This window comes from Enterococcus sp. DIV1279b, assembly GCF_050531515.1.
Taxonomy (GTDB): domain Bacteria; phylum Bacillota; class Bacilli; order Lactobacillales; family Enterococcaceae; genus Enterococcus_D; species Enterococcus_D casseliflavus.
The window spans coordinates 3,206,467-3,264,137 of the sequence record NZ_CP172891.1; the positions used below are offsets into that span (position 1 = coordinate 3,206,467).

A 57,671-nucleotide genomic window follows, 5' to 3' on the forward strand; every position below is an offset into this window, starting at 1 on the left:
AGACTAAGGAGGAAACAAAAATGAAAAAATTTTCAATCGTGATCGCCGGAGGCGGCAGTACCTTTACCCCAGGAATCGTCTTGATGCTTTTGGAACACTTGGATCGTTTCCCGATTCGCCAAATCAAGTTTTACGACAATTTGGAAGAACGACAAGAAAAAGTTGCACAAGCTTGCGAGATTTTATTGAAAGAACGCGCACCAGAAATCAGCTTTTTAGCAACCACTGATCCCGAAACCGCATTTCAGGATGTCGATTTTGTGATGGCGCATATCCGAGTTGGCTTGTATGCGATGCGCGAAAAGGATGAAAAAATCCCTTTGAAATATGGTGTGGTCGGCCAAGAAACTTGTGGTCCTGGCGGGATCGCTTATGGGATGCGTTCTATCGGCGGTGTATTGGAGTTAGTCGATTACATGGAAAAATATTCCCCTGATGCATGGATGTTGAATTATTCCAATCCTGCAGCGATCGTCGCAGAAGCGACTCGTAAATTGCGCCCTGATGCCAAGATCATTAATATTTGTGATATGCCAGTGGGAATCGAAGAACGGATGGCGCAAGCGATCGGTTTAGCTTCTCGCAAAGAGTTGGTGGTTCGCTATTATGGATTGAATCACTTTGGCTGGTGGACAGATATACGAGACAAAGCTGGCAATGATTTGCTGCCGCAGATCCAGGCGCATGTGGCAAAATACGGCTATTCATTGCCAGAAGAAATCGAAGCGAGCCAACATGCTGATGCCAGCTGGATGCACACCTTTGCCAAAGCAAAAGAAGTGTACGAAGTTGATCCACCCACTTTGCCAAATACCTACTTGAAATATTACTTTTTCCCTCAAGATGAAGTGGCGCACACCAACCCATCTTTTACACGGGCAAATGAAGTCATGGCTGGCCGCGAAAAACACGTCTTTGGTGAATGCCAACGCATCGTAGAAAACCAAACAGCGACTGACACCACGCTTGAAGTGGATGAACACGCCAGCTACATCGTGGACCTTGCACGAGCGATTGCTTATAACACGCAAGAACGGATGCTGTTGATCGTGCCTAACGAAGGAGCGATCGTCAACTTTGATGAACAGGCAATGGTGGAAGTGCCTTGTATCGTCGGCAGTAACGGGGCAGAACCAATCACACAAGGCAAGATCCCTCGCTTCCAAAAAGGATTGATGGAACAACAAGTCGCCGTAGAAAAATTAGTCGTGGAAGCTTGGGCAGAGGGTTCTTACCAGAAATTATGGCAAGCACTGATTCTTTCAAAAGTGGTTCCAAATGCCCGTGTAGCCAAAGAATTACTCGATGAATTGATTGAAGCAAATCAAGCCTTTTGGCCAGAATTACACTAGCCAGCGTTCTTCGCCTCCCCTCCTGGCTTTTCAGCTATACTTAATCAATAAGGAGGGGTTTTTGTGAAATTACAGTATTTGATTCAACAGCACCAATCAGAGTTAAGTGAACTTGATCGTGGCATTCTAAACTACATTCTTTCCAACGGCGACACCGTTCTATCTATGGGGATCGTCGAGCTATCCGAGCAGGTTCACGTCTCCAAGTCTTCTATTTTACGGTTGACGAAAAAACTTGGTTTTTCTGGCTATTCCGAGTTCAAATATTTTCTACGGCATCAGCAAGAACAGGCAACAACGATTTCGCAACAAAAAACGATTTTTGAAAAGCAACAAGAGGATATTTTCGCCACCCTCAACTATTTAAAAACGGTAGACTTAGCTGCCCTCAACTGCTTGTTTGACCGCAGCAAAACCATCTACTGCTACCCAACTGGTTTTTCCCAAAAGAAAGCACTGGAGGAGTTTTCCAAAATGATGCTTTCTATGGAAAAACGAGTGATCGTATTGCCGAACAAAACGGAATTTGATATGGTCATGCCGATGATCACTGCCGAAGATTGTGTGATCATCGCCTCACTGAGCGGCGAAACAGAAAACGTCAAAGAGAATCTGACGACTTTTGCGATTCGTCAGATTCCCGTTTTGACATTGAGTGCGCCAGGAGATAATTATTTTGCTCGCCATTCAACGTTTCACCTGACCTATTATTGCGATTTTTTTCAAATCGGTCGCAAGAAAATCCCTAGCCAGTCTTTGATCGGACTAAGCTGCTTGATTGATTATTTGATCCGTTCCTACGGACTATTCACTTTACAGGAGGGCAACCATGACTAAACGAAAATGGGCGTTTCCATTGATTTTACTGAGTTATTGGCTTTTGATCGCCGGTGCTTACTATCTTTATCTTTCCTTGACTGCCTTCAACCATGGGATGACCTTTGCCCAGTACCTCAGCTCGCAACCGTTAGCCGCTTTAGGGGTCTTGTTAAGTAGTCTCCTTTTGCTGCAAGGGGCTTGCCTGTACTTTATTCAACGGTTTTCCATGAGTAAAAAAGGCCTTTTGGGTCAGTATTTATTCCTGATCTTCTTCCAGCAGTTGCTGACAGCGAATGTCATCGGCGCAGGACTCGTCTTTTTTACAAGAAGAAGTCTTTCAAGTCAGGAGGAAAACGCAACCTGGGGCGAAAAGAGTTTTACCTATGGGGCATTAGCATTCATTCTTTTATTGAGTTTATTCTTTTTCCTCCTTGTTCGATCAGCGATTTAACTTCCCCAAAAAGAAAAGCAGTGCCGGTTGGCACTGCTTTTTTGCTGTCGCTTCTGCTAGTTTGGCTCTGTTTTTGAAGCAAAAACCACTTTGATTCCAAAGTGATCGCTGACGATCGGAGTACGCGTTCCGTCAAAAACGACTTCATATTCCGTTGCTTGCAGGTCATTGGATGCAAAAACATAATCGATCCGCAATGCTTCTCGATTGTCTTGCCAACCATCAATGGCTTTAACGACAGAGGCTTCACCGATCGTTTCGGCAGCCGTTAAAAAGCTGTCTTGCAGCTGTAAGGAGCTGTCAAGGACGAGTTGATGACCAGAACTGGCCGCATCGTTGTTGAAATCTCCTAGAATCAATAAGGTATCTGCCCGTTCTGCTAAAAATGCTTCTGTCTGTTGCCACTCGTAGGCAAATTTACCGTCTTGCCACCAAGAAAAGTGACAGCTAACGACTTGTACGATCTGTCCATCGGCTTCAGTCACGCCGCTCAGGTTTTTGCGCGTGGTATGATCCCAGACATCCGTGGCTTGTGAAGCAAGATATTCTTTGGCAATGATGGGCTGTTTGGACAATAAGGCATTGCCTTCGTGGTAAATGTCATAGCCTACGTGACTGTAGGTCCATGACCAGTAGTAATCACAGTCTAACAGTTGCAGTTCTTCCACTAGGCGTAAAGCAAAATTGCCCTCCTTGATTTCCACCAGCGTATCTGTGGGGCAATATAGCCCATCAGGAACGATGGCTTGAGCAGCGATCGTTTGGTTGACTTCTTGCAAGGCGATGATGTCATAGTCGCCTGTTGCAATCTCTTGTGCGATCATTTTGCATTTTTCTAGCTGATTTTCTTCTAACCAGCTATGGGTGTTCAATGTTAATACCTTCATGAATAAGGCTCCTTCTCTCGGTTTGCTTGTACGATTCCTTTTAAAAATAAAAGAGAGCGGGTCAACAAAAGAGTCGACCCGCTTGTCATTTTATTATAGTTTTACGATTCCAACAACTGCGGCTGCTTGTTGCTTGCCGATTTGGGTCAATTCAAAGGAATCGATTTGATTGCTGTTGGTCAACACTACAACGATGGTGGTGTCTTTGCCAGCAGCACTTACTGCAGCGAGATCCATCTCCGCTAACTTGTCACCCGCCGCCACTTGTTGTCCTTCAGTGACAGCTACCGTAAAGGGGGCACCGTTTAAGTCAACGGTATCTAAGCCCATGTGAACCAATACTTCGATGCCTTCATCAGAAAGCAAGCCAATAGCATGTTTCGTTGGGAAGATGTTGGTGACTTTCCCGCTGATTGGTGCGACAACTGTCGTCTGCTCTGGACGCACGCCATAACCGTCACCCATCATTTTTTCCGCAAACACTTGGTCTTTGACAGAGGTGATCGGCATCACTTCTCCAGTGGCAACGGCAGCTAGTTCAGCTGTCACGCCTTGGCTTTGGTGGGTAGTGGTTTCTACTGGTGCTTGACTAGCCGTCGGTTCGGGAATCGTGACACCAGAATCTAAGATATCTTGAATGTCTGATTTTAAGACATCTGCTTTCGGTCCATACACTGCTTGCACACCGTTGTCTTTTACGATCAAGCCTAAAGCCCCTGCGGCTTTCCATGCTTTTTCATCGCCGACCGCTTCTCGATTTTTCACAGAGACCCGTAAACGGGTCATACATGCATCAACGTCGGCGATATTTTCACGTCCGCCTAATAAATGAATGATTTTCACGACTTGCGAATCTGGGTTCAAATTTCCATCCGCCGAAGCTGTTGCTGGCGCATCGCTGGCTCCTTCTGTTTCGTAGTTGCCGTTTCTACCTGGTGTTGCAAAGTTGAATTTTTTGATCAAGAAGTTGGCCAAGAAATACATCCCAACACCAAAGACGATGGTCACTAACACAAAGTTGATCAAATCTTGTCCTAAGCCGGCATTGATCGCCATTGGGGTACGGGTCAACAACTCGATATTCCCAAAAGAGTGGACCCGTAAGTTGACGATATCCGCCATCGCAAACGCCGCCCCTTGTACGACTGCATAAACGATGTAAAGCGGTACGGCAGCAAACATAAACATGAACTCCAACGGTTCCGTTACCCCTGTCAAGAAGACAGCGATAGCAGCTGATAAATACATAGAGGTATATTTGTGCCGTTTGTCCGCATCGACATTGCGATACATGGCATAAGACAAGCCCATCAAGATCCCAGATGAACCAATCATTTGTCCAACTTTAAAGCGGGCAGGAACAAAGTTTTCCAATAAAAATTGATATTGTGACGTATCGCCAGCATTGCGCATGTTCACTAGATCCGTTGCCCAAGCAAGCCATAATGGGTCTTGTCCAAAGACTTGGGTGCCGGCTTGTGCGCCAGAAAGAATCGTGTAAGTTCCACCTAATTCGGTGTAATTGATCGGGATCGTCAACATGTGATGCAGCCCGAATGGTAAGAGCAGCCGCTCCAAGGTTCCAAACAAGAACGGTGCTAAAACGGGCGCACTTTCTTGTGATTGCGCGATCCATAAACCGAAGTTGTTGATGCCTGCCTGAATGTAGGGCCAAACGATCGATAACACTAATGCGACGACTACTGAACGGGCGATCACTACGAAAGGTACGAAGCGTTTGCCGTTAAAGAAGGAAAGCGCATCCGGTAATTTGCGGAAATTATAGTATTTGTTGTAAGCTGTTGCTCCCACAAAACCGGCGATGATCCCAACAAAGACACCCATGTTCAAAGCAGGTGCTTCTAATACACTAGTAAAGAAGCCGTCGATCATGATCTTCGTCCCAAATAACGTATGGGTAAAGGCGCCTTCTTCGGTTAACATCGCGCTCGTCACGCCAAAGATCGAACCAGTGATTCGGTTGATCAAAATAAAGGCGATCCCAGCAGCAAATGCCCCACCAGCTCGCTCTTTTGCCCAACTACCACCAATAGCTAATGCAAATAATAAATGCAAGTTACCAATAATTGCCCAACCAATGTTTTCAATGACGCCTCCTGTAGTGATCAAAAATGCCCAGTCGGCATTGATCATTGGGATCGTTTTCCCAATACTGATCATCAAACCAGCAGCTGGCATAACAGCGACAACCACCATTAGCGCTTTTCCGAATTTTTGCCAAAATTCGAAGCTCAATAATTTTTTCATCTTCCTTCTTCCTTCCCTGAATCGATTTACGCAATCGGTTTCTTAATGATTTCATTCTAACGGAGAAAAAAGATTTTGTAAACCCAGAAATATCAAAAGGGATTCTATTCGCTTTTCACCTTTATATAACTGAATCTCTCTTTCTCGATGTTTCCTAATAGGAAATTCTTTAAACGCAACAACTTTCACTTGACGATGCAATCGTTTGCGCTTATGATAGAGATATCAAAAAGATTCTGGAGGGACTTTCATGAAAAAAATCCAACGATTGTTCGAGATCGATCCATGGAAAATCGCGACATCTACCTTAGATAAAGAAAATCGTCGACTGCAAGAGTCGCTAACAAGTATCGGGAATGGCTACATGGGAATGCGCGGCAACTTTGAAGAACAATACAGCGGCGATCATCACTTAGGTACTTATATCGCTGGTGTCTGGTACCCAGACAAAACCCGTGTCGGCTGGTGGAAAAACGGCTACCCTGACTATTTTGGCAAAGTGATCAACGCGGTCAACTTTATTGCAATGGACCTATTTGTCAATGACCAATTAGTCGACTTAGCAAAAATCAGCCCAAGTGACTTCCGTTTAGAACTAGACATGGAAACCGGGATTTTACGCCGCAACTTTACTGTCACTTTGGCAGGCGCCACCGTAAAATTCTCTTTTGAACGCTTCTTGAGCATCGTAAAACGTGAACTTGCCCTCATTAAGATGGACGCTGAGATCATTGAAGGCGACGCTGAGATCAAAGTCGTTTCTAAACTAGATAACAATGTCCATAACGAAGACAGCAACTACGACGAACGTTTCTGGGAAGAATTGGCTCATGGCCAAACCGAAACCTTCCATTACTTGACCACTCGGACTGTAGAAAATAATTTTGACATTGAACGCTTTACTGTCACTTCTGCTATGCGTCATAGCCAAACACCGATCGATTCCGTGAAAAGCGAGCTTTGCGTTGCTGATACCTTTGCCTTTTCTGGAACAGCCGGTGACACCTTCTCATTGATCAAAGAAGTCTTGATCGTTACGAGTCGTGATGTTCCCGCTCATGATCATCCAGCAAAAGTCACCGAATTAGGCACTTTATACAAAGCAGATTATGATGCGTTGCGTGCAGAACAAGTTGCTGCTTGGAAAGCCCGCTGGGATTTAGCTGATGTGATCATTGAAGGCGATGCTGCGGCGCAACAAGGAATTCGTTTCAACCTGTTCCAATTGTTTTCAACCTATTATGGCGAAGACGAGCGCCTGAACATTGGACCGAAAGGCTTTACTGGTGAAAAATATGGCGGTGCGACTTACTGGGATACCGAAGCCTATGCAGTTCCATTGTATTTGGCATTAGCAAAACCAGAAGTGACCCGTAACTTGTTGAAATACCGTCATAACCAATTGCCGCAAGCCCATATCAATGCGCAAAAACAAGGCTTAGCAGGTGCCCTTTACCCAATGGTGACCTTCACTGGGATCGAATGCCACAATGAGTGGGAGATCACTTTCGAAGAAATCCACCGAAATGGTGCCATCGCTTATGCCATCTACAACTATACGAATTATACTGGCGATACAAGTTACCTGAAAAAAGAAGGATTAGAAGTGTTAAGTGCGATCTCACGTTTCTGGGCAGATCGTGTCCACTATTCGAAACGCCAGCAAAAATACATGATCCATGGCGTTACAGGACCAAACGAATACGAAAACAATATCAATAACAACTGGTACACCAATAAAATGGCTACTTGGGTCTTAGCTTATACCTTAGCCAGCTATGAAGCCTTCAAAGACGAAGCGACTGTCACGATCTCTGACGAAGAACAAGCCAAATGGCAAGACATCATCGACAATATGTACTTCCCAGAAGACCAAGATCTTGGTGTGTTCGTCCAGCATGATACCTTCTTAGACAAAGACTTGATGCCCGTTTCCGATCTTGATCCAAAACATTTGCCGTTGAACCAAAATTGGTCGTGGGATCATATCTTGCGCTCTTGCTTTATCAAGCAAGCCGATGTTTTGCAAGGTATCTACTTCTTAGGCGATCAATTCAGCAAAGAAGAAAAACAACGGAACTTTGATTTCTATGAGCCGATGACAGTGCATGAATCTTCCCTTTCTCCAAGTATCCATGCGATTTTAGCAGCGGAATTAGGCATGGAAGAAAAAGCGTTGGAAATGTATGAGCGGACTGCTCGTCTTGATTTGGACAATTACAACAATGATACCGATGATGGCTTGCACATCACTTCTATGACCGGCAGCTGGTTAGCGATCGTTCAAGGTTTTGCTCAAATGAAAACCGATCACGACCACTTAGGGTTTGCGCCATTCTTACCTAAAACTTGGAGCCGCTATGCCTTCCACATCAACTATCGTGGACGTCTGCTCTTTGTTTCCGTCAATGACTCGACGGTGACATTGAAGAAAATCAGCGGTGAGGCATTGCCAATCAAGTTGTATGGCAAAGACTATGTTTTAGAAGACGAAATCAGTACAGCGATCAACTAAACAAGCCTTCTGAAAGAAGAAATGTCTGCATTTCTTCTTTCTTTTGATTGGCTCTACCCTTGTGCCGACACTTTGTGATACTATAAGCTAAAAAAGGAGGGAAATCAGTGAGCATTACGGTCAAAGATGTCGCCAAAAAGGCTGGCGTCGCTACATCCACGGTTTCTCGTGTCGTAAACGATCATCCCAGCATTTCTGAAGATACCAAGAAGAAAGTGCGCAAAGTAATGGCAGAAATGGGCTATGTCCCCAATCTTGCGGCTCGAAATCTCGGCAAACAGATATCCAGTGCCATCGGCGTGATCTTGCCGCCTCTTGATTCGAAAGAACGACTAGGAAACCCCTTTTATTTAGAAACGATCGAAGCCATCAATGAAGAGGCCCGCCATCATCAAATGACGGTTGCCGTTGCCTCCGCCCGTGACTTTGCTACATTACTAAAAAACGTGGAACGGATGCACCTGCAAAAACAAGTAGATGGCTTTATCTTGGTCTATTCCGATGAAAAAGACCCCATCATCGACTATCTGGTCGAAAAAGAAGTCCCTTTTACTTTGATTGGTCAACCATACAGCAATGAAGACAAAATCGTTTTTGTCGATAATGACAACCAGTTGTTAGGCAAGCAAGCAACCGAGCATCTGATCGCCCAAGGGCATACGAAGATATTATTTGCTACCAATACGACCCATGAAAACCTGTATTTCGAGCGTTTCTTCGGCTACCAAAAAGCCATGATGCTGGCAAATCTCCCCTTTTATCCAGCATTGACCTTTGAAAAAGCGGAAGATTACGTCACGTTTGAAGAAACGATCAAAGAATCCCAAGCAACGGCCATCGTCGTGATCGATGATCTGTTCGCTGTGCGGATCATTCAATTAGCAACGATGTATGGCTACAAAGTCCCCGACGATTTATCCATCATCAGTTTCAACAATTCGATCTTTGCTACTTTGACCCATCCGTATTTGACTAGTATCGATATCAACGTGCTGTCCTTAGGAAAAATCGCTACCGAACGGCTGATGGCGCAATTGAATCATGAAGATTCAAACGGCGTACAGCTGGTCGTACCACATAAGCTGATCAAACGAGAAACGGTCTTAAACCGCAACCAGTTGAACTGATCCGCTGGGTCTGATCCACTTCCCCTTACATGCAAAAGCACCCGCTGTCCCTAAGGATAGCGGGTGCTTTTCATATTTTTATTTATACTCTTTGCTTTCCAGGCGGAACAATGGACTCATTGGTGTATTTTCGTGGATACGGCGAACGGCTTCCCCCATCAATTCAGCACAAGAAATGTAGTGCAGTTTTTGCGGATGGCGTTCTTCGCTAGTCCAGCAAGAATCGGTGACACAAATACTTTCAATCGCTGATTGATCCAAAATTTCTTTAGCAGGCGGTGAAAGCAAGGCGTGAGAGACACAAGCATACACTTCGCTGGCACCAGCTTCCTTCAACAAGTCTGCCGCTTTTGCCAATGTATGGCCGGTATTTAAAATGTCATCAACCAAAATACATTTTTTCCCAACGACATCACCGATCACATAGCCGCCATCGGCTTCATCTTGATCGACGATCGCGATCGCTGTATCTAAGTATTCTGCCAAACTACGGGTCCGTTGGACACCGCTGTTTTTTGGTGAAACCACGACATAGTCGTCACCCGTCATTTTTTGTTCGCGATAGTAATGGGCAAACAATGGGATCGTAAAGAGATTATCCACTGGGATGTCGAAAAATCCTTGAACTTGGACGGCATGCAGATCAAGCGTCAAGATTCGAGAAGCCCCTGCTTCCACCAGCATATTGGCAATCAATTTTGCAGTGATCGGCTCATGCGGGTTGGCGGTTCGGTCTTGCCGTGCATATGCGTAATAAGGCAAAACGACATTGATGGTCTTCGCACTAGCCCGTTTCATCGCATCGATCATGATCAATAGCTCTAAATAGTGATCATTGACGGGTTCATTCGTCGATTGAATGATATAAATATGGTCGCCCCGCACACTTTCTTCGATATTGATGGCAATCTCTCCATCACTAAACTGTGTCACTTTTGACTTCCCTAGTTCTGTACCGAAAACTTTCGCAATGTTTTCTGCTAATGGTAAATTTCCATTTAAACTAAAAATTTTCAACGAACTATCTTTATAACTTTCGCCCATGATTGCCTCCAATGAATGTGGTTGTTTTCTTCTATTCTAGCACAAAGTGACTGTTTTTTTAACCGTCTCGTTCAAGGAAGTGTGACGGTACCGTTTACCCAACTGGCGGGAATCACTTTTTTGTAGTTGCCCCAGTTGTCATGAACTTTAAAATAGCGTTCTCCGCTGGCGGTTTCAGCGTAGGCGTAAGCCACGACCCAATGATTGCCATACGTGCTGCCTAAAGGCTTCAAAATACCGATGATCACCGGTTTGCCTTCATCGATTCGTTTGCACGCTCGATGCCAGCCGCCAACAACAGTCGCACGTCCGCGGTAAGGCAATTGGAATTGATCGAAAAACCGAGTCAATCCATGACTGACTTGCCAAGCGATCGTCGGCAACCCATGAGGCTGAATCAGCACCCGCAGCATTTCCGTCACTACTGTCAGATCTCGCTGTTTTTTTCTACGAAACGCTTTCGGGATGATCGTTTCATCGATGTAATCTTGATAGTAGGCCAAAAAGACGGCTGCCGCATAGGTGCCGCATAAATACCCTGAAGGAGTGACCCACTGCTTATACGGACGAAACCGCTCTTCGGCGATCCCTTTCCACTCTACTTGTTCCATCTCGTTCACCTGCCTTTTTTCTTATTATACCTTAGATTCTCCTCCTACTTGGATCAAAACCCTTTTTCGTCTAGAAAACTTTTCTTTGCGTCCTTACAGATTTTGTTTCATAATAGTAGAAAGCGAGAGGAGCGAAAGACATGACAACCTTGTTAAAAGATGATTTTTATGACTATGTAAATGGCGAGTGGCTGGAGACCGCTGTTATTCCAGCAGATAAACCCGCTACGGGTGGATTCCAAGATCTCGTTGACGGAATCGATTCCTTAATGATCGCAGAATTTGAAAATATGGCACACGATCCCCATGCTACGCCAAAAGGCCGCATGAAGGATGCTGTGGCTTTTTACCGCTTAGCCAGCGATTTTGCCCAACGAGAGGCAGCTGGCGCTACTGAAGCAAATGCACTATTAGCAAAAATCGAAGCGTTGCGTTCTTATGAGGAATTGAATCAGCAACTGGCAAGTTTCGTTTTAGATGGCATTGCCTTGCCTTTCCAACTAGATGTCGATGCAGACATGAAAAATGCGCAAATGAAGACTTTGTCTGTCTATCCGCCTGCTACTATTTTGCCGGATAAAACCTATTACACAGAAAATCCCCAAGCAAGCGAAATGCTGCAAGTCTACTTTGAGATGGCCGTCAACGTTTTAGTTGCTTATGGAAAAGACCAAGCAGAAGCGGAATCGTTGGTAGAGCAAGCGATCGCTTTTGATAAATTGATCGCCCCTCATGTGCGCAGTGCGGAAGAAAGTGCGGATTATAGCAAAAATTACAATCCTCGCTCCTTGGAAGAATTTGCAAAGCAAGCCAGCAAGATCGATTTTAGACAACTCTTGACAGCCCTTTTACCAGGTACACCAGAAGAGCTGATCGTAACGGAACCCGCTTACTTTGAAGCCTTTGACATTATTGTTTCTGATAGCCATTTTGAACTCTTGAAAGGCTGGATGATCGTCAACCAAAGCTTGCGCTATACTAGCTATCTGAGTGAAGAATTGCGTCAGTTAGGCGGAACCTACAGTCGCTACTTATCAGGGATCGATGAAGCGGCTCCCCAACAAAAAGCGGCTTATTACTTAACGATGGGTCATTTTAGTCAAGTGATCGGTGATTATTATGGACGCAAGTACTTTGGGGAAACGGCGAAAAAAGACGTCAAACACATGGTGGAAACAATGATTGCTGTCTACCAAGATCGTTTGCGCAACAACACGTGGTTAAGTGAAGAAACTCGCCAAAAAGCGATCATCAAATTGAATCGTTTAGGCATCCATGTCGGGTACCCTGATCAAGTTCCTGCTATTTATGACCAATTGCATACCGATGAAGAGAAAAGTCTGCTAGCAAATGCCCTGCATTTCAATCGTTTGTTCCGAGAAGATGCCTTCAAAAAATGGCAGCAGCCCGTGGATCGCGAGGAATGGGAAATGTCCGCCGCTACCGTGAATGCCTACTATCACCCATTTAAAAACGTGATCGTTTTCCCAGCAGCAATCTTACAAGCGCCCTTTTATAGTTTGGAGCAATCCACCAGCGCAAATTATGGGGGGATCGGCGCGGTCATTGCTCATGAGATCTCCCACGCCTTTGACAACAACGGGGCAAAATTTGATGAATATGGTAATTTAAACAACTGGTGGACAGAAGAAGATTTGGCCCACTTTGAACGCTTAGCTCAAGCGATGATCGACGAGTTTGATGGCCTGCCCTTTGCCGGCGGTACCGTAAATGGAACGTTGACTGTTTCTGAAAACATCGCCGATGCAGGCGGACTAAGCTGTGCGCTAGAAGCAGCGCAAAAAGAAAGCGATGTTTCTTTAGCAGACTTCTTCACCAATTGGGCGAAGATCTGGCGTACAAAAGCCAAAGAACAATACCAACAGCTCTTACTGTCGATCGATGTCCACGGACCAGCGAAACTACGGGCCAATATCCAAGTCCAAAACATCGATGAATTCTATACAACCTTTGATATCAAACCTGGTGACCCTATGTATCGTGCACCAGAAGATCGTGTGCAGATCTGGTAAACAATAGCGTAAGAAAAAGACAAACCATAGATAGCTGATATGCTCCCCCTATATAGGACACTGAAATATAAAGTGGCTTATATAGGGGGAGTTTGTATGTCTAGAGGAAAAATGAAATTAAGTTCAGAAGAACGGCTAGCTTTTGTAGAAAGAGCTTTAAAAAATGAAGCTAGCATAAACAGCCTGGCCAAAGAAGCACAAGTAAGTTTCAGTACGATAGAAAGGTGGATCACTCTTTATGAGAATGAAGGACCCACAGGTTTACTCCCTACAAAAAGGAATCAATCATACTCAACAGAGTTGAAACTGAATGCGGTCCATGATTATTTAGCTGGAACACATGGTAGCTTAAGAGCTGTCGCCAAGAAATACGGGCTTCGTAACAAAAAACAATTAGAAGACTGGTTAAAGATATATAATACTCATAGAAACTTCAAATCAGAAAGTGGTGGAAGTAGAATGAGTAAATCCAGAAAAACAACATTGAATGAACGAATTAAAATTGTGCATGACTGTATTATCAACGGTCGAGACTATGGGAAAACCGCAATTCAGTACCAAGTCTCTTACCAACAAGTTCGGAACTGGGTGTTGAAATACGACGAGATGGGAGAAAAAGGCTTAGAAGACCGTCGAGGGCAACGAGCGGGAAGTAAACCTGCCAGAACACCCGAAGAAGAAATGCGCGATAAACTGGCTCAACAAGAACGACGGATCAAGTTGCTTGAAATGGAAAATGACCTGTTAAAAAAAGTCAGCGAGTTAGAAAGGAGGCGGGATTTGAATTAGTTCGTCATACGTTTGAATACCAATCGATCAAAGAGCTGCACGAGACAAAAAGCTATCCAATTAACACCATGTGTACCCTGCTCCATGTCACAAGATCGGCCTATTATCGTTGGGTAAAAAATCCCAAACTGCCTGAAGTGGTATTGAATGAACAGTTGGCTGACCTTGTTCGTTATATTTATGAAGCAGACAACGATAAAGGATATCGCAGAATCTGTGAAGATCTCGTGAATGATTATGGCTTTCAAGTGAATGACAAGCGTATTCTTCGAATCTGTCGCAAACTTCAAATCCAATCAACCATCAAGCATTCAGGCAATAGTATCACTAAGGCATCCAAGACTCCGTATCATATTGCGAAAAATTATTTGAATCGAAAGTTCTATGCGGATCAACCGAATCAAAAATGGCTAACAGATGTGCGTGAATTCAAGTATTATGAAGGGGCCGAAGTGAAGAAAATCTATTTGAGCGCTATTCTCGATCTCGCCGATCGTCGCATTGTTTCATTTGTCATCAGCGACAAAAATGACAATAAATTAGTCTTTGATACCTTCGATCAAGCAGTCGCCGCCGAGCCAACCGCTCATCCGCTATTTCATAGCGATCGCGGATTTCAATATACAAGTAAAGTTTTTTGCACAAAGCTAAAGAAAGCGAAAATGAAGCAGAGTATGTCTCGTGTCGCCCGTTGTACCGATAATGGTCCAATGGAAGGCTTCTGGGGAATGCTTAAGCGAGAAAAATATTATCGGCGAAAGTTTATCAGTAGAGAAAGTCTCGTTGAAATGATCGAGAAATACATGAACTATTACAACAATGGTCGCTATCAACGATGTTTGAAGAGCAAAACACCGATCCAAGTTCATCAAGAATTATTAATGGCAGCTTAATCACTCCCCCTCTTGGACAAGCGAATAGAATAAATCCGCTTAACCAAGAAGGAGGCCAGTCGAGCAAAGTTGAGGTTAAACAAAGTAAAAAACATAAAAACTGCCTACCGAATTTCGGTAGACAGTCGTCAAAATAATTTTATTCTATTTCATTGTCCACTTGACGGGGAGCCCAGCATAGCTAGGGTTTGTCTTTTTGCTATGGATTTTTTAGAAGTGATAGATGAACGAGACAACTAACGAAAGAACCCCCAGAAGAATATGAATGATACCTATGCCTACGAAAAAACAAAGCAAGACATGGTACATCCTGCATTTTCTATCTTCATAATAAAAGGCTTTATAATAGTCGAATGCCAATACACACCGCAGTAAAACATAGAACATCATAAAAAAATGAAGAAAGTAGAGCCGTTCCAGATGGTAGGTGATTTTCTCTAAGGGTATCGTTCGGGATAGTAAACCAATCAAGGGATCGGCAGTGAAAATCAAGATAAAAAAACCAGCCAAGAAGAAGAAAAAGTGCTCAATTCCAGCGAGATGCTTTTTGTATTCAGGAACAAGCTCATGACGGTTTAAACTTGAAGTTGTATTCCAGGCTAGTATCATAATCATTGCACTCACAGCCGTTAACCCAATCTCTCGAATATCTGAAGTTCCAAGAGTTCCAATAGGTCTGATTGGGGGTCTATAAGGCCTGAGTGGGAATCTATGATATTTCTCAAAAATTATTGCGCTCCCAAAGATTACATAATCAATGATGGAATAGATCTTCCCTTTTCGCTGATAACTATCAAGGGGTTGATACCTTTTTTTCAACACATTAAAAACCTCCTCACAATTTAAATAAAGCAATCCTGTAACAAACTTATTCGATTGAAAGACAATCTTTTAATCACCTAAAGCTTGTCTTTTGCTAATGGATTCTTTTAGAAAGGATGAATAAATGAGACAAATTAAGTAAGAGCGGCACGAAGAATACGAATGACACCTACGCCCACGAAAAAACAAAGCAAGACATAATACATCCTGCATTTTCTATCTTCATAATATAAGGCTTGATAATAATCGAATGCCAATACACACCGCAACAAAATATAGAACATCATAAAAAAATGAAGAAAGTAGAGCCGTTCCAGATGATAGGTGATTTTCTCTACCGGTATCGTTCGAGATAGTAAACCAATCAAGGGATCGGCAGTGAAAATCAAGATAAAAAAACCAACCAAGAAGAAGAAAACGTGCTCAATTCCAGCGATATGCTTTTTGTATTCAGGAACAAGCTCATGACGGTTTAAACTTGAAGTTGTCTCCCAAGCTAGCAAAAACACCATTGCGCTCACAGCCGACAACCCAATCCCACGAATATCTGATCTCCCACGAATTATAGGTCTAATTGGGGAGCTATGATATGTTTCAAATAATATTGCAGCCCCCATAATTATATGATCAATGATGGAATAGATTTTTCCTTTTCGCTTGTATAACGTCACTTGATCCGTTTCCCCCAATACAAAGCCCCCTATTCTATTCATAACTGAGTATATTTTTGAAGAAAATTTTCCTATGGCACTGAGGTATGGACGTAAACTCCGAAGACACTATTTGCGAAATAAAAAGTTTATGGACATGATCCACATATAGAAGAGTGCACCTCCTACTAGAAATAAAAAGCTGTATACATAAATATAGCCCATGTAGCATTTTCTTTTTTTGTAATAAAAGGCTTGATAGTAGTCAAAAGCGAATAAACACCGTATCAAAGCGAACAGTAACATAAGTAGATTGAGAAAATACAATCGATCTAAGTGATACATAATCTGTTCCAAAGGTAATTGGTTTCGAAAAAGCAAATGATTAATTAAGCTTTCTGATCTGAATAAAAGCAAAATAAAAGAGACGAGTAAGCCGAGAAAAAAACTGATTTCTATACTATGTTTTTTTCTTTAGGAATGTTTTTATGCACATTCAACAAATAGGTCTTATAAAGAGAGTAGGACATTAATACGCTAAATAAGCCACCCACCATATACTCGTTCGTCCCCGGAATATGTAAATACTTAGGAATCGTAAGCGGAAAAGAATGATATGCACTAAAACAAAGGGCTGAGGTGATCACTAGATAATCAATCAAAGCATACAATTTTCCTTTAGGTGTATCATCGTCGAATATCTTGAATTTTTTCACTTCCCTCCTCTTTTAGCAAGCAAGGTTATCTGCTTAGGGATACCTTCAAAAATTAAGGCGAAATAACTAATCCTACATTTTTTAAACAAATTAATCAATTTTAAATAAAATAATTCATCTTTCTCTTTTTATATGATAAATTTAACTTGTATAACACGTGTTGTCAAACTTTAATTATGAGGAGGAATTGAAATGAAGCAAAAATTGAAGCAAAAATATTCAGTTATATTGCTACTTGTCGTTTTACTGAGTGGTTTTTTCTCACCAATCACGGCATATGCTGTCAGTGAGAGTGGCAATTTTGCAGATGTTCCTGATGACCATTACGAAAAAGCGAATCTATTGGTCGCCCTTGAAGAAGAGCTAGTAGAAATCGGTTTATCTTTGGAAATCCTTGCTAATACGAGTATCGATTTTGAAAATTTACAGTACCAGTCACTAATGCCAACAGAGGAGCGTTCAGAAAGAAATTTACCAGCTGTTACGCCGGTCGTTCCTTTTGAGTTTCCTAAAGTCAAACAATTTGCCACTAGAATTTACGGGAACAATCCCACCAATGATCAACTTATGCACACATTTATGCTTTATTATTTTGATGTGCATGATTATGAGCGCAATGCTGGGCTGGTGGGTGACAGACTTCCCCTTCGTTACTACCCTGAATATTACACCTTCAATGACACCAATGCTTACAATGCCTTTCTTAGAACCACTATGGGAACCAAGTACTTGAATTTTGCGTTATCATCTTATAATGCGGTAACTAGTCTTAAAGATTATTTTTCAAATCTAGATATCTACAACTTTAAAAATCATGTCTCTAACGTAAAAAAATCCATTGCGGGATATAAGAACGCTGATGAATTGAAGTCTATTGCCGAGGACCTCTTTGAATATTTCACTGAAGAAAAATCTTCATTAGAATCCATAAACTCCCCAGAAAAATTCATGGAAGAAATTTCCAAGATGATCGATACACAAGAAACCATTGATCAAGCTTCGAAAAAGGCTTTAAAAGGGATGTATGACACCGTTTTAGACTCTGTCTTTCTTTTACTCCTGGGTGCAAATCCAATTGGGATAGCGGGAATTGCTACCATGTATGTTACCGCTATGGCGACAATGTACGTATCTATTATTGATCTTGCTGCCATCAATACTTTAGCGGGTACACGAAACAGCCGGCTAAACTTTAGACAGCTTAATAATTGGGGTATGTGGTAGCAAATAAAAATCAATTTGTTACATAACCCACCCATTAATATATAAAGAAGGAGCCTTCGGAAATCAATTGATTTTCGAAGGCTCCTTCTTCTATCGTTGTTTATTTCTGTAAAGCTTTTTTCATCATACTGATCACAGAATCGAATTGGGAATGCTCATTGACGACTTGATCGGCTTTTTGCCGATTGGGGCGGTCTTTTAGAAAGTCGAAGATTTGGTTTTCATTCTGGATGCCTAATTTAGCCATAAACTCATCCAAGTTCTGAAAATCCGTATACTTTTGTAAGAAGTCATTGTTCAACAACGCCTTCACATCAAGATCCCCTTTTTGATACGCTTGATAAAGGCTAGTCAGTTCACTGAAACTGAAATTTGCTTTTAATTGATCCATCCATCCCATTTATGCTTCCTCCTTCGCAGAAATGATTTTCGCACCAAGGGTATTTTCAAAATGGCGTAGTGCCCATTCATGTCCGACCGCGTCAAAGCTGGCAACGGTATTTGCATCGATCACCAGTTTGTAGCCTAAATTATAGGCATCCACTGCTGTATGCAAGACACAGATGTCGGTACAAACACCGGTCAGGTACAATTCCGTGATCCCTCTTTCCCGCAGTCGGATGTCCAAGTCGGTACCGCTAAAGGCTGAGTAATGGCGCTTGTCGATCCAATAGACATTTGGCGCTTCCTGATAGTTTTCATAAAGCGGGGCTAAACGACCATAAAGATGTCGCCCCGCACTGCCCGCAAGATTGTGAGGTGGGAACAAGCGGTTTTCAGGATGATAGTTGTCTGTTTCCTCATGACGATCGATGGCAAAAACGACAAATTCACCGGCTTCGATAAAGGCTTGCGTCCGAGCCACTAAGGCAGCTTCAATCGCTTGCCCAGCAGCACCCGTGGTCAATCGTCCCTCATCTGCAACAAAATCAAACGTATAATCAATGGATAGTAATGCTCTCATGCTTCCTTCCTCCTCTTACGAATCGGCTCTCTTGTTTTTTAAGTTACTTTAATGTTTCAACGAATGCCAAGACCATTTCAGCGGAACGCTTGCCAGCTTCTAAGATAAACTCATCAAAAGAGACGGTTGCTGCGTGGTCGGCGGTGTCGCTGATCGCGCGCACGATCAAGAAAGGAATATTGAATTGCTGCGCGGTCTGTGCGATCGCGGCTCCTTCCATCTCACAAGCCAAGGCATCTGGAAAATGTCCTAAAATCTCCTGTACTTTTTGCGGGTCATTGATAAAACTATCGCCGGTAACGATAAGTCCCTTTTTCACGGTATGATGGGTCGCTTCTGCGGCTTTCGTCATCTCACTGATCAAATAGCGGCTGGCTTCATAATACAAAGGCATCCCACCAGGCAGCTGGCCATATTCATAACCAAAGCCCGTCACATCGACATCAAAATAGGCCACTTTATCTGAAATCACTAAATCCCCTACTTGTAAGCCGGCACCGATCCCACCAGCTGATCCAGTATTGATCACCATATTGACCCCGTATTGTTGGATCAATAAACTAGTGGTGATCGATGCCAGAACTTTGCCGATACCTGAACGAACGACGATCACTTCATGATTGCCGATACTTCCTGAAATAAATAGTGCGCCGCCGCGTTCCCAAGAAAGCGGTGAAATCAACTGTTCCCGCAACGCCTTGATTTCTTCCTCCATTGCACCAATAATACCAATTTTCATGTGTTTGCCTCCTGCTTCTCGTTTATTTTTCACCCTTTAAAATGAAAAACAACAGAAATTCCCACGTATCTACTGACGTGTTTTTCTCCTTTCATGATAAACTAGTTTTGACGAAACGAACAGTTTTTTGTCATTATAAAAGGAGGCACTTATGTCTGAAATTTTCAACGCCATGGCAGCAAAATACGATACCCCTGAACGGATCGCGTTAGCACAATTAGTCACCCAAACCCTTGAACCTTATTTTAAAGACAACCAGCACCACACTCTGATCGATATCGGCGGCGGTACCGGCCTAGTAAGTCTGCCCTTAGCAGCTTATATCCAGCACTTAGCCATCTGGGATACTGCCCCTAACATGATCGAGGTTTCTGAAAAAAAAATCAACCAACTGCAGCTGGCCAATGCTTCTGCAACTGTCCACGATCTGCTGCAAGAATCCTTACAAGCAAAAGCAGACGCTGTGCTGCTATCCCTCGTCTTGCTGCATATTCCTGACACAGCCGCTATGATAGAAAAACTATACGCCTTGCTGCAGCCAGGAGGAACCCTTTATCTAGTGGATTTCCTCAAAAATCCCGCCGTATCTCACCCGCTGGTTCATAATGGGTTTGATCCTTCCGCATTGACTCAACTGGCAGAGACGACTGGGTTTACTGCCACTTCCTTTACCGTTTTTCATGAAGCGGATCATTTGTTCATGAATCAGCCAGCGGCCATGTTTTTAGCTATTTTGAAAAAGCCGACCGAATAACAAAAAAAGCCGCACTTGCAGAAGATGCAGGGGCGGCTTTTTCTTAGTACTAGAAGAATCACAACAAAAAGATCGCCAAACCAACGACGACTAACAATAAAGTGACGATCACAATGGCTTTCATTAAAAAACGGTTCAGATCCCGAGATTTCTGGTTCTCACCGGCACGGGTCTTCGTGATTTCTTTGTTTTTCTTGCGCACTTTTCGGTAGTGGTTATCAATTTGTTTTTCTTTTTGTTTCCATTCTTTCTTGCTTTGCTTTTCTACGATTTGCTGATTGCGTTCAGCTGCCGCTTGTTCTTCTTCGCGTCTGCGTCGAAGCTCACTGCGGGTGATCAATGGTTCTTTAGGCAAGTCCGTTCCTCCGTTTCAATTCCAGCAACTCCCAAAATTGGATCGCAAACACGGTCTTCGCATCACAGATCGTTCCATCAGCGATAGCGGCTTGTGCTTGCTCTAAGGTCAATTCATAGACTTCCAGCACTTCATCTTCGTCTTGCGGTAAGGGATTTGTCACTTTTTCCAGCTCTTTGGCATAATAGACGTGCAAGAGCTCATTAGCAAAGCCTGGTGAAAGGTACATAGAAGAAACGTGCTCCAGCGTTTTTGCACGATAGCCAGTCTCTTCTTCTAATTCCCGGGCGCCAGTCAAATCTGGACGAGCGCCTTCTCCTGGATCGATTTTTCCTGCTGGTATTTCTAAAATCACTCGCTCTAACGGTTTTCTGAATTGGCGAACAAACAGCATTTTGTTCTCACTTGTCAAGGCGATCACGGCAACACCACCAGGGTGAAAGACTAGTTCGCGTTTACTGGTCCCGCCATTTGGCAAGGAGACATCATCAACGACCACATCAATGATCTTGCCATGAAAAATTTCATTCCGTTGGATCGTTTTTTCTTCAAAATCTTTAAATTCTAACATCTATCGACACCTAACTTTCCTCATACGTCTTATCTATCAAACACTTTAGCATAATTTAGAAAAAATATCTTCTTAAGAAATAGCAAGAAAGCTTATGAATTTACTAAAAATCGGAAAATCCACCCCAAGTCTGATATTTTTCTTTTAGTGAACATGCTAAAATAAAGATGTCGAATAACCCAATCTACTTGTCCAAGAGATTTTTAGGAGGAGGAAAAATGAAAAAAAACATCTGGCTGATCGTTGGTGCGATCGTCCTCATCAGTATTATTTTTAACGTAGTAGGCGATTCATTTGCGAGCCTATTATTAATCGTCGGTGCGATTTTAGTCTACGTCGGTATTAGAGGGCGTAAAGTTCCAGCAGCCGATCCACAAGTTTTGCCTTCTTTAACGAGAGAACGAGAAGCCCATTACTTGAAAAGCGGAATGACTGCTCGTGAGATCGAATTGTTCCGTGAAACGATGAATCAGACGAAACACCAAATCGATAAATACCAAAAAAATATCACTAGCAATAACAAGTTAAAAGCCATTGACTTGCGTCACGATGCCTTGCGTGCCTCAAAAGCTCTTTTCAAAGAACTCGTGAAAGAACCGACCAAACTGCCTTTGGCAAGTCATTTCCTTTATACACACTTGCCCAACATGGTCGATTTGACCGATAAGTTCATTGAAATCAATAGCCATGAGATCAAAAGTCGTGAGACCTATGATAAAATCGAGGAAAGCACCCAAATCATCGAGCAAATGGCTTCCTTGATCGCCAAAGACTACTCCCAATTTGTAGCAGACGATCTTGATGACATGGATGTTGAGTTATCCATTGCCAAACAAAGCATAAAACGAGATAATGAATAGGGATAGATTCTGATTGGCAACAAGAAAAGAATCTAAAAAAAAAATCTAGCCCAGGCTAGATTTTTTTCGAAAGCAGACAATTATTAGGAGGAGTTATTATGAGTGAAACACCAAATCAAGCAAAACCCGTAACGGATACGCTTGACGATTTATTGAACAACCCATTTTCAACCCCTGTCGACACTTTGACCACCACTCAACAAGCGGAAATCAGTCAGCTGAAAGAACAACAAACGGCACCGCGTTTGATTGATAAATTACCGCCAGAGCGTCAAGCACAGGCCCAAGAATTAGCCAGCAAAATCGATGCGACCGACCAGCAAGCGGTCATCACCTATGGTGCAGCTGCCCAAACCAAACTTGGAGAGTTTTCCCAATCCATGTTGAACCATGTCCAAGCAGCTGATATCGGCCCTGTGGGCGACTCATTGACGGAGTTGATGTATCGCTTGCAAGAAGCCAATCCAGACGAACTGCGTGCAGGGGAAGGCAACTTATTCAAGCGAATGTTTGGTAAAGTAAAACAATCCATTTTTGAAATCACCGCTAAATACCAAAAAATCGGTGCCCAAATCGACAAGATCGCCGTCAAATTGGATAAAGAAAAAGACGGATTGCTAAAAGACAACATGATGTTGGAACAGTTGTATCAAAAGAACAAAGATTACTTTGATGCATTGAACATCTACATTGCCGCTGGCGAGTTGAAGATGCAAGAATTGCAAACCAAAATCATTCCTGAAGCCATGAAAAAAGCAGAAGAAACGAATGATCAAATGGACGTACAGATCGCCAACGATTACACGCAATTTCTTGATCGTTTAGACAAACGAACTCATGACTTGCGCTTGGCACGTCAAATCACGATCCAACAGGCACCGCAAATTCGCCTGATCCAAAATACGAACCAAGCGCTAGCAGAAAAAATCCAAGCTTCTGTCAATACAGCGATCCCACTATGGAAAAACCAAGTGGTGATTGCCTTGACTTTATTGCGTCAAAAAGATGCAGTTACGGCACAACGCCAAGTTTCTGAGACCACCAATGATCTATTGAAGAAAAACTCAGAAATGTTGAAAGTTTCTGCTATTGAAACAGCGAAAGAAAACGAGCGCGGTATCGTCGATATCGAAACCTTGCAAAAAACACAAAACGACCTTGTGGAAACGATCCAAGAAACATTACGGATCCAAAAAGAAGGAAAAGAAAAACGTCGTGCTGCCGAAGTGGAATTGGGTCATCTAGAAGAAGACTTGAAAGACCGCTTATTGGATTTAACCAGCAACAAGTAAACGAAACGCCACGTATTAAAGAAAGCCCCTCTTTGGTGACCTAAATGGTCAGCCAAAGAGGGGCTTTCTATGTTGAAAGTAGGAAATGCATTGAGCGTCTACCTATTTTTTCACCAACTCTAATGGTGAATCGATTTGTTCAGCGACTGTTTTTCCTTGGAAATGGTCAAACGCTGCCTGCAATGCAAGGCGGCCCATTTCTTCTGGTTTTTGAGCGATCGTTGCCGTCATTCTACCTTCTTCGATGGCTTTGAGTCCGTCTTCAGTACCGTCAAACCCGACAATCACTACGCCTTCTCGGTTTCCCATCGCTTCGGCTGCCCCTAAAGCCATTTCATCGTTTTGAGCAAAGACGCCTTGAATGTCATTGTTGGCTTGGAGGATATTTTCCATAACCGTTAATCCTTCTGCTCGATTGAAGTTTGCGGATTGCTTTTCAACAACATCCAGTTTGTCTTTGGCATAATCATCAAAGCCTTTTCCTCGCTCTCTGGTTGCAGAAGCGCCAGGGACGCCTTCAAGTTCTACCACTTTTGCGTTTTCCCCTAATTGTTCGAGAATAAATTCTGCTGCCATTTTCCCACCTTCTTCGTTATTGGAGGCAACCGTCGTCAAAAGCGTTCCCCCATCGCTACTACGGTCGATGGCGATAACTGGGATATTGGCATTATTAGCGGCTTCAACAGCTGGGACGATAGCAGCAGAATCAACGGGATTGATCAAAAGCACATCCACGCCTTGTTGGATCAAATCATCAATATCATTGCTTTGCTTGGCAGTATCATCTTGGGCATCAACAAAGCGTACATCGGTGTCATTTTCCTCAGCCAATTGATTGATCCCCTCTTGCATGGAAACAAAAAACGGGTTATTGAGGGTGGAGATCGATACACCAACTGTCAATTCTGAAGCTGCTTTTTCCTCACTTTGTGTCTCACTACTGCCACCGTTGTCCAATGTTGCCGCTCCACATCCAGAAAGTACCAATACGCCTGCTGCCAATAAAAACATTTTTTTCATAATAGATCCTCCTATTTTTTATTTCCTTTTCCGATCCAGTAACACTGCAATTACGATCACGATCCCTTTAACGATTTGTTGATAAAAACTTGAGACACCCAATAGATTTAGACCATTGTTCAACGTACCAATGATCAATGCCCCGATCAACGTGCCAAAAATTCTGCCTCTTCCACCAGATAAGCTCGTACCACCTAAAACGACTGCTGCAATCGCATCCATCTCATAGGCTTGCCCTGCTGTTGGTTGCGCAGAATTCAACCTAGAAGTGATGATCATGCCACTGATTGAAGCCATCAATCCAGAGATCGAATAAATGATCAGTTTTATCTTATCGATTTTCACACCAGCAATAAAAGCGGCCTTTTCATTGCCACCGATGGCATAGGTTTTTCGTCCGAAGGCGGTGCGATGAAGCAACAAGAACAAAAGAAAGAACACGAGAAACATCAATACGACTGGAAAAGGAATCCCGAAAAGATACCCACGACCAATAAAGCTGAATAGAAAGCTGTCACCTAGTCCAGTGATTGGATTTCCATTGGTGTACACTAAGGTAGCGCCCCGATAGATCGTCATCGTTGCTAAGGTTGCGATAAACGGCGCCATTTTTCCTTTTGAGATCAGTAGTCCATTCAACGCACCAAGGATCGCTCCGCTTAGTAACCCAATCAAAATAGCGACTAAAGGTGACACCCCATTGGCCATCATTCCTGCTGTCAAGGCACTGGAAAGTGCCAAGGTGGACCCTACAGACAAATCAATGCCCCCAGTCAAAATGACAAAGGTCATTCCAAATGCAATAAAGCCATTCGCTGCGACTTGCCGCAAAAGATTCAACAAATTACTGGGTGATAAAAAGCTTGGATTTAAGGCAGTGACAGCAGCCACTAGAGCAATCAAAGCGAGTAAAGGTCCCAATTTACTAATTGATTCCGAGAGTTGTTTTGTTTTCATACCACTTTTTTCCATATTAGTTTCCTCCTGTCGCATACGTCATGATCTTCTCTTGTGTGGCTTCTTGCCGAGAGAGTTCCCCTGATATTTTTCCTTCGTGTAAAACAATGATGCGATCGCTGACACCTAGCACTTCTGGTAGATCACTAGAAACCATCAAAATCGCAATACCACGTTCCGCTAACTCATTCATCAGCTGATAAATCTCTCGTTTGGCACCTACGTCTACTCCGCGTGTCGGTTCATCTAAAATCAATACTTTTGGTCCGACACCGATCCACTTCGCCAAAACCACTTTTTGCTGATTTCCACCAGAAAGCTCGCTGGCTAAATTCTGGGCACTCATCGTTTTGATGCGTAAGCGCTCGATCATTAACGCAACGAAACTGGCTTCAGTCTTGCTATCGACCATGCCTGTTTTGACAAAATTATCAATGCTGGGCAAACTGATATTATCGGTCAGGGAAAAGTCTAAGACCAAGCCTTCCGTTTTCCGATTTTCTGTTAGAAAGCCAAAGCCATTGGCGATTGCCTTTGAAGGCGAAGAGTTTTTCACTTCTTGCCCTTCGACGATTAAGGTACCGCTTTCAATTTCATCTAAACCAAATATTCCTCGCATGACTTCTGTGCGTCCAGCACCCATTAAACCTGAGAACCCAAGGATCTCACCTGCTCTGACTTGAAAATTGATGCCTTGGTAAACTTTAGAAGCTGCTGTTAAATTTTTTACTTCAAAAACGACTTCACCGATCTGCGCTTGTTTTTCTGGATAATAATCAGCTAACTCTCTACCGACCATTTTCTTCACGACCTCATCCATCGTTGTATCCTGCGTCTTTTTCGTATCGATCGATAGACCATCCCGCATCACAGTGATCTTGTCACTTATTTTGAAAATCTCCTCCATTCGGTGAGAGATATAAACGATCGCTACGCCGTTTTCTTTCAAGCGACGAATGATTTGAAACAAATTATTAATTTCCTTATCCGACAAGGCAGCAGTCGGTTCATCCATGATCAACACCTTGGCATCAGTCATCAGCGCTTTCGTGATCTCGATCATTTGCTGTTGCCCGACTGATAGTTCATCCACTTCTTTTTGAAGGGGGATCTGAATCCCTAACTGTTCAAAGACTGCCTGCGCTTTGCTTGCCATTTTCTTCGTATCTAGTAGCCCAAAGGTGGTTTTCAATTCCCGATTCAAGAATAAGTTATCCAATACAGTCATCTGTTCCCAGTTATTCATTTCTTGATGGATAAAGCTCACACCGGCTTGTTCGGCTTCCTTCGGATCGGCGTAGTTCGTTTCTTTGCCATCGATCAAAATCGTCCCTGCATCTTTGGCATGTAACCCAGTTAAAATGTTCATCAACGTTGACTTGCCTGCCCCATTTTCTCCCATTAGGGCATGGATTTCTCCAGGGTACAATGTTAGTGAGACATCTCTTAACACTTGATTCTTCCCAAAGGATTTCTCAATATTGCTCATCTCGACTTGCACATGATTTCCTCCTGTCTCTTTAGAAGATAACGGCTGCTTGTAAAATAATGTTTGAATAGGGTGTCGCTTCCCCTGTTCGAATAATGGCTTTGCTTTCCTTTGTTTCTCCTTTGAATGCCTCATGTGGAACAAAACGAATCGGAACATTCGGGAACGTTTTTTGAATCAATTGCCACTGCTCCGCATTCTCCGTTTTTATTTCCTCTGCTAAAACGATCGCCTCGATTGCCATCTCTTGTTGCATTACTAATAACACCTCTTCAAAACTCGGACTACCTAGTTTTAATGCCAGATCGATTTTTTTCACCCCTGTGGGTACTGGCAACCCCAAGTCCCCGATCGTAAGCTGATCGGTGTGGCCTAAATCCGCCAATAATTTGTCGATCTCACTATTTAATGCCCCATGCTTCTTCATACAATGGACTCTCCTTCATTTCCTTTAATGTAGGCATTCCGCCTTGAGCACCATATCCTTTGACGGAGATTGCTGCTGCTAAGTTGGCAAAGGCAATGGCGTTTTCTAAGGGAACACCTGCTAAAATCCCTACTGCTAATGCACCATTGAAGGTATCACCAGCTCCCGTAGTATCGACCGCAGCAACTGGAAAGGCAGGAACTAAGACCTCCGACTTCCCATTATGGAAAATCGCTCCTTTGGCACCTAGGGTAACGATCAATCGATTAGGGTAGGCTGCTAAAACGTCAGCAAGCTTTTGATTGGGGAAAAGCAACTTAAACTCATGTTCATTAGGGGTCAGATACCCCACCTTAGATAACATACGCGGATTGAGCTTTCTCGCAGGTGCTGGATTATATAAAACAGGGATTTTTGCTTCCCAACACCAGTCGATGATGGCTTCATTGGCTTCTTGGGGAATCTCGTTTTGCAAAATCACTAAATCAGCCTCTGTGATGTTTGCTTTTATTTCGGAAAAGCGAGCTAAATCAAGCGCATTATTGGCACCGGGTATGACAATGATGCTATTGTCATTTTCATGCAAAATGATATGCGCGGCACCAGATGGAAAATGTGTAACGGGTTCCACATTCTCCGTAGAAACGCCGTTCACGTTTAAGTTTTCGACGATTTCATTTCCGAAACGATCGGTTCCTACATGGCCTAGCATTGCTACTTCTGCGCCTAAACGGCTAGCGGCGATGGCTTGGTTTGCTCCTTTGCCGCCAAAATTCGTGTCAAATTTTTCCCCAAAAACCGTTTCTCCTTGATTGGGTTTCACCTTCGTAGTGACTACAAAATCTGTTGCCATACTACCAATGACGATGATCTTATTCAATTGGCGTTCCTCCATTTCTTACTGTCTCTCTTTCTTCTAAATGAACAGGAAGGATGATTTTTTTCTGTTCAATAAATTGATCGTTGATCAATGCAAAGAGCATTTCTGCTCCTTTGTAACCTACTTGATAAGCAGGCTGATGGATCGTCGTCAAGCGTGGCACCACCAATTTACTGATGGGAATATCGTCATAGCCGATCACTTGAAGTTGTTCTGGGATCTTTACGCCATGATGATAAGCCTCTTGCATGATGGCAATCGCATGGGTATCGCTTGGGGCAATCACACTATCGACAGTGGGATGTTCTAAAAAAACTTGTTTCGCTGTCAAGGTCGCATCCTCTAAGAGAAAGGATGTGGATTTCACTAGTGCATAAGGAACTTGTGCTTTTTTCAATGTGTATTCAACACTCAATAAACGATCCCGAGCACGGGTGACAGATTCAGGCCCAGCAATCACGACTACCTTTTTGGGGTCACCTTTTAAGATCGCTTCAGCAGCAAGTTCGCCACCTTGAAGGTCATCCGAATAAACCCCATATTCGACATCTTGATCGATCCGATCCAAGACGACCGTCGGAATATTGCTTTGGGTACGATTTTTATTTTCGACAGCGGAAAGAATCCCCGCCACATTGTTTTGCTCAAACGCACGTAAATATTCATTGGCTTTCTCATTGTCTTCTTGAATGTTGCCAAGGATGACTTGATAGCCTTTTTTTTGTAGAAAGTCTTCGACGCCTTTGGCTACTAGCGGAAAAAACGGGTTGGATATATCAGGAAGTAGCAAACCAATCAATTTTGACTTTTTCTGATACAGTGAACGTGCGACTTCATTGGGGGAATAATTCAATTCATTGATCGCCTGATGGATTTTCTCACGGGCTTTTTCGCTCACATAGCCAGTCCCATTCATGGCTCTTGAAACTGTCGCCACGGAAAGTCCAGCTAAATTGGCGACATCTTTAATTGTTGTCATGTTGCTCCCCTCCTGTGTAACCGATTACACACATATCATAGCCGAACTTTGTGAAAATTGCAAGGAGAAATAAAAAAACTTTTTTCCCTTGGTGTCCCCTTCTCCTAAAAATGCGTTTTTGCTGCATAAATAGCCGCATTTCGAGAAAGCGAGACTTTCTCGAAATGCGGCAAAAGATTTGATGAGCGCAGCGACATATCTTTTATTTCCTAACGGTAAAGCTCATTTTTCAATGAAATGAAACTTCAAAGTGATTGACGCCGTCTTGATCCACCGTCAAACTGATTTGTGCCTGCAGCATTTCTGTGATGGCTTTGGCGATGGCTAAACCTAACCCATAGCCACCGTCTTGATGGTTGCGAGAAGGATCCCCGCGGTAGAAGCGATCAAAGACATAGGGAATTTTTTCTTCAGGGATCGGGCAACCACTGTTGGACACTTGCAGCACCGTTTTTCGTTGGCGTTCAACGAGTGCCACTGTGACGGTTTCTCCAGTAGGTGTATATTTCAAGGCATTGTCTACCAAAATCATGGTCAATTGCCGTAAGGCTTGCTCATTGCTTTCAAGGCGCACCTGTTTAGCGATCTGTTCCTGATAGTGGATCCCTTTTTCCAGTGCAATGGCCTCCATGCTTTGATAAACACTTTGCACGACTTGACTGGCATCAATCACCGAACGCACGACTTCTTGCTCGGCACTTTCGAATTTGGTCAGCATCAATAAGCTATTTACTAGCTCATCCATCCGTTCGGAACCTAACTGGATGTTTTCCAGCCATTTCATTTGGCTTTCCAAGGTTTCTTCTGGACTGCCAGCTAATACCTCAGCATTGACTTGAATGATCGCCAATGGTGTTTTCAACTCATGGGAAGCGTTAGAGACAAACTCTTTTTGTTTGCGCCAAGCCAGTTCCACTGGTCGTAAGGCTCGATTGGCGACATAAAAGCTAGCGATATAAATACTGACTAAGGCTAAGACCCCGATGATCAAAAGCGTGGTTCTTAAGTTGCTTAGACTGGTTTTGTAGTCGGTGACGTCAAAGAACAGCACTTGATAAAATGGCTCGTAATTATTGATACTAGTGGAATATTCCCCCGTCGAATCATGATTGATCGAATAATGACTAAAGGAAGTCACCAAAAAGAGCGCATACCGCCAATTTCGGCCATTCACCTTCACTTCGTTAGGGATCTCCCCTTGTTTCGCCGCTGCATCGACCAATGCTTCATAAAGCTCGTTTTGATCGACGCTCTCATCAATACTTTGAATCACGACATCCATTTGATCCACGTCGACTAGAGCGATTTCTCTGAACTCACTGGTACTATTCGTGATGGTCAACATCATTGGATACTCAGGTTCTGTCAGTGATTGCCGTACTTCCTCCTCATCCATAGGTACCGCAGCTAAGGTGTTGGCTTCTTGCGAGATCAATGATTGGATCTCGTTTTCAATTTGGGTGGCATTCAAAATATAGATAAAGGTAAAGGCACCTAAGACAATGATTGAGATCAACGCCATATTAAACCACAGCATTTTATTCCGTAATTTTTTTAACATGGCGGCTCCTTGCTCTGCAAAATATACCCCGCATTGCGGATCGTGCGAATGCCGATATCCGCTTCAAGCAGCGTCAGTTTTTTCCGCAGCAAAGACACATAGATCTCAACGCGGTTTTCTTCCACATCGGGATCAAAGCCCCAAATCTTATTGATGATGGTTTCTTTTGATAAAATCACTTTAGGTCTGGATAAAAATAGCTCCATCAGTTTCATTTCTTTGGGTGACAGCACCACTTGATTGGTCGTCGTAGCCAACTGCAGCTCATTACGCGCCAAGACCACATTGCCAAATGCTAACTGGTCTTCTTGATAATCCAAGTCTTTTCTTCTACTTAATGAACGAATCCGTGCCAGCAGCTCTTTCATTTGAAAGGGTTTCGTCAAGTAATCATCTGCCCCTGCATCCAAGCCGAGCACTTTGTCATCAACTTCGCTTTTGGCCGTCAACATAATGATCGGCGTGCGAATATTTTGCTTGCGTAACGTCTTTAGTAATGTGATCCCATCGATTTTTGGCAGCATGATATCCAAAACGAGAAGGTCATACACCCCACTTGCTGCGTAGTCCAACCCAGTCTCGCCATTATATGCCAAATCAACGGAATAATGCTGTTTTTTCGAGAGTGTAAAATATTTTGTGTAAATAGAAAAAAGGAAGTCCCTTCTGTAGAATAGAGTTACCACAACACATTCACAGAAGAGAGGACTTCCCTATGAACGATTTTACTACAGAAATTCTAAAGACTCTAGCGAACAAAGGCGATTTGAATGAATTATTCCGTGTCCATTTGGAGAAAGCAGTCAATACGCTTCTCAAAACGGAGTTAACGGCTTTCCTAGATTACGAAAAGTATGATCGCATTGGTTTTAACACGGGTAATTCTCGTAACGGCTCCTATGACCGTACGGTCAAGACCGAGTATGGGGAACTTCATCTCCAGATTCCGCGCGACCGCAATGGTGAGTTCAAGCAACAGACTGTTCCTGCTTATAGACGGACGAATGACACGTTAGAGGAGACCGTCATTCACCTCTTCCGAAAAGGTATTACCATGTCGGAAATCGCAGACTTGATTGAGAAAATGTATGGGCATCACTACACGCCCCAAACCATGTCCAATATAACAAAATCATTTACAGAAGAGGTAACGGCGTTTAAAGGGCGGGAGCTTCATGACCGTTATGCTGCTATTTATATGGACGCAACGTATATTCCGTTAAAGCGGAAAACCGTCGCCAAGGAAGCTATTCATATCGCAGTTGGCATTCGCCCGGACGGATCAAAGGAAGTATTGAGCTATGCGATTGCACCGACTGAATCCATCACGATTTGGGAGGAAATTTTATTGGACCTTCAAGAGCGCGGTTTGAAAAATGTCCTCCTGTTCATCACGGATGGCTTAAAGGGGATGGTAGGAGCGATTAGTCGGTTCTATCCCAAAGCTCGTTTTCAACATTGTTGTGTACACGTTTCCCGTAATATCAGTCACAAAGTGCGTGTCGATGATCGTAAGGAAGTCTGTGATGATTTTAAAATGGTGTATCAAGCCTCATCTAAAGAGGTGGCGTTGGAAGCACGTGGTGCTTTTGCGGAAAAATGGAAAACCAGCTATCCAAAAGTGGTTGAATCGATTCTTTCGAACGCTCACTTGCTCACTTTCTATGATTTCCCCTTGGCCATACGCAAGAGTATTTATTCTACGAACTTGATTGAATCCTTTAATAAGCAAATCAAGAAATACAGCCACCGCAAGGAACAGTTCCAAAACGAAGAGTCGATGGAACGTTTCTTAGTCTCGTCTTTTGATACTTACAACCAAAAATTCCTAGGTCGCAGTCATAAAGGCTTTCAACAGGCCGAAGGCGAACTTGAACAAATGCTAAGCCAACTGATTGAGAATTAGAAACAATCTGCAGTAGGGAAGAATCATTTACACAAAATTATTGACGCTCCCGTTTTTTCAATAAGCTGGCAACCGCTTCTGCGATCGATGGCTCATCTTCTACGAATAAGATCCGCATCGGTCAGTCCCCCTTTTACACTCATCATTTCTTTTTTCAATCACTTTTCGGTAAGCACAATCATTCCTGTAGGATCATTCCAATTGTTCTCCAATAAACCGTTCTGTTGAAACGATCCGCAAGTGTTCGCTGGATTGATGAATCCACATGTGTAGCAACAATGCTACCATACCGCTTAACAAAAAGACAAACAGCTTTTTCCTAAGGTCTTGAAAATTCTCTTGATGACGCATGGGTTTCCTCCTTTTTGCAGGTCATCGATAAATCCGCTCGGCTATTCTGGATCAGTAGCCGCTGGGGCTGTCTGATTGCCTAAGCTGATATCGAAGGTGATCGTATCTTCTAACGGTAAAAACTGATTGAACTTGCTCATCCCCACGATTGTCCCGTAGGGTTCTGCTGAATTGACATAACGGACTTGATAGCTGATGTTCGCCCCTTTTGAACGGAATTCATCAAAGAAGAGTTTTTGCAGATCCCCTTCAAGGAGCTCGCTTCGACGGTAATCTTTGATATACGGTTGACCTGCTGAATAGACGACTTCAATGCCTTGGTCATCTTTGCTGGTTAAAACGGTCCCGGCGGTCTCACTTTGCGAGATCAATTGTCCGTAAGGCAGACTCTGAGTAAACTGCATCCGCATCCGCACAGTGACCCCCTCAACAGCGGCCTGGGCATCATCTGGTAAAATCGTTGAAAAGTCTGGTACGGTGACCCCTTTCCCTAGAGAAATCGTTACTTGAAACGCATCCCGTTTCGCGATTTTTTCTTTTGGTGCCACGCTTTGTTCAATGACTTTGCCTTCTTCCACAGTATCCGAAGCCTGTTCTTTGATTTCAAGCTCCAGCTCATGGGCTTTCCCCCATGTTTCTACCTCTGCACGGGTTTTATCACGAAAGTCTGGTACTTCAATATCTTTTTCAAAGGTTTCTTCGCCTTTGGAATAAAAGACTCGTCCGACATCTCGACGATGATAGTTTTCTTGCGAGACTTCTTTATTAGTAAATTCTACTCGAATCGGTGCTTTTTCCTCGATCTCATCGTGGTATTCATCGACGATCGTCAAATTGCTGGCTTGATTTTTTTCGATCCACTCTGCTGCCTCGTCCCTCGTCATTTCCATAAAGTCTGGCAATGCCAATTTCTCTTCTGGATCTGGGCCTTGGCTCACCGTTAGATGCAGGGTGCTTCTTTTTCTGACTCGACTTCTGGCGGCTTCTTCTTGGGCGATCACTTGATTGGCTGGGGCTTCATCATAGGCAGGCGTCACATCGATCGCAAGATCATGTTCCGCCGCCCATTCCCTGACTTCTGAGATCTCTTTGTCCACAAAGTTATCCAGTCGGACGTACGCCAATTGGAAAAATAAAAAGCCGCTGAGTATAAGTAACCCGAGTAACGCACCCATCCCCAGCAGTCGTTTTTTCCGCCGTTTCTTTTTGAAGGAGGGATCGTATTCGATCCCCTCTTCTAAAGAAGCTGAACCTTTTTCTTTGCGGGAAGCCCGGGAAGAAGGTGCTTTAGCTGTAGCTGATTCCTTGTCTGGCTCTTTCGGTTCTTCTTCAAACTTCGATAAAAAATCACTCATAGGCCGTCAACTCACCTTTTTTCAAATAAAATGTCTGATCCGACTGCTTGGCAATTTCAGTCGAATGGGTCACTACGATGATGCACTTGTTGTGTAAAGTAGCTAAATCTTTAAAAATATCCACGATTTCTTGCTCCATGCCTTCATCCAAATTTCCCGTCGGCTCATCAGCTAAAATGATATCAACATTGGTCGCCAAGGCACGAGCGATGGCGACCCGCTGTTGTTCCCCACCGGATAGCTGATTGACGAAACGATCGGCTTTCGTGGAGGTGATTCCGATATAATCCAGCAAGCGATACGCAATTTGATCGTGTTGATCGGGGAGCTTGTTGTCTGAGATCGCCATCGAAACAAGGACATTTTCTAATGCCGTCAAATAAGGGATCAAGTTGTAACTTTGAAAAATCAAACTGATCTTGTTGCGGCGATACTCTTCATAGCCGATCGTTTTGATATTTTTTCCTTCAAAAAATACTTCCCCATCGGTTGGTTGATCCAATGCACTGATCAAGGAAAGAAAGGTGGTCTTTCCAGAGCCTGATTTCCCTAAAATCGTGTAAAATTTACCTTTTTCAAAGGAGATATTGGTTTTATCTAAAATCTTCCGACGATTCTCACCATCTTGGTAGTAATACGTCATCTCTTTGGTTTCTAAAATTGCCATGTTCTTCGCTCCTTACAGCATGATTTTTTTCGGATTCAAACGTAAAATATACAACAGCGGCACCACTGCCGAAAGCAAGATCGTCAAGATCCCGGTCGCTAAAAAGGCAATGATATAAGACAGGGTGTATTGAACGCGAAACGCTTCGTTGATCGTTGCTTGATCGATTTTCGGTACACCCACAAAGAATTGCTCCACCCCTGCTTGATTTGCCTCTAGCATATTACTGGATAACAAAGATTCAGAAACCATCTTGCCCAGCATATTCCCTGTGACCAAGGAGATCAACATTGCACTGACACCAATCAACAGGAGTTCGAGCACGATCTGTGCAAACACGTATTTCCGTCGTTCTCCTAACGAAAGGTAGATACCTAACTCATATTTACGATCGCGGGTAAACAGCACAATGATCAAGGAGATAATAATCAAGGAAGCAATCACCGCAATCACTACGACATATGATGAAATCTGTGATAAGCGATTCATGCTGGTCCCCACACGGTCATACTCATCCGTAGAGGCATTGACCTTATAGCCATTTGGCAAGAGCGGTGTCACCTCTTGTTTGAATTGCTCTGCATCTTCTGGTTGGTTCAAAATGAATTGTGGAGTGAAGAACTCCTCATCAGAACCGAAATCTGTCGCTGGAAACGCCGCTTGCTGTCCCGCACGTTCCTCTTCAACAATCGTTTTCACGGCATCATTCGGCATATAGATACGATTGAAGGGCCGATCATCAAATGCAAACGAGCTGGCCATGCCATCTTGTCCTTGATTATTTGCTTTTTCTAAGCTGGTATTTTTAAATATCCCGACGATTTCGATGGAGTAATCATTGCCTTTTTGCTTTTCAGGGTCCATCCCTGACGAATAATCGACAAACTGACCATCTAAGATCATAGTGTCTCCCACGGTCAAGCCGTTTTCCTGAGCCATCTCTTCCGATATCAAGCCCACACGTTTTCCGGTACGCTGTTCCTCTTCAGTAAAAAAGCGTCCCTGTGTTAAATCCACCGTATCTTCTTCAAAATCCAACGGCTTTAAGAGATTGGTTCCTGTTAAATAAACCCAAGGAGATATTCCTCCGAAAATCATGACATTGTCGTCGTCCTCTTCAGGACTAAAACGATAAGGTTTGAAGTTTTCAACAGCAATCGTTGCTTCTCGCAAATAATCGTACTGCTTGACCTCGGAGCGCTCACCGATCTGTTTGATCAGCTCCTCTGGCAACGGCTGAATCTCCTCCATACTTGCACTGCCGTCACTATTTGCCATCATCGCTTCATGATCGACTTCAATCGTTGCCAGCGAGCCTAATTGATTTTTGATCTGCTTTTCGACATTTTGAGTCGATTGATTGACAGCAATTGCGCCAGCGATCACATTTCCTAATATCAGAATAACAGCAAACAATATCGCAGATTTCCCTCGCTTTCTCGTCACACTCAACCATGCTCGTTTCATATAATTCACTTGCCAACATCCTCTCTTTTTTTCTCTAACAAAAGCATACTGGATGAACCTTTAGTGAATCTGTCATTTGCAAATTTTTTCAAAAAAAGTAGAATCCTAGGGAACGTTTGATAAAAAAGACTGTTGTTTCAATGATCGACTCCAGCAATCATCAGAATGTGAATGACAAAAGAACATACCTCCCAAAAGATTTCTTTGGGAGGCTTTGCTATAGTTAACAAAAAAAGACAAAGACCACATTGATATGCTCCCCCTATATAGGACACTGAAATATAAAGTGGCTTATATAGGGGGAGTTTGTATGTCTAGAGGAAAAATGAAATTAAGTTCAGAAGAACGGCTAGCTTTTGTAGAAAGAGCTTTAAAAAATGAAGCTAGCATAAACAGCCTGGCCAAAGAAGCACAAGTAAGTTTCAGTACGATAGAAAGGTGGATCACTCTTTATGAGAATGAAGGACCCACAGGTTTACTCCCTACAAAAAGGAATCAATCATACTCAACAGAGTTGAAACTGAATGCGGTCCATGATTATTTAGCTGGAACACATGGTAGCTTAAGAGCTGTCGCCAAGAAATACGGGCTTCGTAACAAAAAACAATTAGAAGACTGGTTAAAGATATATAATACTCATAGAAACTTCAAATCAGAAAGTGGTGGAAGTAGAATGAGTAAATCCAGAAAAACAACATTGAATGAACGAATTAAAATTGTGCATGACTGTATTATCAACGGTCGAGACTATGGGAAAACCGCGATTCAGTACCAAGTCTCTTACCAACAAGTTCGGAACTGGGTGTTGAAATACGACGAGATGGGAGAAAAAGGCTTAGAAGACCGTCGAGGGCAACGAGCGGGAAGTAAACCTGCCAGAACACCCGAAGAAGAAATGCGCGATAAACTGGCTCAACAAGAACGACGGATCAAGTTGCTTGAAATGGAAAATGACCTGTTAAAAAAAGTCAGCGAGTTAGAAAGGAGGCGGGATTTGAATTAGTTCGTCATACGTTTGAATACCAATCGATCAAAGAGCTGCACGAGACAAAAAGCTATCCAATTAACACCATGTGTACCCTGCTCCATGTCACAAGATCGGCCTATTATCGTTGGGTAAAAAATCCCAAACTGCCGGAAGTGGTATTGAATGAACAGTTGGCAGACCTTGTTCGCTATATTTATGAAGCAGACAACGATAAAGGATATCGCAGAATCTGTGAAGATCTCGTGAATGATTATGGCTTTCAAGTGAATGACAAGCGTATTCTTCGAATCTGTCGCAAACTTCAAATCCAATCAACCATCAAGCATTCAGGCAATAGTATCACTAAGGCATCCAAGACTCCGTATCATATTGCGAAAAATTATTTGAATCGAAAGTTCTATGCGGATCAACCGAATCAAAAATGGCTAACAGATGTGCGTGAATTCAAGTATTATGAAGGGGCCGAAGTGAAGAAAATCTATTTGAGCGCTATTCTCGATCTCGCCGATCGTCGCATTGTTTCATTTGTCATCAGCGACAAAAATGACAATAAATTAGTCTTTGATACCTTCGATCAAGCAGTCGCCGCCGAACCAACCGCTCATCCACTATTTCATAGCGATCGCGGATTTCAATATACAAGTAAAGTTTTTTGCACAAAGCTAAAGAAAGCGAAAATGAAGCAGAGTATGTCTCGTGTCGCCCGTTGTACCGATAATGGTCCAATGGAAGGCTTTTGGGGAATGCTTAAGCGAGAAAAATATTATCGGCGAAAGTTTATCAGTAGAGAAAGTCTCGTTGAAATGATCGAGAAATACATGAACTATTACAACAATGGTCGCTATCAACGATGTTTGAAGAGCAAAACACCGATCCAAGTTCATCAAGAATTATTAATGGCAGCTTAATCACTCCCCCTCTTGGACAAGCGAATAGAATAAATCCGCTTAACCAAGAAGGAGGCCAGTCGAGCAAAGTTGAGGTTAAACAAAGTAAAAAACATAAAAACTGCCTACCGAATTTCGGTAGACAGTCGTCAAAATAATTTTATTCTATTTCATTGTCCACTTGACGGGGAGCCCAGCACATCTGGGTCTTTGTCTTTTCGCTATCTTATTCTTCGATTTTCTCATTTAATTCACTGTTACGATAGCCATATACAAAATAGATCGCGATTCCGATCACTAAGGAGATCCCAAAAACGATCCAGGTCGCCGTTTGCAGACGGGTCATCAAGAAGAGACAGCTGGCAACAGACAGCAAAGGCAATAACGGTACCAGGGGTACTTTAAATTCACCTTTAGCAGGTGGCCCCATCATCTTCCGCAGCTTGATGATCCCTAAGGACATTAAGATCATATAAGACAATGCCGCAATGTTGGTCAATTCTGCCAAGATATTCAACGGGAAAGCTGCCGCAAAGAAGAAAGCAAAAACACCAGCGATGTAGGTCGCTTTCTTTGGTGTTTTATGCTTAGGATCGATGGCTTGCATGGCTTTTGGCAATAACCCATCTTTACTGATGGCATATAACAGACGCGCCAAAGAGTACATCATAGCGATCGTCACTGTTAATAAGGTCAAGATCGCCCCTACGGAAATGATTGATCCGACCACTCCATGACCGACATAACGCATCGCAAAAGCCACCGGATCATTGACTCCTAATTCAGCAAACGGCACGATTCCCGTCATGATCAGTGTGACAATGATATAAAGGACTGTTGCGATCGCAATGGAACCAATGATCCCCCGAGGGACATTTTTCTTTGCATCTTCAACTTCTTCCGCCGCCATTGCGACGGCATCAAAGCCAAGAAAAGCAAAGAAGACTAACGCTGCACCATTAAAGACGCCTGAAAAACCAAAGGGCATAAAGGGCTGCCAGTTGTCTGGTTCCACGAAAAAGGCACCAAAGACGATAAACAAGAGGATCACGCCGAATTTCACCCATACCATGGCATTATTCAAACGCAACGCTTTTTTCGCTTCTTGGCTGACCCACAAGGTTACAAAAATAATGACTAAACCAGCAATCAGATCAATGTAGGTCCCCTTGCTTGGATCATAACCGCCCGTCAAAGCGGTTGGTAAATGGATATCCGCACTGGCCAAGAAGCCTTGTACATAGCCCGACCAGCCAGATGCCACCGAAGAAACGGCCAATAAGAACTCGCAAATCAAAAACCAGCCTGCCAGCCACGCGGTAAATTCACCAAAAACGACATACAGATACGAATAGGCGCCCCCTAAAACAGGGATCCGAGAAGCAAATTCCGCAAAAGAAAGCCCTGATAACACAACAACGATACCAGCTACAACAAAGGAAAGAATCAATGCCGGTCCGGCATACTCAGCAGAAGCAGTCCCTGTAACAACAAAGATACCTGTGCCGATAATGGCGCCGATCCCCAACATAATCAAATCTTTTAACTTCAACTCTTTTTTTAAATTCGTCACACTTTCCCGTTGTATGACTTTTTTTCGAAATAAATCCATAACTCCTCCTCAAAAATATAAGTTTATGTTGCTTTCATATACCCCAGCAAAACACCACCGATAATCACCAGCAGACAACCAATCACCACATAACGCAGTTCTTTCTTGGTTTTCTTTTCGCCGAGAATAAAAATCCCGCCTAGCGTTGAAATGATGATCCCCATCTGCGACAATGAGAAGCCCACCGCGAGTCCGACTTGCTGAACCGTGATCAGCATGCAGACATTTCCGATGCCCCATAACAACCCTGACAAAGTATTTTTCCCTACAAAACGGTCGACCTTCGTCTTCCTTAAAGCAAATAGGCTGGCACCGATCAGCATCCCGACACTTTGTGGCAAAATGATCGCCAAGGGGTCCAATCCTGCCCAAGTAATCAAAATCGTATAGGCGCCGTAACCGATCGTTGATGAGATCAATGCCCGAAATCCTTTAGGAAAATCAAGCATCTTGCTGCCAGCTTCTACCGGACTTTCGCCATCTTGACGAGCGGTCAGATACGCCCCGATCACCAACAAGATCAATGCGCTAACACCTAGTGCATAATCGCGGGTCTGTGTCCATTCTGCAAAAAACAATGCACCTGCGACTGTATTTAAAATCAGCTGCATGCCGGTTGAAAGCGGCAGTCCAACAGACACACCTAAATATTTCATGCCATGGAATTGACCGTTTTGACCGACGGACCAAAAAAGACCAGACAAAAGACCGATCAAAATCACCTTTCCATCAATCACTGGCATCGTCACAAAAAATACGACCAGCGAAAAGAAAAAGGCACCAATCGTCATTCCTAGCGTTTGCTGGTTCGCATCCCCGCCAAGTTTGGCACTTACTAAACCAATGCTGCCCCACGCAAACATTGGTACTAATGCAACGAGTATCTCCATTTCATTCATCCTTACCATTCAATTTTAAACACAGGCTTTAGTGTATCAGTGAAAACGTTCTAGGGACAAGTGATTTTTGTCAAAAAACACAAAAAGATACTCGAAAAAAAGCAGATTAGCGTTTTTCCTCATAATAACTCAACAACGGAAAGAACAGCGTCATGGTGGTTCCTTTTCCAACTGTCGACGAAGCCGTTAGCTCGATGCCTAATTCCTTCGCTAAACTTTTCGCTAAAAAGAGCCCCAATCCCGTCGAGTGGGTGTCCGTTTGGCGCCCATTTTCGCCCGTAAAGCCTTTATCAAAGATGCGCCGCATGTCTTCTTTAGGAATGCCGATCCCACTATCTTGCAAGTGGAGATAGGTCCCTTGGGCATCTTTTTCGATCCGAATCGTCAGCTGCCCATTTTGTGGTGTGTACTTCACGGCATTGCTGACCAGCTGTCGAAAGATAAAGCCGAGCCATTTTTCATCGGTCAACACTTGCTGATCCTCGCCTTCAACGGCATAGTGCAGGTTCTTTTGGATAAAATAATTGGCCTGACTGCGTAAAACTGGCTGGATGACGGCTTTCAATGAAATTTCTTGCACCAGATAATCTTTTGAAAAGCTGTCTAAGCGGGCGACGTATAAGACTTGCTCGACGTATTCGTTCATGCGGTTCAATTCATTTTCTAGTAAGATGAATTTTTCATCGGGAATATCAAATTCGATCGAATGCAAAAGCAATCGTGATGCAGCTAAAGGGACTTTGATCTCATGGACCCACGAATCGATGTATTCCTTTTGTTCTTCTTGATTGCTGACGACTTGCTGCATCAATTCTTGGTGCTCTCGGATCAACTGATTGATGTAGGATTCGATCCGTTCTTCTTCCGCCGAGCGTGCTCCTTGCAAGTAGTTTTGCAGCAAGCTGTCTCCAGGCTTGGGGGTGATTTTTTGCCAAAAACGCCGCTTAGATAAGTAGCTGACTGCTAAAAAGAACACCATCAAGACACTTTGCATCAAAAAGAGATAGCCGACTGTGCCCCAATCCATCGGGGAATGAGGAGTCAGCCAAAAAACTAAGACCGTCAACACGAAAAAGACTAGCCAACCGATAAACAGCAGCCAACGATCTTTCAAAAAACTGCGCAAAACTCGCCACTTTGTCATGGTACGATATACCCTTGACCAACCTTGGTCTCAATGTAGCCGTTCATCCCCGCTTGTTCGATTTTTCGTCGCAAACGATTGATATTGACCGTCAAGGTATTGTCGTCTACAAATCGCTCGTCATCCCATAAGGCCCGCAAGAGTTTTTCCCGACTTAAAATCTTGCCGTGATTTTTCATCAAAATATACAGCAGGCGGTATTCGTTTTTGCTAAGATCGATGCTTTCGCCATTGATATACATGCTGCTGTTGTCGATATTGAGGGTCAAACCGTTATGCACTAACGTTTCACTGCTACTTTCTACATAGTTGTAGGAACGGCGCAGCAGCGCATTGATTTTTGCAATCAGAACGTCAATCTCAAAAGGTTTTGTCACAAAATCGTCCGCTCCCATATTCATGGCCATGATCATATCCATATTGGTATTGCGGCTAGAAATAAAAATGATTGGTACTTTGGAAGCTTCGCGGATTTTTTGACACCAATAGTAGCCATCAAAAACCGGCAAGTTGATATCCAGTAAAATCAGTTGGGGCTCTTGTTCTTCAAAGTCAGTCAACACTTGATGGAAATCCGTCGTGCCAAAGGTCTCAAACTGCCATTTTTCTAGTTCTTCGATAATCAGTTGGCGAATCACCGCTTCATCTTCTACTACCATTATTTTTGCCATATCCGTGAATTCCCTCACTTTGTGTAATTTTCTCCTCTTTACTTTATCAAATATCAAAAACGAATGCGAACATTAATCGCCGTTTTTAGCAAACCCTAAAAAACCTCGCCACTGACGGTAGAAGCCAGTGGCGAGGCAAAGCAAAAATGTCTATTGGGTTATTCGATGATCTCTACCGTCTCGATCAGTAATTTACCGATAAACAATAAGATTCCATCGAAAAAAAGCACACTCATGTTGACACCTAATAACATCGATAACCGTTCAACGACATCGATTTTTGGTCGTTTGTTCAAGTAACGAAACAAGAAAAAATTCACACCATACGTCACTGCCATGATCAGCAGCATCAAGATCACCATTTTAGTTCCCTGCTTTTCTTCAAATTTTTGGTTGCTGTGCTAAAAACTGTGTCAGTTTGCTTTGATCGATGGCTTCATACTGCGATAGGAAGCGACCGATCGCTTGAACGACTGCCGGTAGATGACCCGCTTCATCATTTTCGATCTGCAGCACCAGCAGTGGTTCGTGCAGGCTCATTCGCAGCAAGAACCAGCCTTGGCCATAGGGCGCTGTCAAGTTGATGCGAATGCCTTCCTCATTTTCTGGATCGATCTGCCAGCCTGGCAGCAAATGATCGGCTAAATCCGCGATTACTTGGCGACCATAGTCTTGATAGTCGGCTTGTTGGATCGCAAAGCGCAATTCTTGGGTCTCGGCGGGTTGTTGCAACGCCGCGATCAGCTCATCCAGTGTCGTGCCTTGCTGTTGCAATTGAGGCAGCATCATCAAGAGCTTGGCGATCACGTACGCCCCGTCATCTAAAAAGAAATTTTCTTTAAACGCGGCATGCCCGCTGGTTTCGATGGCTAACTGTGTGTCCAGTCCTGCTTCATTCAATTCGATCGCTTTGTTGATCACATTGCGGTAGCCAGAAATATAGCGTACTTGCTGCCCTCCCAGTGCTTCGATAAAGGTTTTTAAATGATTAGAGGTTGGCGAATTGGTGACGATACGCGTGCCAGGGTGTTCCGCTAAGATGATCTTGCTTAATACAGCGATCATATTGTTGCGGTTCAAGGGCTCACCGCTTTTGGTCACGACCGCCGAGCGGTCGACATCGGTATCGAAAATAATGCCTAAATCAGCTTGTTCCCGCAAGACGGCTTCGCGAATACTTGCCATTGCCTCTTTATTGTCTGGATTCGGGATATGATTGGGAAAATGCCCATCCGGTTCTAAAAATTGCGAGCCATTCGTATCTGCTCCCAGCGGTAGCAACACTTTTTCAGCAAAAAAGCCACCGGCACCATTGCCTGCATCAACAATGATCTTTAATCCAGCCAAAGGTTTTTCCTCATTGGTTCCCATCCCTTGGCGAATTTTTTGCAGTAGATCTTGGGCATAAGGCGTCAGCAGGTCTTTTTGCTGATAGCGCCCTTTTTCCGCTGCCTCATGAACGGTAGTGTGGGTCAAAATATAGTGGATATCCGTTTTTTCGGCACCGCCTTGGCGGCTGAAAATTTTTATTCCATTAAAGTAATAAGGCAAATGACTCGCTGTCAGCATCACACCAGCATCACAGTCGAAATCCGCAAACTGTGTACTCATAAACATGGCAGGTGTCGTTGCCAAGCCGCAATCGATCACTGCCACGCCTTCTTGCTGCAGCTGTGCCATCAACACTTCTTGAAGTGCTTCGCCACTCAAGCGACTGTCACGACCGACTGCCACACGAAAAGGCCCGCTGCCCTTTGTTGCCAACCAGTTGCGCAAGCCCGAAGCAACTTGCCGAACCGCTTGCTCTGTCAGTGTCACCTGCTCTTTCTCTGTTGCGATCGCAATTCCTCGAATATCAGAACCATTTTGCAAATCAACGATGTTCATTTCCTCCACCCCTTCTTGTAACCGGAATCAATTTAATTATACCAGAGAAAAAAGGAAATGAAATTGCTTTTTAGTATTTTTTACTATAAATAGTTTGCTTCCCTTACTCTTTAAACGGAATCCCTTCCAGTTGCAGTAGTCGGCGTTTGGTCGCTAACCCGCCCCGATACCCCGTCAAGCGGCCGTTTTTTCCTAACACACGATGACAAGGAACCACGATCATCATCGGATTACGCCCCACTGCATTTGCGACAGCGCGGACAGCAGTCGGCCGTTGAATGCGCAGCGCCAAGTCACTATACGTAGTGGTTTGTCCATAAGGAATTTGGGTCAGTGCTTGCCAAACAGTTTGTTGAAACGGTGTCCCGACAAAATCAAACGCAAAAGTAAATGTCACTGGTTCCCCTGCAAAATAAGCTTGCAGCTGCGCTTCAATTACTGGATCAAGGTCAGCTGTATCACTGATTTCAGCCAATGGAAAGAACTTGAGTAATTCATGATGATCCTGCTGCCGACCAAAATAAACTAACCCTTTTTCCGATTGGACCACTTCATACCACTCATCATCTAAAACGATCTTTGCCAATGCTAGTTTCATGTTTTCACCTCATGGAATCCATTTTCGCAGCACAACTGCTTATGTGCTGCCGCCGTTGTGCGGCTGTCTCAGTGACAGTATACCATTTTTTCGAGCTGCGCAAAAAAACCGACTGGCTTACTGCCAATCGGTCGTTGCAAACAAGGGAAAAATAGGTAGATCGCCAGTCGCTGCAGCTTCAAGCCGTAGCCATGGCAGGATCAATCCAATTCGATTTTTCCAGTATAGAGCTGATAATAGGTGCCTTTTTCCGCCAATAGCGTTTCATGAGTCCCCCGCTCAATGATACGGCCATGATCCATCACCATGATGGCATCTGAGTTTTGGATCGTAGACAATCGATGGGCAATCACAAACACGGTCCGTCCAGACATCAAACGGTCCATCCCTGTTTGGACGATCCGCTCTGTACGGGTATCGATGCTTGAGGTGGCTTCGTCTAAGATCATCACTGGCGGATCAGCGATCGCTGCCCGCGCAATTGCCAACAGCTGACGTTGCCCTTGGGAAAGCCCTTCGCCATCGCCCGTGATCACGGTGTCGTATTTTTCTGGCAAGTGGTTGATAAACATGTCGGCATTGGCTAATTTCGCCGCTGCCAGCACTTCTTCATCACTAGCATCCAGTTTTCCGAAGCGAATATTCTCGCGAATCGTTCCAGTAAACAAATGGGTGTCTTGCAACACGATCCCTAAGGAGCGGCGCAGGGATTCAAGATGGATTTTTTCAATATTGATGCCATCATAACGAATCTTCCCATCTTGGATGTTGTAGAACCGATTGATCAAATTGGTGATCGTTGTCTTACCAGCACCTGTGGCACCGACAAAAGCAACTTTTTGCCCAGGCTCTGCATACAGATTGATATCATGTAAGACCAGTTGATTGTCGACATAGCCGAAATCAACATCTTCAAATCGCACGTCTCCCGTCACTTCCGTATAGGTAATGGTCCCATCCTCGTGGGGATGTTTCCACGCCCACGTGCCTGTTCGTTCTTTGGTTTCAACTAGCTGACCTTGCGACCATTTGGCATTGACCAGTGTGACGTAGCCATGATCGATTTCTGGCGTTTCATCTAATAGATGGAAGATCCGCTCAGCACCGGCTAATGCCATGATCACAAAGTTGATTTGTTGTGATACTTGGCTGATAGGGCCATTCAATGAACGGCTCAGTTGCAAGAAAGAAGCGATCATCCCGACCGTTAGGCCAGAAACACCATTGATGGCAAACAGGCCCCCAATGATGGCGATCAAGACATATTGGACATTCAGTAAGTTCATCATGATCGGCATCAAGGTATTGGCATTGACATTGGCTTTAGTGGCACTTTCTTGCAGTTGGTCATTTAAGGCATCAAATTCTTCCATGACGATTTTTTCATGATTGAAGATCTTGACGACTTTTTGTCCGTGCATCATTTCTTCGATATACCCGTTGACAGCGCCTAAATCTCGTTGCTGTGCGCCAAAGAAGCGACCGCTGCGGCGAGAAATGATGCGGATCACATTCAGCATCAAAATAACCGACAGCATCACGAACAGAGTCAATGGAACACTGATGGAGAACATGGCGATAAAGACAGAACAAAAGGTTACCGCCGCCATCATCAAGTTTGGAATACTTTGGGAGATCATTTGACGCAACGTATCCATGTCGTTGGTAAAGTGACTCATGATGTCGCCATCTGAGCGGGCATCAAAGTAGCCGACTGGTAGAGACTGCATATGTGTAAACATTTGGTCACGGATTTTTTTCTGCGTCCCTTCACTGATCTTGACCATCATAAAGTTATAGATCAGTGCGGCCAAGATCCCAATCAGGTAGATGATCGCCATTTGGACGATCGCCCGCAACAAGCCGCCAAAATCAGGATTGGCTTGCCCTAAAAGCGGTGTGATATGATCGTCGATCACTACTTGTAAAAACAACGAACCGCGAACGTTGGCAAAGGCACTTAGCAAGATCATAACAACGACGAATAGGAGTTGTCCTTTGTAGTCGCCAAACATCGTTCGCAATAAACGTTTCAATGTGCGCTTGGGATTTGCTGCTTGTCTATTCTTCACCTTCACCAAATCCTTTCTGCTGCGAATGGTACACTTCTTGATAGATGGCATTGTTTGCCAATAATTCTTCATGGGTACCGATGCCGTTGATTTTGCCATCATCCATTACGATGATCCGATCTGCGTCTTCGATCGAATTGATCCGTTGGGAAATAATGATCGTCGTCGTTCCCGGGATTTCTCGTTTCAAGCCTTCACGAATACTGCGGTCGGTTTTGGTATCGACGGCACTGGTAGAATCATCGAGGATCAAGATTTTCGGTTTCTTCAACAAGGCACGAGCAATCGTCAACCGTTGTTTTTGTCCACCAGAAACATTGTTTCCTCCTTGTGAGATCTGCGTTTCATATTTATCAGGAAATTCTTGAATGAAGGGATCGGCTTGTGCGATCGTTGCCACGCGCTGGATCTCTTCATCCGACGCCTCTTCATTGCCCCAACGTAAATTGTCGTTGATGGTGCCACTAAAAAGGACATTGTTTTGCAAGACCATACTTACTTGGTCCCGCAATGCTTCTAAATCATAGTCGCGAACATCATGACCGCCGACGATGACACGCCCTTCGATCACATCATATAAGCGGGGGATCAGCTGGACAAGGGTGGATTTTCCGCTCCCGGTCCCGCCAATGACTCCAATGACTTCCCCGGATTCGATACGCAGATTTGCATCCGTCAGCGCCAGCTTGTTTTTGTCATTGGCGTAACTAAAGCCGACATTCTCAAAAACGATGGAGCCGTCTTTGATCTCTTTGACTGGATCGGCGGGATTTTTCAAGTCACTTTCTTCATCTAATACTTCTACGACCCGTTCTGCCGACGTTCGTGCGATCAAAATCTGCACGAAAGCCATCGACATCATCATCAAGCTCATCAAAATCTGCATCGTGTAGTTGAACATGCTGACTAACTCCCCAGTGGTCAGGCTGCTTTGTTCCACGATCAGCTGAGCACCAAACCATGACAGGAGCAGCATACACGTATAGACAGAAAATTGCATCAATGGCATGTTGAAAGAGACGATTCGTTGCGCCAGCGTGAAATTCCGATAAACATCGGTGGACACTTCGCCAAACAGTTCTTCTTGCTGTTCTTCCCGAACATACGATTTCACGACGCGAACCCCTTGTAAATTTTCTTGCACCACATTATTCAGGCGGTCATAAATGCGGAATACTTTTAGAAACAGCGGGTGGGCAAAACGTATAACTAAAGCCAGACCAATCGCTAAGATCGGTAAAACAACCAGATAGATCGTCATAAGTTCTGGACTGATGGTGCTAACCATTGCAAGTGAAAAAATCAGAACTAACGGACTACGGACCAGAATACGAATAATCATTTGGTAAGCATTTTGGACGTTGGTCACGTCAGTGGTCAAGCGGGTGATCAAACTGGAGGAAGAAAAGCGGTCAATGTTTGAAAAGGAAAAATCTTGGATTCGGCGAAACAGATTGTGCCGCAGGTTGCGGGCAAAACCAGCCGAAGCGATCGCTGCCGTTCGTCCGCCAAGCGTTCCTAAAAGTAATGCGATCAAGGAACATAAAAAAAGCAAGCCGCCATCTCTTAGAATCACACCGGCGTCTCCTTTTTCGATCCCTTGGTCGATCATCATGGCCATGATCAGGGGCATAATGACATCTAAGGCAACCTCTCCTGCTACATACACAGGGGTCAGCAAGCTGTCCTTCTTATAGCTGCCAACATTCGCGAGTAATTTTTTTATCATTTGTTTCGTCCCTTCTATAGATGGCACTGCGGAGCCATTTTTTATCGTTACCATCAAGTTTACTTTATCGACCCAGCGATTTCAAGCGGCTCGCTTGTGTTTTTTTTACAATTAGTAAGTAAAAAGCACCCTTCCAAAAAGAAGGGTGCTTGCTTTTTTGATGCGGTTTGAAAAAGCACTTAGTAAGGATTATTCGGTAGCGTTTGAACCAGCGGTACTGATCGGTTCATCGACATCGTCACCGCCATCATCTGCCGGCGGTGTTTGGGTACTGCCTTGCAGATTGCCGCGGCTGATCCCGATGGTGATCCACGTTTCTAGGGGAATAAACTCGCCGTAGCGGCTCATTTCAACAACGGTTCCTTTTGGTTCCGCCGAATCGATATAGTAGATTTCATAATAGACGTTGGCGCCTTTTGATTTGTATTCATCAAAGAATAGTTTTGGCAAGTCGCCTTCCGTTGCTTGAAAACGGATGTCTTTTAAATATGGTCGGCCTATTGAGTAGACGACTTTGACGGTTGGCAAAGTATCGCTTTCGCTGTATTCTTTGCCTGCTTCTTCCGACTGGCTCAAGAAACTACCATACGCCACTTGATCGGAATAGACTGTGCTGACTTGCAGCGGGATTTTCGATTCTAGTCCTTGGGCTTCTTCGATCGTGTATTGTGAAAAATCTGGAACGGTCAATGCTTGGCCTTTTGAGACCTTCACCACAAATTCATCTTTTTTCGCGAGTTTGCTGCCTTTGACTGGTTCTTGTGAAACCACCAGATCCAGGGCGACACTGTCAGAAAAGACGGTTTCTTCTTTGTATTTCAAGTCATTCTTTTTCGCCCATTCAGAAGCTTCACTCTTGGCTTTGCCCGTAAAATCAGGTACTTCAATATTTTTTTCAAAGACTTCTTTCCCTTTTGAATAATAGACACTCAAACGGTCTTTGCGTTTGTATTCCGCCAAATCAAGCTCTTTGTTGGCCGCCTCTTGTTTAATAAAGGCTTCTGCTGCTACATTGTCGTCAAATTGTTCGATCAAAGAGAGGTTCTCGGCTTTATTGCTGGCGATCCATTCTTTTGCTTCGGTCACTTGCATCGCTGAAAAATCTGGCAGCTCTAAGCGTTCTTCAGGATCAGGCCCGAGACTCGCCGTCAGTGTCAATGTGGCACCCTTCTTGATCTTTTTGTCAGGGTCAACACTTTGGTCAATCACTTGGTTGACGTCTTTGTCAAAATCATATTCTTGCTCTACTTTGATAGCGACGCCTTCTTCCATGCCCCACGTCCGCGCTTCTGACAGATCTTGGGCAGTGAAATCTGGCACCTTCACATGGGTCATTTGATAGTAGACGATCCCAATCACGGCAACCGCCAAGGCGGTCAGTAGGGCAATCAGCAAGATTTTTTTCTGCCTACGCTTTTTGTAGGTCGGATCAAATTCCGTTTCTTCTTTCCCAAACCGGCTGACTGGTTCCTTTGATGCTACCTTCTCCGTCGAAGAACTCGCCGCTTTTGCTTCAGTCGTCTGTGTTTGTTGACGGGCTGCCGAACGACTCAGTGGCTCACTAGCGGTCGACTCTTCTGATTGGTGAACCGTCGTCGGCTCTGCTGGTTTGCCCGCTTGCTCCGCGCCACTTGCGTTTTGATCTCCGACAGGTTCGCTGGTTTTTTTCTCGCGATCGGGCGTGGGTTTCTTTTTGCCATCATAGTTGTCCGGGCTAAAATTTGATAAAAAATCACTCATGTTTGCTCAACACACCTTTACGTAAATACAAGACTTCATCCGCTTGTTGAGCGATCTCGTTGGCGTGGGTCACGACGATCACACATTTGTTGTGGACGTGTGCCAGCTCCTTAAAGATATCGATGATCTCTTGTTCCATTTCTTCATCCAAATTCCCGGTTGGTTCGTCCGCTAAAATGATATCGACATTGGTGGCTAACGCCCGGGCGATCGCTACCCGCTGTTGTTCTCCACCAGATAATTGATTGACGAGCCGATCGGCTTTTTCTTTGGTGATGCCTATATAATCCAGTAAATTGTATGCCACTTCTCGCTGATTGTCTGGCAGCTGATTTTTCGTGATCGCCATCGGCACTAAGACATTTTCAACTGCACTTAAATAGGGAATCAGATTATAGCTTTGGAAAATGATACTGATGTCGTCGCGGCGATAATTTTCATGCCCAATTTTTTCGATATCGGTGCCTTCATAAAGTACTTGACCGCTTTTCGGACTATCCAACGCACTGATCAAGGATAAAAACGTCGTTTTTCCCGAACCAGATTGCCCTAAGATGGCATAGAAAGTCCCTTTTTCAAAAGAAACAGAGGTCTCTTTCAGTATATAGCGGCGCTGATCGCCGTCTTGGTAATAGTAATCGACTGCTTTGGTTTCTAATAAAGTCATCGTTGGTTCCTCCTACATCATGATTTTCTTTGGATTCAAGCGTAAAATATACAACAGCGGTAAAATAGCTGAGAACAAGACGGTTCCTAAACCTAACAGCAGATACGTAATGATGTAGCCTGCTGAGAAGGACACTTGATAGGCATTCTTGATATCCATGTAATCAATATCAGCTGCCATCAAACCGCCAGAATAAACACCGCCCATATCATTTTGATTGCTCATCCAATCGTTTTGCATCAAGGTATTTGAAACGGCACCACCTAATAAGTTCCCGGTCACTAAGGACAATAGCAGTGCGGCTAAACTAACCAGCAAGACTTCAATCACGATCTGTCCAATGACTTTCCCACGGCTTTCCCCTAAGGAGAGATAGATGCCCAATTCTTGTTTCCGATCTCGTAAGAAAAGCAAGACCACTAAGGAAATAATAAAGATGGTTGCGATCGACGCAATGATCACGATGTAATTTGCGATCACCCCTAACCGAGTAAAGCCACCGGCGATCTGCTCGTATTGATCCGTATTAGCAATGATACGATAATATTGGGGCAATAACGCACCGGCTTCTTGTTTAAAGGCTTCGACGTCATCCGTTGAATTTAGGACAAAGATCGGTTGATAATAGGTATCTGCATCTTCATCGATTTCTTCACCCCAAAGCTTCTCTGCTTGGATCTTGGTAAAATCGAGGACTAAATTATTACTGGCATAAAACGTATTGATTTGATCCATCACTTGCCATATCGTATCGGAGTTTTGACTACCACTTTGATCCGATGAATCATTTTGATTACTCTGATCTTTTTTAACTACCGAAAAAATCCCAGCGATCGTCACAGGATAATCAAAGCTGGCGCTGTTGCTGTCATCACTAGTTTCTTCTGTGCCATCGTTTTCTTCGTCATCCACGATCTCGCTTCCACCACCCATCATGGAATTTGTCCGGATATCCCAAACGAGCTGATCACCGACACTCAAGTTGTTCAGTTCAGCAACTTCTTTACTGATTAATACCGCATTCGTCAGTTCATTTAAATCTTTTTCCGTTAGGCCTTCGCCTTCATCCAGACGAATCAACCCTTCTTGCATATCTATTGGCTGTGTCAAATTGCCGCCTTTCAATGTGAAGTATTGACCGCCCATCTCCATTGAACCATCTTCTGGTACATACGCTTTCAGTTCTTTCGTTTCTAAACTGCCCATCATTTGATAGTCATAATGTTTGACATAGCTTAATTGACCGATTTGCTCATAAACATCCAGTGCTGGTGGTTTCGGATAAAAATCTTCTTGAGACCGCTCTTCGTCCGAAGCATCCGCATGATCTTTTTCAAAACCTTCCCAATCCATTTCCACCGTAGCTACGTTCCCCATCTTGCGTTTCGTCTCTCGCTCCACGTTGGCAGTGGATTGTTGAATTGCTACAGCACCAGCGATCACATTGCCTAAAATAAATAGAACTAAAAATAAAATAAATGATTTCCCTTTTCTTCTGGTGATACTCTTTAATGCACGCTGCCAAAAGTTCATTGTTATTTCCTCCAGTGACATTATTTTTTAACAATTATTCCATACTTCTCCCTCAAGAACAATCGCAATAAAGGATCGTTTTTCGAATTTAAAATATTAAAAAACGGGTGAAAAAGATATTTCCATTTAAGAACCCTTATAAAAGAACAAGAAAAAGATGTTAAATAACAAATAAAAGAATGGAATTTTTGCTAACAGTTTTGTAAGATTTCCCGATTTAAACTTAGATTTCACTTGGATTCCATCAAAAATGCTTAACGCTTTCGAGAGTATAAAAAAAACGAAGGAATTCTCCCACTCTTTTCCAGCGAGAAAATCCTTCGTTTTGTATCCCCTATTTTTCTTTCGTATCGATCACGATCGTCACCGGGCCATCATTGACCAAGGCGACTTGCATATCTGCGCCAAATTTTCCAGTAGCAACAGTGATCCCTTCGGCTTGTAAACCTTCATTAAAGGCTTCGTAAAGCGGGATCGCAATACTTGGCGGTGCCGCTTGAATGAAACTAGGGCGATTGCCTTTCTTGGTCTCCCCATAAAGGGTGAACTGTGAAATACTCAAGACGGCACCGTTTATGCTTTCCAGTGACCGATTCATTTTGCCCTCTTCGTCTTCAAAAACCCGCAGATTTTTGATTTTTCTTACGAGATAAGCCACATCGTCGCCTGTATCCTCATGGGTGATCCCCAACAAAACCATGAACCCTTGTTGGATCACACCGACGATATTGTCCTCAATCGACACGCTTGCTTGACTGACTCGCTGGATCACTGCCCGCATTCTTTCTCATCCCTTCGTACGTCTGACACTGTAAACATCTGGAATCTGCTTGATCTTATCAACGATCGATTTCAAATGGGTCAAATTCTGAATCGCCACCGTGATGCGGATCGTTGCCATTTTGTCTTTGTTGGTTTTGGCTTCGACACTCACTAAGCGCTTCGTGACAGTGTTGACTGTCTGTAAGACATCATTGAGCAACCCAGAACGATCATAGCCGTAGATCTCAAGATCGGCATCGTATTCTTTGTTGATGTCGGTGGCATCTTCCCACTCAACATCGATCAAACGGTTCGCGGCGTCTTTGTTTTGAACATTGGGACAATCGCTGCGGTGGATCGAGATTCCTCGGCCTTTGGTAATGTAGCCGACGATCGAATCTCCAGGGACCGGATTGCAGCAGCGGGAGATACGGATCAACAAGTTATCGACCCCTTCAATGACAATGCCGCCTTCGTGACGAACCTTCATTTTTTCTGGTTCTTTTTTCGTCGGTTGATTGATCATCTCTTGGACTTGCTGCTTTTGCTTCTCGATTTGTTTCTCGCGCCGTTCTTCTTCGGTCAAACGGTTGGCTAAAGTCGTGGGACTAACTTCCCCATAGCCGACAGAGGCAAATAGATCATCTTCTGTTTGGTAGTTGAACCGTTCGCAAGCTTCCGCCATTTTGCTTTTCGTCAAAAATTCTTTCGGCACAAAGCCCATATCTTGTAAGGTACGAACCACTGCCTCATGCCCTTTGATGATGTTTTCATCACGATCTTGGGCTTTAAAAAATCGTTTGATTTTGTTCTTCGCTTTGCTGGTAGCCACTAGTTTGACCCAGTCGCGGCTTGGGCCAAAGGAATTTGGTGAGGTCAAGATCTCGATAATGTCCCCATTTTTTAGCTTGTAGTCCAATTGGACCATCTTGCCGTTGACCTTGGCGCCGGTGGTTTTGTTACCGATGTCGGTATGGATGCTATAGGCAAAATCCAGGGGACTGGAGCCTTGAGGCAACTCCGTCACATCACCTTTTGGCGTAAATACATAGACTTTGTCGCTGAAAATATCGCCTTTGACACCTTCCATAAATTCAGAAGCATCATAGCTTTCATCTTGTAGTTCCAAGATTTCGCGGAACCAGCCAACTTGTTGGGTCATCTTGTCGGCTCTGACTTTTTCGGTCTTGCCTTCTTTATAGGCCCAGTGCGCAGCAACCCCAAATTCAGCGATCTCATGCATTTCATGGGTCCGAATTTGGATCTCGACAGGATTGCCTTTGGGACCAATGACCGTCGTATGCAGCGATTGGTACATGTTGGCTTTTGGCATCGCGATATAATCCTTGAACCGCCCAGGCATTGGTTTCCATTTTGTATGGATCGTTCCCAAAACCGCATAACAATCTTTGATGGAGTCAACGATCACTCGGATCGCCAACAAATCATAGATTTCATTGAACTGTTTCTTTTGGTCTTTCATCTTGCGATAGATCGAGTAAATATGCTTTGGTCGGCCATAGATCTCAGCATAGATATCTAGTTCCTCGGTGGCGATCCGAATCTCTTCTACGGTTTCAGAAACGTAGGATTCCCGTTCTTCTCGCTTTGTCTGCATCAAATGCACGATTCGGTAATATTGCTGTGGATTCAAATAACGCAAAGAAATATCTTCTAATTCCCATTTGATGCGGCTGATCCCTAAACGATGAGCCAATGGGGCATAGATTTCCATCGTTTCTTGGGCGATGCGGCGTTGTTTGTCTTCCCGCAGATGTTTCAACGTACGCATATTATGTAAACGGTCAGCCAGTTTGACCATGATGACCCGTAAATCTTGCGCCATGGCGATCAACATTTTTCGATGATTTTCTGCTAATTGTTCTTCATGAGATTTGTACTTGATCTTACCCAGCTTGGTCACGCCATCCACTAGCATCGCTACATCGGCACCGAATTCTTCTTTCAGATCGGCTAACGTCACATCGGTATCTTCGACGACATCATGCAAAAAACCAGTTGCAACGGTATGAGGATCCATCTGCAATTCTGCCAAGATCCCCGCAACTTGGATTGGATGAATAATGTAAGGCTCGCCGGATTTACGGAATTGTTCTTTGTGGGCTTCTGTCGCGTAGTCTAATGCTTTTTGGACAAAGGCAACATGCTCTTCACTCATATAATGAGCGACCAATTTGATGACATTGGGCCCGGTCAATATAACTTCTTTTGCCATTCATTCCGCCTCCTGCTTTTCTTTTTTGTGCTATCAAAAAGGCAGACAGAAGTCGCTGTTAACGTTTCGTCACGCACCCAAAGCCTTGCGGACAAACGTTCTAAGCATGGGACTCCTGTCTAACCTGCAGTTCTTATTTAGTAGTATTATTATACAAATTTTTCAGCTATTTTTCAATCGCTGTTGTTCAAAGCACATCGGGTGCTGGCTTGTCCTTAAGCAATTCTTCAAAAACATGATACGAGAGCCCGATTTTCTCAGCGCCAGCAGCCTGTAGTGATTGCAGCGCTTGTTCATCGACTGTGTCAGGATTGATCTGGATCGACAGTTGACTGCCACCATCTAAGGAAAACAAGCTCACGTCATGCAATGCTTCTGCTAGCGGTTGTTTTTGCCCTAACACGATCTTTGGCCAAGCTTCTTCTTTCAAGCGTTGTGCTACTTGGATCTTCGTCAATTCATTCATGATCTCGGTTTGCACAGCTAAGCGGATCTCTCCTCCTGTCAAGGTCAAGGAGCGGATCGTTTCAGTCAACTCCGCAAAGCCACGATCATTTTCCATGAAGGAAGAAGCTGGCAGCCAGACTTCCAAAAAATCGGCGCCTTCCATAAACGCCCGACCAATTTCAAACGCCACCTTTGCCAGTGTTCCTTGGGCAAGGGGGTAATCGATCACTGCGCCGATTTGTAGGGAAGAGCCTTGTGCCAAGATTTTCGCTCGCCGAATGGCACTAGGCAAAACGACGACTTCCTTTAAGGTCGTCTTATATTGATTGATAAAATCCTTCAAGACCCAGTCGGTCAGATCGGCCGTCAACAAACGGACACTGATTGCTTCTTGGTTCTTATTCATCAACTCACATCCTCTTTAATTCCGTTAGCACACTGACAGCACTTAAAAAATAAAACGGGGCTGTTTCTGTTCGTAAAATTCGAGGGCCTAACCCGCATAATTTGGCATTGTTTTGCTGGGCTTCTTCGATTTCGGAGGGGGTCAGACCGCCTTCTGGACCAAAGATCGCTAAAACTTTGCTGCCAACAGGCAATGCGGTGATCACTTGCAGCAGCATCGCCGCTTCTCCTTGCTTGGCTGATTCTTCATAAGCCACTAGGACCGCATCATACTGACTGAGGCTTTGCCAAAATGCTTTGGCGTTATCCAGCAGCGTGATGGCTGGTACGATCTGCCGTTGGGACTGCTCCGCCGCTTCTTGGGCGATTTTTTGCAGCCGTTGCTGCTTTTTCTGTAATTTCTTTTGATCCCATTTCACGACCGAAGTTTGTGCAGGAAAACCGATAAAGGCTGCCGCCCCCAGCTCCGTTCCTTTTTGAACGATCAATTCCAGCTTGTCGCCTTTCGGGTAGCCGCTAGCGATCGTGACCTGCAGCGGCAATTCCTTGTCCTGCTGTTCTTTTTCGACTTCCTCTAAGTACACCGTTTCTTCATCGGC

General features: G+C 43.9%; 55 protein-coding genes (2 of these 55 only partly in view). 16 read left to right on the forward strand and 39 right to left on the reverse strand.

The annotated features are described in order from the left end of the window. The 4 genes from IGI71_RS15170 to IGI71_RS15185 all read left to right on the forward strand — a co-directional run. On the forward strand, positions 1-7 hold the 3' portion of the coding sequence (locus IGI71_RS15170; protein ID WP_016609922.1) for an alpha-glucoside-specific PTS transporter subunit IIBC. It extends 1,586 nt beyond the left edge of the window; the window shows 7 of its 1,593 coding nt (coding positions 1,587-1,593); its start codon lies beyond the left edge, outside the window; the stop codon is at positions 5-7. A 13-nt stretch (positions 8-20) separates the two neighbouring features. Further along, complete coding sequence (locus tag IGI71_RS15175) at positions 21-1,352, forward strand: 6-phospho-alpha-glucosidase (RefSeq protein WP_270266775.1); 1,332 nt, start codon at positions 21-23, stop codon at positions 1,350-1,352. 63 nt (positions 1,353-1,415) lie between these two features. Beyond that, on the forward strand, positions 1,416-2,189 hold the full coding sequence (locus IGI71_RS15180; protein WP_270266773.1) for a MurR/RpiR family transcriptional regulator: 774 nt from the start codon (positions 1,416-1,418) through the stop codon (positions 2,187-2,189). Next, positions 2,182-2,622 (forward strand): hypothetical protein, encoded by a 441-nt coding sequence (locus IGI71_RS15185; protein WP_005227852.1) that lies wholly within the window; start codon positions 2,182-2,184, stop codon positions 2,620-2,622. The genes IGI71_RS15180 and IGI71_RS15185 overlap by 8 nt, the downstream gene beginning before the upstream one ends. A 56-nt stretch (positions 2,623-2,678) precedes the next feature. Here the strand turns inward: IGI71_RS15185 and IGI71_RS15190 are convergent, their stop codons facing one another. Both IGI71_RS15190 and IGI71_RS15195 read right to left on the reverse strand, forming a co-directional pair. Continuing rightward, a complete protein-coding gene (locus tag IGI71_RS15190) occupies positions 2,679-3,509 on the reverse strand; it encodes an endonuclease/exonuclease/phosphatase family protein (protein WP_333718781.1) in 831 nt (276 codons plus the stop codon). Between the two features lie 93 nt (positions 3,510-3,602). Next, positions 3,603-5,777, reverse strand: coding sequence for a PTS transporter subunit IIBC (locus IGI71_RS15195; protein ID WP_010749062.1), 2,175 nt, complete (start codon positions 5,775-5,777; stop codon positions 3,603-3,605). Between the two features lie 250 nt (positions 5,778-6,027). Here IGI71_RS15195 and IGI71_RS15200 point away from each other — a divergent pair, with 250 nt between their 5' ends. Beyond that, the gene (locus tag IGI71_RS15200) at positions 6,028-8,292 is read left to right on the forward strand and encodes a glycoside hydrolase family 65 protein (protein ID WP_194193488.1); all 2,265 of its coding nucleotides are present in this window, start codon (positions 6,028-6,030) and stop codon (positions 8,290-8,292) included. 107 nt (positions 8,293-8,399) lie between these two features. After that, entirely contained in the window at positions 8,400-9,419 is a 1,020-nt protein-coding gene (locus tag IGI71_RS15205; RefSeq protein ID WP_005227844.1) for a LacI family DNA-binding transcriptional regulator, read from the forward strand. A gap of 78 nt (positions 9,420-9,497) precedes the next feature. On the opposite strand, the gene IGI71_RS15210 is transcribed toward IGI71_RS15205, so the two are convergent. After that, the gene (locus IGI71_RS15210; RefSeq protein WP_153883724.1) at positions 9,498-10,463 is read right to left on the reverse strand and encodes a ribose-phosphate diphosphokinase; all 966 of its coding nucleotides are present in this window, start codon (positions 10,461-10,463) and stop codon (positions 9,498-9,500) included. A gap of 71 nt (positions 10,464-10,534) precedes the next feature. Then, on the reverse strand, positions 10,535-11,074 hold the full coding sequence (locus IGI71_RS15215) for a C39 family peptidase (RefSeq protein ID WP_005233534.1): 540 nt from the start codon (positions 11,072-11,074) through the stop codon (positions 10,535-10,537). A gap of 140 nt (positions 11,075-11,214) precedes the next feature. Here IGI71_RS15215 and IGI71_RS15220 point away from each other — a divergent pair, with 140 nt between their 5' ends. The 3 genes from IGI71_RS15220 to IGI71_RS15230 all read left to right on the forward strand — a co-directional run bounded on the left by IGI71_RS15220 (position 11,215) and on the right by IGI71_RS15230 (position 14,789). Next, on the forward strand, positions 11,215-13,107 hold the full coding sequence (locus tag IGI71_RS15220; protein WP_430615875.1) for a M13 family metallopeptidase: 1,893 nt from the start codon (positions 11,215-11,217) through the stop codon (positions 13,105-13,107). Between the two features lie 96 nt (positions 13,108-13,203). After that, positions 13,204-13,896 (forward strand): helix-turn-helix domain-containing protein, encoded by a 693-nt coding sequence (locus tag IGI71_RS15225; RefSeq protein ID WP_074935028.1) that lies wholly within the window; start codon positions 13,204-13,206, stop codon positions 13,894-13,896. 35 nt (positions 13,897-13,931) lie between these two features. Further along, the gene (locus IGI71_RS15230; RefSeq protein ID WP_430616356.1) at positions 13,932-14,789 is read left to right on the forward strand and encodes an IS3 family transposase; all 858 of its coding nucleotides are present in this window, start codon (positions 13,932-13,934) and stop codon (positions 14,787-14,789) included. A 210-nt stretch (positions 14,790-14,999) separates the two neighbouring features. Here IGI71_RS15230 and IGI71_RS15235 read toward each other — a convergent pair whose 3' ends face one another. Together IGI71_RS15235 and IGI71_RS15240 are read right to left on the reverse strand one after the other, a co-directional pair. Further along, on the reverse strand, positions 15,000-15,611 hold the full coding sequence (locus IGI71_RS15235; protein ID WP_428206792.1) for a hypothetical protein: 612 nt from the start codon (positions 15,609-15,611) through the stop codon (positions 15,000-15,002). Between the two features lie 134 nt (positions 15,612-15,745). After that, positions 15,746-16,300, reverse strand: coding sequence for a hypothetical protein (locus tag IGI71_RS15240; RefSeq protein WP_430615877.1), 555 nt, complete (start codon positions 16,298-16,300; stop codon positions 15,746-15,748). 869 nt (positions 16,301-17,169) lie between these two features. On the opposite strand from IGI71_RS15240, the gene IGI71_RS15245 reads away from it, so the two are divergent. Then, positions 17,170-18,201 (forward strand): hypothetical protein, encoded by a 1,032-nt coding sequence (locus IGI71_RS15245; protein ID WP_240934943.1) that lies wholly within the window; start codon positions 17,170-17,172, stop codon positions 18,199-18,201. Between the two features lie 100 nt (positions 18,202-18,301). Here IGI71_RS15245 and IGI71_RS15250 read toward each other — a convergent pair whose 3' ends face one another. From IGI71_RS15250 to IGI71_RS15260, 3 genes are read right to left on the reverse strand one after another with little or no spacing between them, the layout of a single operon-like run. Beyond that, positions 18,302-18,601, reverse strand: a complete 300-nt coding sequence (locus tag IGI71_RS15250; protein ID WP_005227832.1) for a hypothetical protein — start codon at positions 18,599-18,601, stop codon at positions 18,302-18,304. Beyond that, on the reverse strand, positions 18,602-19,165 hold the full coding sequence (locus IGI71_RS15255) for a cysteine hydrolase family protein (protein ID WP_123834449.1): 564 nt from the start codon (positions 19,163-19,165) through the stop codon (positions 18,602-18,604). A 43-nt stretch (positions 19,166-19,208) separates the two neighbouring features. Continuing rightward, on the reverse strand, positions 19,209-19,904 hold the full coding sequence (locus IGI71_RS15260; protein WP_081117805.1) for a 5'-methylthioadenosine/adenosylhomocysteine nucleosidase: 696 nt from the start codon (positions 19,902-19,904) through the stop codon (positions 19,209-19,211). Positions 19,905-20,055: 151 nt separating this feature from the next. On the opposite strand from IGI71_RS15260, the gene IGI71_RS15265 reads away from it, so the two are divergent. Further along, positions 20,056-20,658, forward strand: coding sequence for a class I SAM-dependent methyltransferase (locus IGI71_RS15265; RefSeq protein ID WP_123834447.1), 603 nt, complete (start codon positions 20,056-20,058; stop codon positions 20,656-20,658). Positions 20,659-20,716: 58 nt separating this feature from the next. On the opposite strand, the gene macP is transcribed toward IGI71_RS15265, so the two are convergent. Next, complete coding sequence (macP, locus tag IGI71_RS15270; protein WP_005227820.1) at positions 20,717-21,013, reverse strand: cell wall synthase accessory phosphoprotein MacP; 297 nt, start codon at positions 21,011-21,013, stop codon at positions 20,717-20,719. Continuing rightward, positions 21,006-21,584: an NUDIX hydrolase gene (locus IGI71_RS15275; protein WP_005227818.1), complete on the reverse strand. Its 579-nt coding sequence runs from the start codon at positions 21,582-21,584 to the stop codon at positions 21,006-21,008. Before IGI71_RS15275 ends, macP begins: the two co-directional genes overlap by 8 nt. Positions 21,585-21,802: 218 nt before the next feature. On the opposite strand from IGI71_RS15275, the gene IGI71_RS15280 reads away from it, so the two are divergent. Beyond that, positions 21,803-22,444, forward strand: a complete 642-nt coding sequence (locus IGI71_RS15280) for a 5-bromo-4-chloroindolyl phosphate hydrolysis family protein (protein ID WP_010749055.1) — start codon at positions 21,803-21,805, stop codon at positions 22,442-22,444. A 98-nt stretch (positions 22,445-22,542) separates the two neighbouring features. Then, on the forward strand, positions 22,543-23,736 hold the full coding sequence (locus IGI71_RS15285; protein ID WP_060792554.1) for a toxic anion resistance protein: 1,194 nt from the start codon (positions 22,543-22,545) through the stop codon (positions 23,734-23,736). Between the two features lie 102 nt (positions 23,737-23,838). Here IGI71_RS15285 and IGI71_RS15290 read toward each other — a convergent pair whose 3' ends face one another. The 8 genes from IGI71_RS15290 to IGI71_RS15325 form a co-directional block, all read right to left on the reverse strand. Beyond that, complete coding sequence (locus tag IGI71_RS15290; protein ID WP_074934049.1) at positions 23,839-24,756, reverse strand: D-ribose ABC transporter substrate-binding protein; 918 nt, start codon at positions 24,754-24,756, stop codon at positions 23,839-23,841. A gap of 18 nt (positions 24,757-24,774) precedes the next feature. Beyond that, entirely contained in the window at positions 24,775-25,728 is a 954-nt protein-coding gene (locus IGI71_RS15295) for an ABC transporter permease (protein ID WP_086337773.1), read from the reverse strand. 1 nt (position 25,729) lies between these two features. Further along, positions 25,730-27,214 (reverse strand): sugar ABC transporter ATP-binding protein, encoded by a 1,485-nt coding sequence (locus IGI71_RS15300; RefSeq protein ID WP_060792555.1) that lies wholly within the window; start codon positions 27,212-27,214, stop codon positions 25,730-25,732. 19 nt (positions 27,215-27,233) lie between these two features. After that, positions 27,234-27,629, reverse strand: coding sequence for a D-ribose pyranase (rbsD, locus tag IGI71_RS15305; protein WP_275853884.1), 396 nt, complete (start codon positions 27,627-27,629; stop codon positions 27,234-27,236). Next, positions 27,604-28,509: a ribokinase gene (rbsK, locus tag IGI71_RS15310; protein ID WP_181409218.1), complete on the reverse strand. Its 906-nt coding sequence runs from the start codon at positions 28,507-28,509 to the stop codon at positions 27,604-27,606. The genes rbsD and rbsK overlap by 26 nt, the downstream gene beginning before the upstream one ends. Then, entirely contained in the window at positions 28,502-29,488 is a 987-nt protein-coding gene (locus IGI71_RS15315) for a LacI family DNA-binding transcriptional regulator (RefSeq protein WP_167827318.1), read from the reverse strand. Before IGI71_RS15315 ends, rbsK begins: the two co-directional genes overlap by 8 nt. A 229-nt stretch (positions 29,489-29,717) precedes the next feature. Then, positions 29,718-31,049 (reverse strand): sensor histidine kinase, encoded by a 1,332-nt coding sequence (locus IGI71_RS15320; RefSeq protein ID WP_074934045.1) that lies wholly within the window; start codon positions 31,047-31,049, stop codon positions 29,718-29,720. Next, on the reverse strand, positions 31,043-31,696 hold the full coding sequence (locus IGI71_RS15325; protein WP_430616357.1) for a response regulator transcription factor: 654 nt from the start codon (positions 31,694-31,696) through the stop codon (positions 31,043-31,045). Before IGI71_RS15325 ends, IGI71_RS15320 begins: the two co-directional genes overlap by 7 nt. A gap of 68 nt (positions 31,697-31,764) precedes the next feature. On the opposite strand from IGI71_RS15325, the gene IGI71_RS15330 reads away from it, so the two are divergent. Next, positions 31,765-32,955 (forward strand): IS256-like element ISLgar5 family transposase, encoded by a 1,191-nt coding sequence (locus IGI71_RS15330; RefSeq protein ID WP_202546025.1) that lies wholly within the window; start codon positions 31,765-31,767, stop codon positions 32,953-32,955. A 192-nt stretch (positions 32,956-33,147) separates the two neighbouring features. Here the strand turns inward: IGI71_RS15330 and IGI71_RS15335 are convergent, their stop codons facing one another. Genes IGI71_RS15335 through IGI71_RS15350 form a run of 4 tightly spaced genes read right to left on the reverse strand, consistent with a single transcriptional unit; the run spans position 33,148 to position 36,795 of the window. Beyond that, entirely contained in the window at positions 33,148-33,306 is a 159-nt protein-coding gene (locus IGI71_RS15335; protein WP_430615881.1) for a hypothetical protein, read from the reverse strand. A gap of 41 nt (positions 33,307-33,347) precedes the next feature. Further along, the gene (locus IGI71_RS15340) at positions 33,348-34,661 is read right to left on the reverse strand and encodes a PASTA domain-containing protein (protein ID WP_194193493.1); all 1,314 of its coding nucleotides are present in this window, start codon (positions 34,659-34,661) and stop codon (positions 33,348-33,350) included. Next, entirely contained in the window at positions 34,654-35,328 is a 675-nt protein-coding gene (locus IGI71_RS15345; RefSeq protein ID WP_016609985.1) for an ABC transporter ATP-binding protein, read from the reverse strand. Before IGI71_RS15345 ends, IGI71_RS15340 begins: the two co-directional genes overlap by 8 nt. A gap of 12 nt (positions 35,329-35,340) precedes the next feature. Next, a complete protein-coding gene (locus tag IGI71_RS15350) occupies positions 35,341-36,795 on the reverse strand; it encodes an ABC transporter permease (protein ID WP_430616358.1) in 1,455 nt (484 codons plus the stop codon). 310 nt (positions 36,796-37,105) lie between these two features. On the opposite strand from IGI71_RS15350, the gene IGI71_RS15355 reads away from it, so the two are divergent. After that, positions 37,106-37,798: a helix-turn-helix domain-containing protein gene (locus tag IGI71_RS15355; RefSeq protein ID WP_074935028.1), complete on the forward strand. Its 693-nt coding sequence runs from the start codon at positions 37,106-37,108 to the stop codon at positions 37,796-37,798. A gap of 35 nt (positions 37,799-37,833) precedes the next feature. Further along, complete coding sequence (locus IGI71_RS15360; RefSeq protein ID WP_430616356.1) at positions 37,834-38,691, forward strand: IS3 family transposase; 858 nt, start codon at positions 37,834-37,836, stop codon at positions 38,689-38,691. Between the two features lie 205 nt (positions 38,692-38,896). Here IGI71_RS15360 and IGI71_RS15365 read toward each other — a convergent pair whose 3' ends face one another. The 16 genes from IGI71_RS15365 to IGI71_RS15440 form a co-directional block, all read right to left on the reverse strand. After that, positions 38,897-40,282, reverse strand: a complete 1,386-nt coding sequence (locus tag IGI71_RS15365) for an APC family permease (RefSeq protein ID WP_430615882.1) — start codon at positions 40,280-40,282, stop codon at positions 38,897-38,899. Between the two features lie 23 nt (positions 40,283-40,305). Beyond that, entirely contained in the window at positions 40,306-41,172 is an 867-nt protein-coding gene (locus IGI71_RS15370; protein WP_015510464.1) for a GRP family sugar transporter, read from the reverse strand. Positions 41,173-41,287: 115 nt separating this feature from the next. Continuing rightward, positions 41,288-42,325: a two-component system sensor histidine kinase SapS gene (gene sapS / locus IGI71_RS15375; protein WP_010749047.1), complete on the reverse strand. Its 1,038-nt coding sequence runs from the start codon at positions 42,323-42,325 to the stop codon at positions 41,288-41,290. Continuing rightward, positions 42,322-42,996 carry a two-component system response regulator SapR gene (gene sapR / locus IGI71_RS15380; RefSeq protein ID WP_005227794.1) on the reverse strand — a complete coding sequence of 225 codons (675 nt, stop codon included), beginning with the start codon at positions 42,994-42,996 and terminating at the stop codon, positions 42,322-42,324. Before sapR ends, sapS begins: the two co-directional genes overlap by 4 nt. A gap of 158 nt (positions 42,997-43,154) precedes the next feature. Then, positions 43,155-43,358, reverse strand: a complete 204-nt coding sequence (locus IGI71_RS15385) for a hypothetical protein (protein ID WP_005227790.1) — start codon at positions 43,356-43,358, stop codon at positions 43,155-43,157. A 19-nt stretch (positions 43,359-43,377) separates the two neighbouring features. Continuing rightward, on the reverse strand, positions 43,378-44,883 hold the full coding sequence (locus tag IGI71_RS15390) for a phosphomannomutase/phosphoglucomutase (RefSeq protein WP_430615883.1): 1,506 nt from the start codon (positions 44,881-44,883) through the stop codon (positions 43,378-43,380). A gap of 103 nt (positions 44,884-44,986) precedes the next feature. Next, positions 44,987-45,481 (reverse strand): methylated-DNA--[protein]-cysteine S-methyltransferase, encoded by a 495-nt coding sequence (locus tag IGI71_RS15395; RefSeq protein WP_142424911.1) that lies wholly within the window; start codon positions 45,479-45,481, stop codon positions 44,987-44,989. A gap of 200 nt (positions 45,482-45,681) precedes the next feature. Further along, complete coding sequence (locus tag IGI71_RS15400) at positions 45,682-47,604, reverse strand: ABC transporter ATP-binding protein (RefSeq protein WP_430616359.1); 1,923 nt, start codon at positions 47,602-47,604, stop codon at positions 45,682-45,684. Further along, positions 47,543-49,282 (reverse strand): ABC transporter ATP-binding protein, encoded by a 1,740-nt coding sequence (locus tag IGI71_RS15405; protein WP_010749042.1) that lies wholly within the window; start codon positions 49,280-49,282, stop codon positions 47,543-47,545. The genes IGI71_RS15400 and IGI71_RS15405 overlap by 62 nt, the downstream gene beginning before the upstream one ends. A 189-nt stretch (positions 49,283-49,471) precedes the next feature. Further along, complete coding sequence (locus IGI71_RS15410) at positions 49,472-51,022, reverse strand: PASTA domain-containing protein (RefSeq protein WP_430615884.1); 1,551 nt, start codon at positions 51,020-51,022, stop codon at positions 49,472-49,474. Beyond that, positions 51,015-51,689, reverse strand: a complete 675-nt coding sequence (locus IGI71_RS15415) for an ABC transporter ATP-binding protein (protein ID WP_005227776.1) — start codon at positions 51,687-51,689, stop codon at positions 51,015-51,017. The genes IGI71_RS15410 and IGI71_RS15415 overlap by 8 nt, the downstream gene beginning before the upstream one ends. Positions 51,690-51,701: 12 nt before the next feature. Then, positions 51,702-53,243 carry an ABC transporter permease gene (locus IGI71_RS15420; protein ID WP_430615885.1) on the reverse strand — a complete coding sequence of 514 codons (1,542 nt, stop codon included), beginning with the start codon at positions 53,241-53,243 and terminating at the stop codon, positions 51,702-51,704. A 313-nt stretch (positions 53,244-53,556) separates the two neighbouring features. After that, positions 53,557-54,003, reverse strand: coding sequence for a D-aminoacyl-tRNA deacylase (gene dtd, locus IGI71_RS15425; RefSeq protein ID WP_270266757.1), 447 nt, complete (start codon positions 54,001-54,003; stop codon positions 53,557-53,559). A 6-nt stretch (positions 54,004-54,009) separates the two neighbouring features. Continuing rightward, the gene (locus IGI71_RS15430) at positions 54,010-56,220 is read right to left on the reverse strand and encodes a RelA/SpoT family protein (RefSeq protein WP_005227770.1); all 2,211 of its coding nucleotides are present in this window, start codon (positions 56,218-56,220) and stop codon (positions 54,010-54,012) included. Positions 56,221-56,407: 187 nt separating this feature from the next. Further along, positions 56,408-57,073 carry a deoxyribose-phosphate aldolase gene (locus tag IGI71_RS15435; RefSeq protein WP_123834772.1) on the reverse strand — a complete coding sequence of 222 codons (666 nt, stop codon included), beginning with the start codon at positions 57,071-57,073 and terminating at the stop codon, positions 56,408-56,410. A 4-nt stretch (positions 57,074-57,077) separates the two neighbouring features. Then, positions 57,078-57,671, reverse strand: partial view of a 16S rRNA (uracil(1498)-N(3))-methyltransferase gene (locus IGI71_RS15440; RefSeq protein WP_005227767.1) — the 3' portion only. Its footprint extends 162 nt past the window's final position; the window shows 594 of its 756 coding nt (coding positions 163-756); the start codon falls outside the window, past its right edge — the gene reads right to left on this strand; its stop codon occupies positions 57,078-57,080.

Bases quoted from the DNA above. Each gene is read 5' to 3' on its own strand.
- IGI71_RS15290 (WP_074934049.1), bottom strand. From the start codon at position 24,756: ATGAAAAAAATGTTTTTATTGGCAGCAGGCGTATTGGTACTTTCTGGA.
- dtd (WP_270266757.1), bottom strand. From the start codon at position 54,003: ATGCGGGCAGTGATCCAGCGAGTCAGTCAAGCAAGCGTGTCGATTGAG.
- IGI71_RS15220 (WP_430615875.1), top strand. From the start codon at position 11,215: ATGACAACCTTGTTAAAAGATGATTTTTATGACTATGTAAATGGCGAG.
- rbsD (WP_275853884.1), bottom strand. From the start codon at position 27,629: ATGAAGAAGCATGGGGCATTAAATAGTGAGATCGACAAATTATTGGCG.
- IGI71_RS15395 (WP_142424911.1), bottom strand. From the start codon at position 45,481: ATGAAACTAGCATTGGCAAAGATCGTTTTAGATGATGAGTGGTATGAA.
- IGI71_RS15245 (WP_240934943.1), top strand. From the start codon at position 17,170: ATGAAGCAAAAATTGAAGCAAAAATATTCAGTTATATTGCTACTTGTC.
- IGI71_RS15350 (WP_430616358.1), bottom strand. From the start codon at position 36,795: ATGAAACGAGCATGGTTGAGTGTGACGAGAAAGCGAGGGAAATCTGCG.
- IGI71_RS15415 (WP_005227776.1), bottom strand. From the start codon at position 51,689: ATGACTTTATTAGAAACCAAAGCAGTCGATTACTATTACCAAGACGGC.
- IGI71_RS15175 (WP_270266775.1), top strand. From the start codon at position 21: ATGAAAAAATTTTCAATCGTGATCGCCGGAGGCGGCAGTACCTTTACC.
- IGI71_RS15185 (WP_005227852.1), top strand. From the start codon at position 2,182: ATGACTAAACGAAAATGGGCGTTTCCATTGATTTTACTGAGTTATTGG.
- IGI71_RS15210 (WP_153883724.1), bottom strand. From the start codon at position 10,463: ATGGGCGAAAGTTATAAAGATAGTTCGTTGAAAATTTTTAGTTTAAAT.
- IGI71_RS15345 (WP_016609985.1), bottom strand. From the start codon at position 35,328: ATGGCAATTTTAGAAACCAAAGAGATGACGTATTACTACCAAGATGGT.
- IGI71_RS15430 (WP_005227770.1), bottom strand. From the start codon at position 56,220: ATGGCAAAAGAAGTTATATTGACCGGGCCCAATGTCATCAAATTGGTC.
- IGI71_RS15340 (WP_194193493.1), bottom strand. From the start codon at position 34,661: ATGAGTGATTTTTTATCGAAGTTTGAAGAAGAACCGAAAGAGCCAGAC.
- IGI71_RS15250 (WP_005227832.1), bottom strand. From the start codon at position 18,601: ATGGGATGGATGGATCAATTAAAAGCAAATTTCAGTTTCAGTGAACTG.
- IGI71_RS15225 (WP_074935028.1), top strand. From the start codon at position 13,204: ATGTCTAGAGGAAAAATGAAATTAAGTTCAGAAGAACGGCTAGCTTTT.
- IGI71_RS15255 (WP_123834449.1), bottom strand. From the start codon at position 19,165: ATGAGAGCATTACTATCCATTGATTATACGTTTGATTTTGTTGCAGAT.
- sapS (WP_010749047.1), bottom strand. From the start codon at position 42,325: ATGACAAAGTGGCGAGTTTTGCGCAGTTTTTTGAAAGATCGTTGGCTG.
- IGI71_RS15370 (WP_015510464.1), bottom strand. From the start codon at position 41,172: ATGGAGATACTCGTTGCATTAGTACCAATGTTTGCGTGGGGCAGCATT.
- IGI71_RS15400 (WP_430616359.1), bottom strand. From the start codon at position 47,604: ATGCCATCTATCAAGAAGTGTACCATTCGCAGCAGAAAGGATTTGGTG.
- IGI71_RS15280 (WP_010749055.1), top strand. From the start codon at position 21,803: ATGAAAAAAAACATCTGGCTGATCGTTGGTGCGATCGTCCTCATCAGT.
- IGI71_RS15200 (WP_194193488.1), top strand. From the start codon at position 6,028: ATGAAAAAAATCCAACGATTGTTCGAGATCGATCCATGGAAAATCGCG.
- IGI71_RS15195 (WP_010749062.1), bottom strand. From the start codon at position 5,777: ATGAAAAAATTATTGAGCTTCGAATTTTGGCAAAAATTCGGAAAAGCG.
- IGI71_RS15435 (WP_123834772.1), bottom strand. From the start codon at position 57,073: ATGAATAAGAACCAAGAAGCAATCAGTGTCCGTTTGTTGACGGCCGAT.
- IGI71_RS15260 (WP_081117805.1), bottom strand. From the start codon at position 19,904: ATGAAAATTGGTATTATTGGTGCAATGGAGGAAGAAATCAAGGCGTTG.
- IGI71_RS15355 (WP_074935028.1), top strand. From the start codon at position 37,106: ATGTCTAGAGGAAAAATGAAATTAAGTTCAGAAGAACGGCTAGCTTTT.
- IGI71_RS15320 (WP_074934045.1), bottom strand. From the start codon at position 31,049: ATGTTAAAAAAATTACGGAATAAAATGCTGTGGTTTAATATGGCGTTG.
- IGI71_RS15405 (WP_010749042.1), bottom strand. From the start codon at position 49,282: ATGATAAAAAAATTACTCGCGAATGTTGGCAGCTATAAGAAGGACAGC.
- IGI71_RS15285 (WP_060792554.1), top strand. From the start codon at position 22,543: ATGAGTGAAACACCAAATCAAGCAAAACCCGTAACGGATACGCTTGAC.
- IGI71_RS15190 (WP_333718781.1), bottom strand. From the start codon at position 3,509: ATGAAGGTATTAACATTGAACACCCATAGCTGGTTAGAAGAAAATCAG.
- IGI71_RS15295 (WP_086337773.1), bottom strand. From the start codon at position 25,728: ATGGAAAAAAGTGGTATGAAAACAAAACAACTCTCGGAATCAATTAGT.
- IGI71_RS15385 (WP_005227790.1), bottom strand. From the start codon at position 43,358: ATGGTGATCTTGATGCTGCTGATCATGGCAGTGACGTATGGTGTGAAT.
- IGI71_RS15265 (WP_123834447.1), top strand. From the start codon at position 20,056: ATGTCTGAAATTTTCAACGCCATGGCAGCAAAATACGATACCCCTGAA.
- IGI71_RS15330 (WP_202546025.1), top strand. From the start codon at position 31,765: ATGAACGATTTTACTACAGAAATTCTAAAGACTCTAGCGAACAAAGGC.
- IGI71_RS15335 (WP_430615881.1), bottom strand. From the start codon at position 33,306: ATGCGTCATCAAGAGAATTTTCAAGACCTTAGGAAAAAGCTGTTTGTC.
- sapR (WP_005227794.1), bottom strand. From the start codon at position 42,996: ATGGCAAAAATAATGGTAGTAGAAGATGAAGCGGTGATTCGCCAACTG.
- IGI71_RS15420 (WP_430615885.1), bottom strand. From the start codon at position 53,243: ATGTCACTGGAGGAAATAACAATGAACTTTTGGCAGCGTGCATTAAAG.
- IGI71_RS15410 (WP_430615884.1), bottom strand. From the start codon at position 51,022: ATGAGTGATTTTTTATCAAATTTTAGCCCGGACAACTATGATGGCAAA.
- IGI71_RS15315 (WP_167827318.1), bottom strand. From the start codon at position 29,488: ATGACAACAATTAAAGATGTCGCCAATTTAGCTGGACTTTCCGTGGCG.
- IGI71_RS15215 (WP_005233534.1), bottom strand. From the start codon at position 11,074: ATGGAACAAGTAGAGTGGAAAGGGATCGCCGAAGAGCGGTTTCGTCCG.
- IGI71_RS15365 (WP_430615882.1), bottom strand. From the start codon at position 40,282: ATGGATTTATTTCGAAAAAAAGTCATACAACGGGAAAGTGTGACGAAT.
- IGI71_RS15390 (WP_430615883.1), bottom strand. From the start codon at position 44,883: ATGAACATCGTTGATTTGCAAAATGGTTCTGATATTCGAGGAATTGCG.
- IGI71_RS15275 (WP_005227818.1), bottom strand. From the start codon at position 21,584: ATGTTAGAATTTAAAGATTTTGAAGAAAAAACGATCCAACGGAATGAA.